This is a genomic window from Leptospira dzoumogneensis (assembly GCF_004770895.1).
GTDB classification, from domain to species: Bacteria; Spirochaetota; Leptospiria; order Leptospirales; family Leptospiraceae; genus Leptospira_B; species Leptospira_B dzoumogneensis.
This window is the reverse complement of record NZ_RQHS01000019.1, coordinates 460,400-518,070: the sequence shown is the minus strand read 5'-3', so window position 1 is coordinate 518,070 and position 57,671 is coordinate 460,400. Positions and strand designations below refer to the sequence as shown.

The following is a 57,671-nucleotide window of genomic DNA, read 5'->3' as shown; positions in this document are numbered from 1 at the left end:
TGCAATCGCTCACGAAGACCAAAGATATATCTTCAACGGACTATTCATGGTCCCTAAAGGAGATAAACTTGTATTCGCAGTCACCGATGGAAGAAGGTTATGTAAGATCGAGAGACCTCTTTCTACCACTCTGAAATTTAAAGATTCAGTGATCATTCCTTCCAAGGCAATCAGAGAGATCTCTAAAATGATCGCTACTGCAGAAACAGGAAAGATCGGTATCATAGACAATCAGATCTACGTAAATGCAAATCAGATTGAATTACTTTGTAAACTGATCGAAGGTAATTTCCCGAATTACGAACAAGTAATTCCAAAGTCTTCCAAATTCAGCGCTGTAATTCCTAAAGAAGGATTCCAGATCTATCTAAGACAGGCATTGATTGCTGCAGAGGAACCTACTCGTCAGATCCGTTTAACATTCACAAAAAATAATATTAACTTCTACGCTCAAACACAAGGAGTGAACGAGGTTAGTATCAATATGCCGATCGAATATTCCGGTGACGAGGTTACTGTAGCATTCAAAGGTGAATATCTATCCGATGTATTCAAGTCTATCGATGATAATGAATTCAGAATAGAATTCAGCGATTCAAGTTCACCTGTTGTATTCAAAGATCCTTCTGATCCTGATTTTATATCGGTAATTATGCCGATGAAAATTTAAAAGAGAAGATCCGTGTTTTTACGAAGCCTAAGGCTTCTCAATTTCAGAAACCACGAACAAATAAGCCTGGAGTTCCATTCCAGGCTTATTTTCTTTGTGGGAGAAAACGGAGAAGGAAAAACAAACCTACTCGAAGCGATCTCCATGATCTCTTGGCTGAAAAGTTTTAGGGAGTCGGAAGAAGGAAATTTGATCCGTTGGAACTCGGACGGATATTATATCAAAGGTGAAGTAGACAGAGATCATAAAAGAGAAATTTATGAATTAGGTTTTTCTAAAAAACCGGTCAGCCGCCGCAAACTTAAATTCAATCAAGAAGAAGTCAAAAAAAGATCCGACTTAGTAGGTAAATTCCTAAGCGTTCTAATGACTCCTTTGGATCTAGTCATAGTAGAAGGCGGGCCATCCGAAAGAAGACGATTTTTGGACAGTCTACTTTCTTCTTTAGATCCTTCTTACTTAAATGATCTAATAGAATATAATCGTATCTTAAAACAAAGAAATGCACTTTTAAAAAGCGGCTCTTCCGACCCCGGTCTTTACGAAATTTGGAACCAGAGACTGATCGAAAAAGGGATCAGTATATTTAATAAAAGAAAAGAATTCATTTTAGAATTCGATCCTATCTATAGAGAAAATCTAAAAAAGTTAAGCGGTGGAAGAGACAATCTAACTCTGGAATACAAACCCAGTTTTTTTGATCTGGAAAATTTTAAAGAAACCCTACAAAGGAATATTAACAGAGATCGGAAACTAGGTTATACTTCCGTTGGGATCCATAGAGATGATCTGTATATTGGGGAAGATAATCGTGATATCATGGATTTCGCTTCTCAAGGCCAAAAGAGAAGCACTGTAATTTCCTTAAAAGCGGCCGCTTTCGAGTATTATCGCAGTAAATTAGGAAGAACTCCTATTCTTCTAATTGATGACGTGATCAGAGAACTGGATGTAAAAAGAAGAGAATATTTTGTGGATCTTGTTTTGAATTCAGGTCAGGCTTTTTTTACTACAACCGATCTCGAAGGTATTTCCGATTATGTGGGAAGACTAGAAGATGAAAAACAGATCTTTGTAGTCAAAAACGGACTAGTCACTCCTTACCAATGAAAGAAGAATCTAAAATACAAAAAATTGATCCTCAAGAGTTCAAAAACATTCTTCAAGATTTAGGCTTAACGGAAGAAAGTTTAGCGGAGAAGATTGCGGTCCAAACTTTAGCAAAACGCTGGGTCGACATAATAGGCCCGGTATATGCAAATCATTCCGAACCGTTTGCTTTAAAAGATGATACGTTAGTGATTGTAACTGTTCACTCTGCATACAAACAGGAGATCCTTTTTATGAGAAAGAGGATCTTAAGTTATTCTGCTCGTTACTTAGGAAGAGATGCCGTAAAAAAAATCGAAATTAGGATAGGTAATTTAACTCCTAAAAAGCAAAAATCCCCCTCATATACCGCGGATAAAACCGGATTGGAGGGCAAACAGAACTTAGTTTCTTTAGCTGAAAAAGAAACAGATCCTGTCGCGAAAAAAAGACTTTTAGAGCTGATTGAATATCTCTGAGAAGGAGATTCTTTCTAAATAATAAGCCGAATTTCCTTGCCTCCTTAGCGAATTCAGGAAAACTATTCCTAGATTCCGGAGGACAAATGAGCCAACCAGAAAGCAGTTATAGCGCGGGCCAGATCAAAATCCTAGAAGGATTAGAGGCCGTACGCAAACGCCCCGGAATGTATATCGGGACCCAAGATGAGACCGGTCTTCATAAGATGGTCTATGAGGTCGTTGATAACTCCGTAGACGAGGCAATGGCAGGCCATTGTACTGAGATCACTATCTCCATTCTTCCCGAAAACATAATAGAAGTGAAGGACAATGGGCGCGGGATTCCGGTAGCAATTCACCCTGAAAAAAATATCTCCACTATCGAAGTCGTTATGACGATTCTACATGCCGGTGGTAAGTTCGAGAACGACGCCTATAAGGTTTCCGGCGGACTCCATGGTGTTGGGGTATCCGTGGTTAATGCACTTTCCGAATCATTGGAAGTGGAAGTTTACCAAAATGGAAAGATCCACCAGCAAAAGTATTCCAGAGGTGTGCCTCAGGGTCCTGTGAATGTGATCGGAGATACTAGCGAAAGAGGTACAGTCGTCCGATTCAAGCCGGATGCGAGCATCTTCACTACGACTGAATTCCATTTTGACGTGCTGACTTCTCGTTTTAGAGAATTGGCATTTTTGAATAAGGGACTAAAACTAATCGTTCAGGACAAAAGAAAGTCCGATTCCGAAAAGCATGAGTTCATATTCGATGGAGGGATTGTTTCTTTCGTTGAATATTTGAATGAGAACAAACATCCTCTTCACAAAACAATTCACTTCGAAAGAAATAAAGATGATGTGGTCGCAGAAATCGCGATCCAATATTCCGATACTTATTCCGAAAATATTTTTTGTTTCACCAATAATATAAACAATAACTTGGGTGGAACACACTTAGAAGGTTTTCGTGCCGCTTTAACTAGAACACTTAACGATTTCTTAAAGAAAGATCAGCAGCTCGTAAAAAAACAACCTACTGCGTTATCGGGAGAGGATCTAAAAGAAGGGATTACTGCTGTCATTTCGGTAAAAATCCCTCAACCTCAGTTTAACTCTCAGACAAAAGAAAAATTAGTGAACGCAGAGATCAAAGGGATCATGCAAACTCTAACGGGAGAAGGTCTCTCCCTTTTCTTCGAAGAGAATCCTGCGATCACTAAAAAGATATTAGAAAAATGTATATTATCCGCTAAGGCTCGTGAGGCCGCTCGTAAAGCTCGTGATCTAACTCGTCGTAAATCAGTATTAGAAGGCGGTGGTCTTCCCGGAAAATTAGCGGACTGTTCCGAAAAAGATCCGGCTGCTTCTGAACTTTATATAGTAGAGGGAGATTCTGCAGGTGGTTCCGCTAAACAAGGAAGAGATAGACATTATCAGGCAATTCTTCCTCTGAAAGGAAAAATCCTAAATGTAGAAAAAGCTCGTTTAGATAAAATTCTTGGCAACGAAGAAATTCGCACTCTGGTTTCTGCATTAGGTACTGGAATTGGCGAAGATGAATTTAATATAGATAAAGCTCGTTATCATAAAATTTTTATTATGACGGATGCGGATATAGACGGTTCTCATATTCGTACATTACTTCTTACATTCTTCTTCCGTTATATGAAACCTATCATTGAAAAAGGGTTTCTATATGTTGCACAACCTCCTTTGTATTTGATCAAACACGGTAAAACATCCACTTATCTTTTTTCTGATAAAGAGAAGGATGAATATTTAAAATCTTTAGGAACGGAAAAGGCAGTCATCCAACGTTATAAAGGTTTGGGTGAGATGAATCCGGAGCAACTTTGGGAAACAACAATGGATCCTGAAAAGAGAGTCGTTCTGAAAGTAAAACTCGATGATTATGTGGAAGCTGAAGATACATTTAATATACTTATGGGCGACGAGGTAAATCCAAGGCGTCGCTTTATCGAGGTAAACGCTGCAAAAGTTGCGAACCTTGATCTTTAATATATTGGTAATAGGAAATTCTAAAAACAAATGAGCGAAGAGCTAGAGAACGAGACAAAAACTTTAGGATTCAGTCTTTCTTCCCGTCCTGATATTGGTGATGCATTGAAGAATGGCGTCAGGGTAATTCCTGTCGAGATCGAAGACCAAATGAAGGAAGCCTACCTAGGTTACGCGATGAGCGTGATTGTAGGAAGAGCTTTGCCTGACGTCAGAGACGGTTTAAAACCGGTTCACAGACGTATCCTGCATGCGATGAATGAAAGGGCATGGAGAAGTGACCGCCCCTACGTTAAATGCGCAAAAATCGTTGGGGAAGTATTAGGTAATTATCACCCGCACGGAGATAGCTCGGTATACGATGCATTGGTCCGTATGGTCCAAGAGTTTTCTCTTAGGGTTCCTTTGATTGATGGGCAGGGAAACTACGGATCCATTGATGGAGACAACCCTGCAGCGTATCGATACACAGAAGCAAGACTTGCGAAAGTTGCGGAAGAACTTTTAAGAGATATCGAAAAGGAGACAGTAAATTTCTCTCCTAACTTCGATGATACCAAACAACAACCTGATGTACTCCCTGCAAATTTTCCTAACTTATTAGTAAACGGTTCTTCCGGAATTGCTGTGGGAATGGCTACAAATATTCCCCCTCATAATTTGAGAGAAACGATTGAAGCGGTTATCACAGTAATCAAAAATCCTGATGTAAGTATTTCAGAAATTCTTAAAATAATGCCAGGCCCGGATTTCCCTACCGGCGGTACGATCATTGGCGGGGAAGGTTTATTATCCGCATATCATTCCGGTAAAGGTTCCATTCGGATCCGTTCCAAAGTAGAGATAGAAGAGAACAAAAAAGGCAGAGAAGTAATCGTAGTTACCGAAATTCCTTACCAAGTAAATAAAAAGACACTTCTAGAAAGAATTGGAGAGCTTGTTAACGAAAAACAAGTCGAAGGAATTTCCGAAATTTTAGATCTATCCGATAGAAAAGGGATCAGAGTAGAGATCCATATTAAGAAAGATGCAAATGCGCAAGTGATCCTGAATCAACTTCTGAAACTTACTCAACTACAAGTAAGTTATGGGATCACAATGCTTGCGATCTTGGATAATAAACCTAAGATCTTTAATATAAAAGAGATCCTAGTTGCTTATTCTCTCCACAGAAAAGAAGTAATCGTTCGTAGAACCCAATTCGATCTGGATAAGGCTGAAAAACGCGCTCATATCTTAGAAGGATTGAAGATCGCTCTCGAAAATATCGAAGAAGTGATCAAAGTGATCCGTGCATCTAAAAATGCAGCGGAAGCAAAAGAACAATTAATGGCCCGATTCGTTCTTTCAGATGTCCAAGCCGATGCGATCCTGGAGATGAGACTACAAAGACTTACCTCTTTAGAAGTCCAAAAGGTAATCGACGAGTTGGAAGAAGTCCGCGCATTAATCATGGATCTGAAAGATATTCTCGCAAAACCTGAAAGAGTGTCCGACATAGTTTGTACTGAATTGTCCGAAGTTTCCGAAAAATTCGGGAACAAAAGAAAGACGGATATTAGTTTGGAAAGTGTAGAATCTTCCACTTTCAATGCGGAAGATCTGATCGCAGACGAAGAAGTCGTATTACAAATTACTTATGATCAATTCATAAAAAGGCTTCCTCTGGATACTTTCAAAAGACAGAGACGCGGCGGAAAAGGGATCCAAGGACTTTCTCAAAAAAGAGAAGACGTGGTCAAGATCATGAAAACAGCCATGACCCACGACAATGTAATGTTCTTCTCCAATATCGGAAAAGTATATATGATGAAGGCTTACGAACTTCCTCAAGCTTCCAAAGAAGCCAGAGGAAAATCTTTAAAAGCGATCATAGGACTTGGCGAGAATGAAACGGTTTCTGCGATCTTCACATTCAAAGAAGAAGACAAAGGAAAAGATCTATTACTCGTAACCAAAAACGGATTTATCAAACGAGTAGAATTATCCGAATTCGGCAACGTCAAAAAATCAGGTATAATCGCGATCGGTCTAAGAGACGGAGACCAACTCATAGAAGTAATTTCCGTAATCAAAGGTGATAACGTGATGATCTTCTCCGCAAACGGACTCGCACTTAGGATAGAAATGGATACGATCCGCGCTCAAGGAAGGACCGCACAAGGTGTAACCGGGATGAGACTTTCCAAAGAAGACGCAATCGTAGGACTTTCTAAAGTGGTAGAAGGCGACGATCTCTTCGTGATCTCCGAGAACGGTTACGGAAAACGTTTAGGCTTCGAAGAGTTCGGAACCAAAGGAAGAGGAGGCAAAGGAATGGCCTTCTTAAAAGTGGGAGAGAAAAACGGTGCTGCGGTGGCGGTGAGTTCCGTGGGAGAAGAAGATGAGATCATCTTAGTCACCCAGCAGGGAATGGTTATTAGAACCGAAGCTAACCAAATCTCTAAAATGGGAAGAACTGCAGTAGGAGTCAGAGTCGTAGACATCAAGGACAATGATAGAGTCCAAGATTGTACCGTGATTCGTGAAAGCAAAGAAAAATGATCCGCATCGGTTCTGTCGAAATTCCCGGTTGGTTGGCCATGTCGCCGATGGCCGGGATCAGTGATAGCCCGACTAGAACTATGGCCCGCAGATACGGATCTGCATTCTCCTATACCGAATTTGTTTCCACAGACAGTCTCGCAGTAGGATCTAAAAAAGCATTATCTCTATTACGTTTTCGCGAAGAAGAAAGACCGATCACTTTTCAGATTTTCGGCAACAAGTTGGAGATCATAGTAGATGCGGCAAAAAGGATCCGCGAATTAAATCCTGATATCATAGATCTGAACATGGGTTGCCCTGCTCGAAATGTTTCCATGAGAGGATCCGGAGTTGGACTTCTACGTAAACCAGTATATGCAGGAAAGATAATAGAAGAAATGAGAAAGGCGCTGGATATTCCAGTGACCGCAAAGATCCGTTTAGGTTGGGATGATACTTCCAGAAACTATATGGAAGTATCCAGGATCTTAGAAGAATCAGGAGTAATGGCAATTTCAGTTCATGGAAGGACTCGAGAGATGGGATATTCCGGAAAAGCGGATTGGGACGCGATCGCGGATATCAAATCAGAAAGAAAAGTTCCCATCTTCGGGAACGGAGACGTGAGCAGCTATGAAGAAGCAGTCCGTAGAAAGGAAGAATCCAAAGTAGATGGAGTCCTGGTAGGTCGGAATTCCATCGGAAACCCCTGGATATTCTCCAATATCAAAAAAGAAGATCTAAGTTTCGAAGAAATTGTATCCACAACTCTAAGTCATTTGCAATTGATGAGAGAAACCTTCGGAGATAAGTATGGTCTGATCCTTCTCCGAAAACATTTGGTGCGTTATATACAATCCAGAAAAGAAGTAGAGCCAATGAGACTGGAACTTCTCAAGATGGAAGATCCTGAAAAATTGATCGCCATACTGCAAGAGGCTCAAAACAGTTTGAGTCTAGTTTCTTAATCCGTCAGGATTGAGATTGACAAAGGTTTTCTAAAATAAGCTGATAATTCCTTTCTAGGAGGAATTTGATGAGAGCCATTGCACTCATACTCACCATACTTGTATTACTCGCATGTGATAAAAAGAAAGAAGAAGCCCCGGTTGCCCAGATCCTAGGAACTAAATATTCCGGTGGGGACCAGTACGTTTATAAAAAGCCGGGAACCAAAGAAAAATCGGAACAAGTCACTCTAGTCTATGAAAACGAAGAAGTGAACGGATTAGAAATTGTTCCTTTCGAAGTTACGGATGCCAAAGGGAACAAAACAGTAACCGATTATTTGAAACTCAAGACTGTAGATGGAAAAGAGGGTTTTGCACTTCTCAAAAACTTTTATGACGCAGTCCTTTTTGTAGTCGGAGATGGGGACACTGCATTCGCAAAAAATTCACTTACTTCTCCTTCTAAAGGAAAACTAGAAAAAGGAATGTCCTGTTTCGAGTCGGAAGCGAGCGGGGAATTCTCCAAGGTCCGTTGTAATGGTTCCATCCTGAAAGGTGGAAAGTTAAATAATCTGCATGATATTTGGATTCAACCCGTTTCTTCTAATATTTCCAGAGATCCTCTTTTAGGTGATAGTGTTCGAAACTTAAAAGCCGCTAGTTTAAAATTGATCGAATTGAGTAAAACTACTGATCCAGCAAAACAGGAAGAATTAAGGAAGGCTGCAATCACAGCGCTCAAGACTGTTTCCGAGAAGGGAGATATTTACCTGGACTCGGCGAATGCTCTTGCGACTGAATTCGGCTTAACTCTCTCCGAGCAACAACCAACCGAATAACACTCATCCCAAATCGTTCTTTAGAAACAAAAAACCCCACCTTTAAACGGTGGGGTTTTCCATATCAGCTAGAGTATAAACTCGAACTGAATTATTATTATTTACCGATTTCTTGAGCTTTAGCTACGAGAGCGTCGCGTCCACCTGGAAATTTAGCGTAAATAACACACTGGCATTCTTCCCAGTTGTCTTTAGAGATATCTTTTGGATCAGATCCTGGACCGGTAGCTTTACACTCGTAAACTCCCACTCCTTTCACGATACCTGCAGAAGTACCAACGATAACGGAAGCAGTTGCTTCACCGTCGGAAACTCCGGATGCGGATTCAACAGTCTCACCGACCATTTTTTTAACAACGTCGGAAGCACCTTGTAAGCGAGAAGCTTCACGGCAAGTAGACTGCATCATAGCGAGACTTTTTTTCGCAACAGCTTTAGCAGATGCGCGAGAAGCGAACTTCATGTAATAATAGTCTTTAGGGTTGGTATCTCTTGGAGTTTTACCGTCGTTTCTTTGCTCAGGTGGTCCACCCCAGCCTTCGAAAGACCATCCTCCGTCGCCAACGGAAGTAGCATCTTTTTGAGCGGTATTCGCTCCGCAGTAGGTAAGTAATGCAGCAGACAGCGCAAGTACGATTACTTTCTTGATCATCATTTTCTCCTTGATCAGATGGAATTGAGGAATATATCCATTAAACGGATTCCGCAAGCCATTTTTTAATGAATACGTTTAAATTTGAAAGCAGCCAACTTTTTGGTAAAAAAATATTTATTCGCGGCGCACAATTGTCAAAAAATTTCCGAAATTTTCTTTTTGCTCTGCTAACTCTGGCGGCTAGCGACGCAATAGCGACGACAGTTGTATTTCTACCCGGAAATTGGGAAGGACAAGCTCCTCAATCCTTGGAAGGAACAGGAGAAAAGCCTTATGAGTTGGCAAAATTAGGCCAGTTCTATGCGACCAGAATCTATTCTATTCAAATAAAAGAACAACTCTCTCCGAATTCAGATCCGGAAATAAAAGATTTTCTAATTCCCCAAGTCTCCAGAGAAAAATTCAAACAAACTTGTTCCAGACTCAAACCGGATTATGTAGTTCGAGACCAGTTGTCTATCGAGGAGAAGATCCGGATCGATCGTTCCGTATACGATTGTAACCTTTCTAAAATGGAAGAATACTCCATCATAGGCAGAAAAGATCTGTTTGCTACCTTGGAGAAGTTGACCAAGGATTCCTTTCCTTTGGTTCCAAAGAAAAAGATAAAAGAATATTCCAGAGAACCGGTCCGAGCAGCTAAGTCTCAGATCATCGTTCTGGATTCTTCTTATTCTTACGCTCCTGAAAGAAAAGAATTTATGTCGCAATTGGAAGCGATCTCTTGGCAGCCCGAAACAAAATTTCGTTTGGTTGTCTTTAGTGAGAATGGCTCCAAAGTTTTTCCTGAATCCAGCCGTTCAGAATTTATCAAACAATGGAAAGATTTTAAATCGGAAGGAAAATCCAATACCCAAGATCTTACAAATGCACTTCTTCGATTAAGAAGGATTCTAAGTTCGGAAGATTCTCCAGGAAAAAAGAAGGAGAGAATGATCAGCATTCTCACCAATGCTAAGGCTTCCAATTCAATCAGCGGATACGGCGCTGCGATCGAGGGCCTAAGTCAGATCGGTGCTAAGGTTTCCATTCTATATTCTTCTTATGCCGGGCCGGAAGCGCGTAGGGAACATAAAGAAGCAGCAAAAAGAGGCGCGGAATTCAGAGAAGTTTCCTATTACCAGAAAATAGTAACTCCCAGAGATTCCAAAACTTTGGTATTCAAAGAAGGAAAATTATACAGCAGTAACGCTTCTCCCGATCCAAAAATGAAAATAGAGGATTCTTCTCTCGAAAAAGTGGAGTTTGCGGGAAAGTATTCCTTGGGAGAATTCTTAAATCCATGGAGTTTAGGAAGTATTTATGAAGAAGTGAAGAAGGAGAAGATCCTCACTTCCGAGCCTGTCCGCAGTAATTTTGCATCTTTATTCTCCAATTCCGTAAGCCAAGCTTCCAACTCGGAATATTTCGGAAATTTTCCGAAGGTTTTAGTCAAATCAGGGTCTAAGGCATTCTGGATCCGAGTCCCGAACATTTCCGGATTTTCAGAAGGAAAAAAAGGAGTGTGGGCGGTTACGTTTCTTTCATCCTCTTTTTCTTCGGAGGGGGTCGAAGTAATACCGGATTCGTTAGAACGATATACTTTCTCCAGCGCTAAAATTTTAGAATGTGATCCTTCCGTTGCTCGAAATTATCTGATAAATACGGAAAAATTCAAATTCGATTGTTTAGTAAGGGGAGAGATCCTGGAAGTTTCTCAGCCGTAGCAGAGTCATGGAAGAATCTAATTTTATCGCATTATCCCCTTCTACCCGTAAAATCTTGGACCGTATGAAACAAGCGGTCTCTTCCGATTTGCCCATCTTGTTTTTAGGAGAATCCGGAACAGGAAAAAGTTATTTGGGTTTTCTGTTCCATTCTTTCTGCAAGGACAGATTTCCTCAATACCAGGTTTTTGATTTTTCAGTTTCAGAATCGGAAGAAGAAACTTCAGAGATCTTTTCTAAGTTAGACGGCAAAGCTGGAGTAACGATCTTTTTAGAAGCAATCTCTAATCTGAATCCTAGTTTTCAAGTGCAACTTTTGCAAAAGATCCGGAATGAAAAAGGGAAGAATAGATACTTACTATCCGACCAGCCTGATCTTCCTGAAAAAGTTAAGTCAGGTAGATTGCAAGAATCTCTGATGACAGAGATACAAACTCTTCAGGTTAAAATTCCTACATTAAGAGATAGAAAGGAAGATATTCCTCCATTGACCCGATTCTTTTTGGATTTGATCGGTAAAAGATATAATCGTAAGAATATTAAAATTTCCGAAAAGTTAGGAAAGTTCCTATTAGAATATGATTATCCAGGCAACCTTCATCAGCTAAAGAATTTATTAGAAGCTATGGTCTCCATGCATAATGTAAAGACCTTGGATACAAAACATCTTCCACCTGAATTATTTGAAACTGGATATAAACAGAACGATAATCTTACCGTTCGCACCGGAATTCCTCTCAGGGATTATGAAAGAGAAATTATCAGACGCAATTTGATCTTAGTGAACGGGAACAGAGAAAAGGCTGCGAGAATATTAGGAATTTCTGAAAGAACGATTTATAGAAAGATTACCGAGTTCGAACTGTTCGATTCCGAGGATGGAAAAAATCCTCCATCTTCCTGAAGAAGTAATATACTGTTTCTTCTTTTTCGGAACCGGTTTTGATCTTTTGGTTCATTTCTAATAAGAACTCGTATAGTTCCTTAATTTCCAGATCGTTAAATGCAGAACTTTCTTTCCTAAGTCTTTTGAAAGTATGGTTTTTTCGAGCCGGAGAATAGGCTCCGATCCCGAGCAGATCGGATTGTTCTTTTTCGCTCAGAACTTTATCGTACATTCTCAGAATAATTTTATAAATCCTTAATTTATCTAAATGGTCTTTCACTAAGGAAAGGAAAATAAGAAGTGAGTCCTTCCCTATTTTGAACTTAGAAAATTCTCTGGAAAATCTTCCGTAATCCTTTTCGAAAAAATAATCCACAATTTCGGAAGAACTGAATTCGGAACTTTGGAATAATACTTCTTTTAGATCTGCAAGGTTGAAACTTTTTTTACCTAAGTATAATTTCAGTTTTTCTAGGTTCTTTAAATAAGCGCCCGCGCTCGGATTTACTTTGAGCAAAAATTCTTCTTCTGCTTCGTCGTCTAATTTGACTTCGACCTCTTTGCTGGCTCTTAAGAAGGCTTCCTTTCTTTTATCGGGAAATATTTTAGAAGATTTAAAATGAGAGACTTTGTCCCCAAATATGGAGATCAGTTCCTTAGGAAGATCCCAATGATCATAATGGATCAGGATTTTTACCGTTTCCGGAACTGAAAAAGATTTGGGAGAAGTTTTGGACTTTGTTTTTCCCAACCAAGGTTTGAAGAATGTAACACCTGACTTAATGATGAATAATTTCTGGGCTGCGAACATGTCCAGGTTTCCGGCTTCGTTCTGAAAATTCTCCAGGTCTCCCGGCTCTGCAACAAACACCACGATCTCATATGGGTCCGCACTTTTTTTATAAGCCGCCTTGTATAGATCGCTGACCACGCCGAATTCGTATGAATCCTGGGAGACCACAAATAGAATCTGAGGCAAGGACTCTAGGTTTGGTTTGGTCTTATGCAGAAAATCGATCAGATTCTCATAGGAATTCGAAACTTTGGTATCGGCCACGGAAATCATCTTGGAAGGAATTACGGGAGAGTCAAGCGGATGATCCGATTCTTTTTCTAAAGTAGATCCGGGATTTTTCCGATCTTTTAGATAGGTTCAAGCTTTATGAGAATCAGCGACGGCGTTCAAAGAATTTCTGCCCAAGAAGATTATCTTACTTATATCAAGCCGATCTTAAATCAGTCCAGGGTACCTGCGATTGAGCCTATCCGACAAAGGGATTTTTCTGATTTAGGAAAATCTCTGAAATTATACGGCCCAGAAGGAAGTTCTGCACCTGAAGGAACTTCCGCTTCTAAGGGCCGATTCCTAGATCTTTACGTTTAATTCTCCTTCTTCTCAAATACTTAATCAAAGAAACCTGCTCCAAAAAGTATGGTATAAGAAAAATTTACGGATCGGAAATCCTAAGATATTAGAGTAAGATCCTTGGAATTTTTTTGCAGGTGAATTTGGATCTTGGATGCCGTAAGATCCTGCTTTATCGTACGGCTTACAAACTTTAATATATTCTAAAATTTCAGATTTGTTCCAAGAATGGAATTCCACTTCTGAAACATCGTAGTCGAAAATTTTTTCGTTCTTAGTCATGATCCCAAGTCCCGAGTAGACCTGATGTGTTTTTCCGGAAAGTTCTGAGATCATGGAGAATGCTTCCGATTCGTCTGCCGGTTTTTGCAGGATCTTATTTTGAAAAACTACGATTGTATCTGAGGCTAAAATTACTTCTTCAGGATCTTTGGGCTCTGGTCCAAGTTTTGCCAAAGTCACTCTTTCTAAATAGCTAACAGGTGTTTCTTCATGAAAACTAGTTTCGTCTATGGGCAAAGGTAGAACTTGGAAATGTAATCCCAAGGATTGTAAGATCTCTTGTCTTCTAGGAGATTGGGATCTCAGAATGAGCATATATCCATCCTGAAAGAAAAGCCTTGCCAGACACTCCTTTTCCCAGTATCAATGTTCGCACGGATCGAACCAATGAATTTATTTCTTAGATCATTCTTCTCTATACGCACCCTAGTTTCGGCAATTCTTATCTCAGTCATGGCTTTCACTTCTTCTTATTCCCAAGAAGCTAAAAAAACTGCACCTAGCGATAGTCCGGAGACCAAACCGACTAACTCGAATATAGATCCAAAATCCAGAGCATATTCTTTGCGTAAAAAATCCTGGGTGTCCTTACGATATCTTAGAACCAGTCTTTTAAATTTTGGGAAGAAGGCGGATTGGGATACTTGTCTCGCAGATTATGCAAAAGCAGAATCCTCTTTTCAAAGAGGAGAATGGGAATCTGCGGGAAACCAATTCCAAACTTTAAAAACGAAATTGGATCAACTTGCAGAAGCTCAGGCAAAAGAAGTGTTCAATCGTTCCGATGCATTGGAGAAGGATATACAGCCTAAGGTTGTAGATTTGAAACTGAACACGGAAGCACCAGGAAAACAATACATTCCGGTAATGGAAAAACATCTTCAGATCTATAGAGACACTTGGCAGGCAGCTAAGTTAGAAAGAGAGATCGGCAACCAAGGACAGAATTTATATTTTGCGAAACAAGGTCTGTTACAACTTTATAAAGCAAAGATCCTTCTGGAAAAATCTAAAGAAGGAAAGTTGGAATCGGAAGAGAAGCTGAGCAAAAACAAAGTTTTGGAAACAGATTATCTAACTCCTGAGGAAGTAAAATACTGGGACGATTGTCTGGAAGTATTGAACGAATCGGAGGAGAAGAATCGCCAAAAAGAAAAGCAGGCAATCAGAAGTGTTTACCAATCTAGAACCGGCAAAAAACCGAGTGATGGTAAGAATAACTCAGACTCGACGAACTCGCCTGTAAGCGGTGAAGGTAAAAAGTAAGAGGCTTTCGGGTTTTATTTCCGAATATAAGAATAGAATATGAAATTATCTAAAATTATCTTCCTTCTATTCTTTCTTTCCTCGGTTTCTTGCCGAGGTTTCAATCTACAAAATTTTAAGAATCATACTTTTGAAAGTACATGCGATTGGTTCGATCTATTCTGCGATAAGATCGTAGTGAATCCTGATCTTTCCGACTGCGATCCATTTCATGAAGAATACGAAGGATATTCTCATTATATAGATCGTGGAGTTTTAAAGAACGATTATAAAATAGAAGAAGAAGTTAAACAGGAAAAAGAACCTAACGATCCTACGGAACCTGTTCCTAAGAAAAAAGAAAAGATCAAGGCGACCAATACGGATTATGGAAATAACATGAGAATAGATTCTAAAAAACTATTCGAAAGATATGATATTTCCGCAGGAAGAAGATCTGACAAAGATAGATCCAAACATCCTTGTGGCGTTTTGCAAAATGGAAACAAACCTAAAGTGTATTATTCGGAACCTAAAACAGACGAAAAGGGAGGAGAATTTTGAAAAACGTATTCGATTTAACAGGCAAATCAGTATTAGTAACAGGAGCAACCAGAGGGATCGGAAGACAGATCGCTCAAGGATTTTTGGACGCAGGTGCAACAGTGTATGGAACCGGGTCTTCTGCGGAGTCCATCAAACGTTTAGAAGGATCCGGCATCGAAGCATTTGCAGCTGATATTCGCCAGCCTGGAGCAATGGATTCAATCATTGAGACATTGAGCAAAAAACACGGTAAATTGGATGTGCTTGTAAATAACGCAGGTGTAGCAACCAATCTACCTGCAGGTTTTTTTAAAGAAGAAGACATACAAAACGTGACACAGACCAATTTTGTGGGAGTGTTTCGTGCGAGTCAGGCTTACTATAAAATACATAAGAAAAAAGGCGGGAACATTATTAATATCGCCTCAGTCCTAGGTATGGTTGGCACCAAGTTTGCGTCCGTGTATTGCGGAACAAAAGGTGCGGTAATTAATATGACCAAGGCCCTCGCGGTAGAATGGGCAGGTTCCGGATACAGAGTGAACGCGATCTGTCCGGGATTTATAGATACGGACATGACGGAGATGATCAAGGAAAGACCCGAAGTATTGGAGCAGATGAAAGCAAGGATCCCAATGTCTAGATTAGGCAGACCGGAAGATCTTGCAGGAGCAGCAGTCTTCTTAGCATCCGATGCAGCGGCTTACGTTACTGGTCAAACTATCGTCGTGGACGGAGGTGTTACTTCCGGTATATGATATTAGAATTACATCCCCAGAATCCTGAGAAAAGGATCCTCGGACAAATTTCCAAAAAATTATCCGAGGGAGGGGTGTATGTATTTCCTACCGATACAGTTTACGGTTTGATCGCAGACTCCCAATCTCATGCCGGAGTCGAAAAATTATACAAATTGAAAAACATCTCTAAGAACCAACCTCTGTCCCTTCTTTGTGCGGATATTTCTACCGCATCCAACTATATGGAACAACTTTCCAATGAAGCGTTCCGCTTGATGAAAAGAATTACTCCTGGACCTTATACATTCGTGGTTAAAGCGAATAAACATCTTCCCAGAGTTTCCTTCTCGAATCAAAAAGATAAGAATATCGGGATAAGAATTCCGGATTCAAAATATCTGCAGACTTTATTGGAGCTCCATCCGAATCCTCTTACTTCTACTTCCGTATTTTTCAAAGATGAGTTCGTGACCGATGTGGACATGATCGAAAAAGAATACGGTAACAAAGTGGATGGGATCTTAGATGGAGGAATTCTCGAACTAGAGTTATCTACCATTCTTGATTGTACCGGAGATGGAATTTCCATCTTAAGAGAAGGCAAGGGAATGGAGAAGATCAACTCGTTATAATCTCTGGAGGCAATCATGCAGAAAAGACAATTGGGAAAGATAGGCCCATTCGTATCCGAACAAGGATTGGGTTGTATGGGAATGTCCGATTTTTACGGAAAGACAGATGATACTGAATCCATTGCAACCATACATCGTGCGATAGAGCTGGGAGTCACATTATTCGACACAGCAGATATGTACGGCCCTCATATAAATGAAGAACTTTTGGGAAAGTCGATCAAGGGTAAAAGAGACCAAGTAGTGATCGCAACTAAGTTTGGGATCGTAAGAGATCCAAACGATCCTTATAAAAGAGGATATAATGGAAAGCCTGAATATGTAAAAGCCGCCTGCGAAGGAAGTTTAAAACGTTTAGGTGTAGATACAATCGATCTGTACTACCAACACAGAGTAGATCCGGATACTCCTATCGAAGAAACAGTAGGTGCAATGGCGGATCTAGTAAAACAGGGAAAAGTAAAGTATATAGGACTCTCGGAAGCGGGAGTTGATACGATCAAAAGAGCTGCCAAAGTCCATCCTATCTCCGCATTACAGACCGAATATTCTCTTTGGACCAGAGATCCTGAAGACGGTATCTTACAAACTTGTAGAGAACTTGGAATCGGGTTCGTGGCTTACAGTCCACTCGGCCGAGGATTTTTAACCGGGCAGATCCAAAAATTCGAAGATCTGGATCCAAGTGATTTTAGAAGGAACTCACCTCGTTTCCAAGGAGAGAATTTCCAAAAGAATTTAGAACTGGTCGCCAAGATCAAAGAGATCGCTAATGAAAAATCAGTTACTGCCGGCCAGCTCTCGCTGGCTTGGGTTCTTGCTCAAGGACAAGATATAGTTCCGATCGCTGGAACCAAAAGACGTAAGTATCTGGAGGAGAATATTGGAGGAAGTTCCGTCAAATTATCTAAAGAAGATTTAGACAGGATCAATTCAGTCGCTCCTAAAGATGCAGCGGCCGGACTACGTTATCCGGCTTCAAGCATGGGTTCTGTAGGAAGGTAATCGATCTGGGAGGCCTATTTAGTTTTTAAAGCGGCCTTCCATTCTTCTTCTTTAAAACCTACTAGTCCGAAATTTTCTCCCAGTACAAAAGGTCTTTTTACTAGGTTTCCGTTCCCGGAAAGTAGTTCGAACTGCTCGTCCAGGCTCATTTTGGAAAGTTTGTCCTTGAGTCCTAGTTCCTTATAATCTCCACCGGATGTGTTGAATAATTTTTTGGAATCTCCACCTAGGTACCCTAACATTTTTTTGAGTTCTGCCTTTGTAGGCGGGGTTTCCCGGATTGCCTTCTTGTCGAAGTCGACTTTTTTACCTTCCAGGAATTTTAGGGCGTTCCTGCATGTGCTGCAGTTTTTGTATTCGTAAACTTTTAACTTCACGGTTGGATCTCCTACAAAGCTTTCCCTTCCCAAATTCGGAATTTATGTCGTCTTTGCAAGCCGGAACCGACAAAAAAACTTTACCTTGAAAATGGAAAGTTTTGCCGATAGTATTCTTTAGGACGCGCTCAAAGTGCTGAATAAAAAGACCTCTCTAACCGGAAGACAAAAAGCGGCCATTTTTCTAATCGCCGTAGGGTCCGACGTATCTTCGGAAATTTTCAAACATCTACGTGAAGACGAGATCGAACAGATCACGTTCGAGATCGCACGTTTAGATAAGATCACTCCGGAGGATAAGGAGAAGGTTCTAGTAGAATTCAACGAGCTTATGATGGCTCAGGAATTCATCTCGAACGGAGGTATCGACTTTGCGAGGGGACTATTAGAGAAAGCGCTAGGTAATCAAAAAGCGATCGATATTATCAATCGGCTTACTTCGAGTTTGCAGGTCCGTCCTTTCGACTTTATTCGTAGAACCGACCCTCAGCACTTATTAAACTTTATCCAGAACGAGCACCCTCAGACAATCGCATTAATTTTATCTTATTTAGATCCTCAGAAGGCATCCAGCATTCTGTCAGGATTACCGCATACGATCCAAGCGGAAGTTGCTAAAAGGATCGCTACAATGGACCGGGTTTCTCCGGACGTTCTTCGAGAAGTGGAGAGGGTATTAGAAAGAAAACTTTCCACATTGGCGAGTGAGGATTATACCTCTGCCGGTGGTATCGATTCAGTGGTTGAAATTTTGAACCTTGTGGACAGGGGAACTGAGAAGACGATCATCGAAGCTTTGGAAGAAGAAGATCCGGAACTCGCGGAAGAGATCAAGAAGAGGATGTTCGTATTCGAGGATATCGTACTACTCGACGACCGTGCGATCCAAAAAGTATTGAGAGAAGTGGACAACTCGGATCTTGCAAAAGCTCTCAAGTCAGTGGATACGGAAGTTCAAGAAAAGATCTTCAAGAACATGTCCAAACGTGCCGCGAACCTGCTCCGAGAGGATATGGATTTCATGGGACCTATTCGTATTAAAGACGTGGAAGACGCTCAGCAAAAAATCGTTAATATTATACGTAAGCTGGAAGAATCCGGAGACATCGTAGTCGCACGTGCTGGCGAAGACGAACTCGTTATGTGAGGTCCGGACCTGGACCATATATCTCACAAGCGATTTGTATTCTGGATCTGTGTAACCTTATTGGTTTCACAGTTCGGTTGTATTTCCGATACTAAACCTGTTAGAAAGATAGATTTTTCGGAACTAGAATGGACCGGAAGACTTATAACCGAAACTCCTAACGAAAAGAAAGCAGAGACAAAAAATAAAAAACAAGAATCTGCTTCCGAAGATTGGACTCCTCTTCCTAATTTACCTTGGACATTCAATAGTCTTTTCCAGATCCCAATGGATTCGGGTCTACATCAAGTAGAGATCAAAACCGAATTCAATTTAGATAAATCGGACGACTTACTTAAGATCCCTGCAGGTCTCTATATTTCGGATATTGGAGAAAACTGGAAAATTTTCCTGAATGGAATTTTAGTAAGAGAAGAATGGTACGAACCTACAGACGGGCAGCTTACTAAAAATCGTTCCGTAAAAGGCCTGATCATTCCGCTTTCTCATGGAATTTTAAAGCAGGGAAAAAACGATCTAAAGATCCGTTTTATGGGAATGGCAGATAGCAATCCTATAAAAGCAAACGACCATTTCGGATTCTATCATCCTAAAAATTTTAGGATCTCTTCTCTAGAAGAAATATATAATTCTTCTTCGGAATACTTCGATATATTCCTTTTTGGTATCTATTTTATATTCGGTTTTTATCATGTTCTGTTCTTTGTGACCAGAAAGCAGGATATTTATTATCTGTATTTCGGTCTTTTTTCCCTATTTTCTTCCGTATATTTCTATTTCACAACCTTCCATATATATAATAAATTTATAAACTTCCCAGGTGGTCCTGATACTGAATTTTTCTTTAGGGGAGAAATTTCAGCACTCATTCCTATGGTCCCTGTCTTTATGCTTTTTGCGAAAGACTTCTTCTACCAAAAGGAAGGAAAGTTTTGGATCATTCGCACATTTTGTGTTTTAAGCGGGATCTTGTTCATAACGAATTGGGCTCTGCCTTATAAATACGTTCTTCCGAACCTGACTGTTTTCCAAGTGCTTCTGTTTTTGATGCTCTTGTATGTGATCTTCTTCTCCGCGAATGCGATCCGTTTGAAAAAGCCCGATTCGGTTAAGCTTGCAGTCGGTATCGGAGTATGCGGTCTTTTCGGTCTTTGGGATACCATCGATGCGATGACTAAGATCGCCGGATTCCATTATCCTTTCTTTAAGATCTCTTTCTCAGTATTCATTCTTGTGATTATCAGTCTTTTGGTTTCCAGATATGTGAGTCTGTATAAACAATCTCAGGCTCTGAACTTGGAGATCTCAAAACAAAGAGACGCATTCTACAGATTCGTTCCTTCCGAATTTATTTCTATCTTAGATAGAGAAAGTCCGGTGGAGATCAAGATAGGCGACTCTAAAGAAAAGACAATGTCCGTATTTTTCGCGGATCTTAGGGGTTATACTTCCGTCTCCGAAAAATTGAGTCCGGATGAGAATATAAAATATCTGAATAGGTACTTCTCCGCATTTGAAGATATTATATTTAAGAATGCAGGTTTCGTAGATAAGTATATCGGAGATGCGATCATGGCGCTCTTCTCCGATCATAGCGATAGAGCGGAGAAGGAGAATTTCAACTCTGCGGACAACGCTCTTCAGTCCGCAATAGATATGGTTCGTTACGTGGAATCTCTAAACGATGGGATCGGTATCGGCGCGGACCTGGGAATCGGAGTGAACACCGGGCCTTTGATCTTAGGAACGGTAGGTAGCGAAAGAAGAATTGATACTACTGTTGTAGGTGATACGGTTAACTTATCTTCTCGTGTCCAAAGTCTTTCCGGTTTTTATAAGAGTAAAATTCTAGTAACTCATCATACTTTCTTAAGGTTGAACTTACTTTCTGATGTAATGGCAAGAGAGATCGATACGGTGATCGTGAAAGGCAAAACTCAGCCGGTTATCTTGTATGAAGTTTTCCAAGCAGATGAACCTGAATCGGTAGATTGGAAAGAAGGCTCTAAAATGAAACTGAACGAAGGGATTGCTCTTTATAAAGCCGGTCAGTTCAAGAATGCATTCTCTATCTTTAAGGAATTATATAAAGAGAAGCCAACGGACAATATCGTAAAATTGTACGCTAAAAGAACCAAAATGATCTTAGGCCAGGATCCTCCAGGAGATTGGGACGGGATTTTCAGGCTCCACAGAAAATAATTTCCAATTCCAATCCGTCCTTCTAAAATTTGGGGAACGTATAAAATCTTCTCCTGTCTGATTATTTGCTCGGTTTTGTAATCCGAATTTAACCTCATTCAAATAGGAAATTCTAAAAAATGAAGTATAAGATCCGGACCGTATCAGTTGTTTTACTTCTCTCTGTTTTCGGATTGAACGCGGACGAAAATGAGAAACTTCCGGATTTCAAATTGGCAGACCAAAAAGGAAAAGTTTTTAATTCTAAGACCGCAAAAGGAAATACTTACTTTTTACTCGGTTGTGGCTTTAAAGACGTAGTCCTATGCAGAAAGCATGGACGTAAGATCTACTGGAAGATGCAGACATTATTGAAAGAAGAAGACCATGTTATCTTCTCCGCATATCTGAATTTGAAAAACGCACCTTCTGCAGTTTTTGATTATATTCTCCAAGAAAAGGAGAAAGATTATGAAAGTATTTTGTTGGATAAGAAAGGGATCCTGTCCAACGGCTTAGCGGAAGGAAAGTCTTTTTTAAGAGTATATTCCCCCAAAGGTGTGCTGATCCATAAAGAATATTTTGGATCCGTGGATGATACGAAAGTTTCCGAGCTTTATAAACTGATCCGGAACGGAAAATGAAATGAGCAAAAAAGTTTTTTCATCCTACATTTCGCTGTTTCTACTTCTTCCATTTATTGGCTGTGTGAGAAAAAATCCGCATGCTGCGGATTACTTTGAAAGATATTTTAAATACCAAGACTTTATCCAAACAGAATTCAAAGACGATCCAGTTCGCGGGATTTTATACGGAAATCCGGAAGCGGATTCAGAGGAGAAGTTTTACAAGAAGGACGGGTATCTTGCTCTTTCCTTTCGCTTGAGTGAGAATGGCGGTCGTTTCAGAAAAGAATTATCAGATTCTCCCCTTTCTGTTTTTCCGGAAAGTCCCTATTCCGTCTTTGTAAAAACGGAACCTACGGAGTTTCATAGTAAGCCGACTTATAAGATCACTAGAACTGTCGAGATGATCTCTCCTGAAGTAAGTGTGTTCGATGTATTCCCAATGATAGAAGAGACTGTGGAACATCTTCGCAGGTCTGAACCGGATCAGGTTTTGGAACATTCTTCTCTTCAAAAATTTTTATGCCATCAATTCGATTGTGAGATTAAAAAAGAGAATGGAGAACTCTTTCTGATGTATACACTTTCAGAAAGAATGAAGGAACAATTCCCGATCGCTTATAAAAAATGGAATAAACGATTAGGTCAGGTTTCTTTTAGATTTCAGTTATTTCAACCGGGAGGTTTTACTAAGGGTTGGGAATTTTATAATGAAGGCAGAAAGATCATATTAGGAATTCCGAATTCTCCCAAAGGTTATTGGGCTTTCCCAAAAACTTTGCATCTAAGGACATATATGTTCATCAATATTTTCGGATTAAAGATCGATGTCAGAGGGTTAGGATATACTCTTAAATTCAGTCGTTCCGGGAACACGGATACTGTCACTGGATCTTATACTAAAATTCCGGAAACTACTATAGGTGGTAGATTTCTCTCCATTTTTCCTCCTGGTGCGGTAAACTTCTTCATTCCTGGAAATATGGATGAATATGCCGAAGGAAGTTTTAAACTTTTGGTAGAAGGTTCCGACGGAAAAGGAGGAACAAGTTTCGAAAACAAAACCAAGCGTAACGGGAACAAGACTAAGGTTGTACTCACTACAAGGTCTGAAATTTTTAGGGATCGTTTTCTTCCTTTCAAGTCGAGTGACGAAGATGATGAGCCTTCTTTTTTCACCGAGCTAGGAAAAAATATAGTATTAGATTTAAGAGGTAGATGATCCTCAAAACTTCAAGTAAACTTGAAGTTAGTAAAACCAATTTAGAAACTTTCCAAAACTGCTTGACTTGGCCTCTTTCGCAAATAATCCTAATCGGATTCGGTTAACGACCGAATAATATTTTTAGAACTGTGTTCGGAGGAATCATGGAATTAACCCTGTTTACCACCACGAACGGGCTTTATTACTTAGTTAAGTACATTCACTTTTTATCCGGGGTAACCTGGATCGGAATGTTGTACTACTTCAACTTTGTACAAGGTCCTTTCTTCAACGAAACCGATGCGGATACAAAGAAGAACGCAACTCAGAAATTAGTTCCACGCGCATTATGGTGGTTCCGTTGGGGCGCAATGTTTACCTTCTTATCCGGTATTGCGATGATCGTTATCGCACTCGGTGCTCAAGGTATTCCGCATAACTCCCAATGGGTAGTAGTAATTCTAGTAGGTGCACTTTTCGGAACGGCAATGTGGGCGAACGTTTGGTTCGTTATCTGGCCGAATCAAAAAGTTGTGATCGCAAAAGCTAAAGGAGAGACCACTGTGGATCCTGCTCCTAATGCAAACCGCGCTTTCGTAGCTTCTAGAACTAACACTTTCTTCTCTATTCCGATGTTATTTGCGATGGGAGCGGCTCGTAACCTTCCTATTAATTATAGCCCGGAGAAGTTGAGAGTTTTTCTAGGAATTATGGTACTTTTGATCGTGATCTTCGAAGTGAATGCTTTAACCGCAGACCAAAACGGATCTACAGTTAAACCGATCAAAACCGTAAAAGGTGTAATTACTAGCGGAGTGATCTTTGCTTTAGTTACTTATGTTCTGATGGAAGTTCTTTTAACTGCTTAAGGAATATTGAATGAATCCATTCCAAATCGATCGGAGTGGAAGCGAGAAAGGCGGTAATCACCGCCTTTCTTTTTTTAGCTTTCTACTCTTAGTATTTTTCGCGGCAGTATTCTCTTTATGTAAAGAATCCAAACCGCTTTCTCCGGAAGCGGAAGCCGGTAGAGGATTGTACATGGCGAACTGCCTAGCTTGTCATAATGCAAATCCAAAACTGGATGGAGCTGTCGGACCTTCTGTGGCAAATTCTTCTTATGAATTATTGGAAGCTAGAATGAGAGGAGAATATCCCCCAGGATATGTTCCTAAACGCCAAAGTACTGCAATGACCCGTTTTAATTTTACGGAAGCTCAAATAAAATCTTTAGAAGAGTTTTTAAAACAATAAGATCTTTAATAGGCCGCTGCTATACTTCGCGGCGGCCGCATGTTTCACAAAAAATTAATTTCTTCCGATGGAGAGTCGAACATTTCGAAGAATGTCGATGATCTGCTTATGGATCCTTCCATTGGAAGCTACTACTTCTGCCTGGCCGGATAAGAAGTGTTTTCCTTGAAAGTCGGTGAGTTTCCCGCCGGCCTCCGTTAGAATCACCGAACTTGCGACTGTATCCCAGAGTTTTACGCCCTTCTCCCAGATCCCGTCGAGCACACCTTCTGCCACCCAACAAGTATCTAAAACGAAAGATCCCGTTCTTCTCATGGATCTACCGCAGCTGATAAATGCGGTGATGTCCGAGATTACCTCGTTTAAAATTTCCTTTCTGTTTGTAGGAAAACTGGATACCAAAAGAGATCTTGCGAGTGCATCGGTGTTAGAGACGTCGATTCTGAGTCCGTTCTTGAATGCACCTTGGCTTAAGATTGCAGAATATCGTGTGTCCAGCTCGGGTGCGAATACAACTCCAGCAACCGGAGTTTCTCTATGTTCTAAACCCACCGACACACAATAAAGGGGGATCCCTCTTACAAAGTTCATGGATCCATCGATCGGGTCCAAAACCCAGCGGAAGGAATTACTTCCGTCATGTTTGAAATAATCTTCCGAGATGATTGAGTCGTTTGGAAAGTTTTGTCGGATAAAATCGATCAGGAATTTTCCCATCAATTCGTCCGCTTTATGAATTCGGTCTTTTTCTTCGGAGTCGCTTACGATCCCGAAAACTCGGATCTCCTTTTGGAGTTTACGAGCGGATTCCAGTATAAGCCCGGATACGGATTGGACTGATTTCACTCTCTTCTTCACTTCTTCAAGAGGGAAATCTATGGGAGGTGCTAAGGATTCCATGTTCGGGCTTATGTCCTTTCTGCCCTCAAAATTTTCCAGGTCATGTTTCCTGAAGGGGAAATGATCCTCTCCGACTTATGAGATCGGAGCCACGCGAAGAATGAATTTCGGGCAGATTCTTCTAAGGTCATGCTGCCTGGTCTTAACAAAAGATCAACAACTTGGTGAAATGAATTAAAATCCTTTGCGATCCTGTCTAGAGAAGTATCCAGAAACCTGGCGGTCAAGGTCAGGTATTCCACCGCTAAAGGAGCGAATATTTTTCCTAGAGTCCAGTCTGCAGGTGTAATCCCCAAAGACTCATGGATAAAGCTTACCTGCTTAGAATAATCCACCTCGTCAAAAATTTCGGAATATGTATGTCTAACTCCTTCGAATGTATCCGTGGAGATCTGTACCATGAAGTCGGACTCTTGGTACTTTTTGGCGGTGAAGTCCATCACTGCATCTTCTAAGACAGTAAGAGAATCCAGAGGAATTACTCTAGAAGAAAAGTAAGCTCTCTTGGTATAAACGGACATAGTTTTTCCTTGAGAAGCCTGGGTATAAATATCTTCTTTAGGCGCCCCACCAAGATGCATCACATGAAAACTAGTAACGATTGCAAAGGGGGGAAGTTTCTCTCTCCACACTTCGGGAGAATTTTCTCTGAACATTTCTCCTTCCGTATAGAACGGTTTGATCAGGAACAAACGATCAATATCCCTTTTTGGTCTGGGTTCCGGAAGAACAAGAGAATCCGCGACTAACTCGGGAGCGAGTTGTAGAATAGATTTTAGAAAATCTTCTGCGGCGCTAAATTCTATTTCGAAAACGGAAGTAGAAGGTAGAATAAATTTTTCTTCGAACTCAACGAAGGAAGTATGAAGGTTATCCACATATACGGAATTACCCTTGTTTCTTCCATTCGAATGATTTCGTAAGAGTTTGTTTAATTCTTTAACTTCATTCAGCTTCATTTTTTCGTTTTAGGCAGGATCCTCACCTCGTATGGTTTGAGTAGCTTGAAACCTGCAAGAGCCTTCTTACCGGAATGATTGATAAAAATTTCGTAGTCTTTGGACTTTCCCTTTCTAAAACTGCGCTCCACTGTCGGGCCGTAAAAAGTAAAAGGGATGCCTGCCATTCTTAAGGTTCTTCTGTATAATAGCATAAACGAGATCGGACTCAGACTCGCTCCAACGTATACGACAGATCCTTTTCCGAATCGATTACAAGTTATGACAGGTTTTCCCTTATAAAATTTCTTATTATCGGAATATCTTGCCCAAACCTTGGCCGTAGTAGGCTCCAGTATCTCGCAGATTTTGGAACAGTTTCCCGGTAACACCCTGAATCGGAACTTAACGTTTCGATTTCCGACTGCTTCAAACTTTCTCACTTTGACCCCTGCCATTTCTGAGAATGGACCAGGCACCTGAGAATCCAACATCCAAGAGTTTTTGTCCTTCAAACCTGCTCTATACCCTAAAACTAAAACACCTCCCTCTCTAACGAATTGCTCCAATTTTTTGACAATGGAATCATCTACCATTGTATAGAGTGGAAGGACCAAAACTTTGTATTTTGAAAAGTCTGCCTTGGAAATAGGTAAGAAATGAGTGTTTACATTTAGAATATTCAGACCTGCAAACCAGGTTGCCATTTCGATGTCATACCCAACTTGAGCGAATGGAACGGGACTATGTTTTAAACCGGAAGAGATTGGCTGGTGTTTAAAATTCCTAGCATTCTCAATATCATGAAGAACAGCTACATCCGCAGGAAAATGTTCCGAAGCAAAATCTTTAGCATCGGGTAAGATCTCGGAGATCCCTTTTTGCAATTCTAAATATCTGTCTGTGAGAGATTTATCGTGGTCTAAAATCCCGTAACAAAGTTGTTCTTGTCCGAATCTTGCGGTCCTATATCTGAAAAATACGATTTGCTCTGCACCTTGGACGATTGCTTGTTTCATCCAAAGCTGGACCTGCCCAGGAGCAGGAAGATAGCCTAAAGTATCATGTCCTTGGAATCCTGAAATTTGTTCCATCACGGTAAAAGGGAGATCTTTCAAACCTCGATTGTACTGGTGCATTGCCGAGATGAATGGATGAGGAAACGGTTCTTCTTGGTCTCCCCAGGTAGGATAATTGTCCCAAGAAACGTAATCTAAATGAGTGAATAATTCGCTCATATCAATGATAGGAAGAAAAGGACTCGGATATAAATTCGTAGTAAGCTTTCTGTTAGGAGAGAATTTTCTTACAATATCGGACTGCAATTTTACAAAATCCACGATCGTATCCGAATGGAATCTGTAAAAGTCTTGGATCATAGAAGGATTAAAACCTGCACTCACATGAGGACCTGGAAGTGGGATCTCATTCCAATCGTTGAAGATCACTCCCCAAAAAATATTTCCCCAAGTATCGTTTAAGTTTTGGATCGTTTTATATTTTGATCTCAACCAAAGACGAAATGTTTTGAGAGAAGTTTCAGAATGATCTATGTCTGATCCTTCATGACCGATCTCATTGTCTATCTGCCAACCGATCACAGCAGGATGGTTTCCTAATGTTTGGGCCATCTTAGTCACGACCCGAGTCACTGCTTTTCTATAATTCGGAGAAGAAAAACATGCCTGCCTTCTTGTTCCTATATTTCTTAGGACTCTATCTCTCACTTGAAGAACATCAGGATATTTTTTAGCAAGCCAAGGAGGGAATGTGGCCGTTGGAGTTCCCAGGATCACATCCATTTTATGTTTATGAAATAGATCCAACATCTTCTTCCAAAAAGAAAAATCGAATTTACCTTCTTTAGGTTCGACTAATGCCCAAGAAAACTCTGCGAGACGGACTCTGGTTAGTCCCATGTCCTTCATGATCCGAATATCTTCTTCCCAATCTTTGGGAGTCCATTGTTCAGGATAATAATCAGCTCCGAAAATCATTCGGTCCTCGCATGTTAAAAAGGTAGAGACGATGATCCTGTTGAGGGAAGATCTTTCCAGAAAGAAAACCGTTAAATCCCATCGAAATTCGGAAAAAATACTGTCTTTTCGATACGATTCAGGGAGAATAGATTAGAACCTCGTCCTACAAGGTCGGGAATCCTAACATTGCATGGAAAATCACGATATATACCATTATGGGATCCTTCCCGACGTTCACTTTCGTTTTTCCTCAGCCGAAATTTCTTACGCAGTAACCGCAGCGTCTAACTTACACGGTTTCGATGATGCAGGTACGGAACTTTTGGCAAGGACGATGCTTGCCGCATTCTTCTTAGCGGATCTAGTGAAAGAAGATACAAAGGTAAGCGTTCAAATCCGCTTTTATGATGATACTGAAATACATTCAGTTTTAGCTTATAGCACTCGTGACGGAAAGTTAAAGGCAACTCTAAGACATCGCCCGGAAGAAGATATAGAATCCGGACAGATCTCAGAGGAAAATTTAGGGATTTTAAAAGTATTCCGTTGGAAAGACGGAGAATGTATCTATCAATCCATCGTTCCTTTCAGAAACCAAAGTTTCGAAGCAAATATCGAAAACTATTTGAGAGACTCGGAGCAGGTTCCTTCCTTCTTAGTAGCTTATATTAAATTAGAAGGTTTGCATTGGAGGATCAAAGGTCTATTCTTACAAGCATTGCCGGAAGCAAGACGGGAACATATAGATGCAGTCAGAGAATTAGCCGGAAAATTAGAAGAGGAAAAATCCAAAGTTTACGAAGGAACCGTTTCCCAAGCATTAGAAATTTTGCAATCTTCTTGGAATACAAAATTCGAGATCTTGGCAACAGGAAGACCTGAATACAGATGTGATTGTTCCGAACAGAAGATCAAGGAACTGATCCAAAATTTAGGAAAAGAAGAAGCAATGGATATCGCAGAAGAGCAAGGACAGATCGAAGTCACCTGCGAATTCTGTAATTCCATCTATAGATTTCCAAAAGCAGAGGTCTTAGAGTTATTTTAAGAAATAGAATGTTAGGACGGTTTGAAAATCTTACCTTAGATTCTATAGAAATCCCTGTCTCAAAACTTACGGGAATTCTCGCATCTGTCTGGAAAGAAGGAAAATTTCCCCTAGTTCTTCTTTCCGGAAAAATGGGCTCCGGCAAAACCACATTCGTTTCTAAACTAGTAAAAGCTCTATTGGATGAATTAAGGCCTGGATTGGACAAATCCAAACTATTTGTAAATTCTCCTACTTATACTTTGATGAATGAGTATCCATTTCCGGAGATCCAAAACCAATTGGGAGATCCATTAGAGATCTTTCATTTTGATCTGTATCGGATCGGTTCTTCCGAGGAAATTCCTGATCTTGGATTTGAAGAATATTGGAACGGTAAAGGGATTTCTCTGATAGAATGGTGGGAAAAAGCAGAGCTTGAATTTAAAGACAGAAAATTCCGTATCAAGATCGATTTGGAAGAAGCAGACGAGGACACCAGAAATCTGCAGATCGAGTTTTTGGGAGAAGAATGGAGAAGGTCCGATCTAGAGATTACGTCCTTCCTAAAATCGGAGAAAATCATATGACTAAAATATTATTCTTCGATGCTACAAACTCTTGGATCTTAGTGGGATGTTATCTTAAAACGGAAGATGGCAAATTAGAAAAACTTTCAGAGTACAGGGAATTGCATAATAGAGAATCTTCTCTCTTACTTATTAAAGAAATTTCTAATTGTTTGAAGGTTTCTAATTGGGAAAAGCCTGATATAATAGTAACAGCGACCGGTCCCGGATCTTTTACCGGGATTAGGATTTCAGTGGCTACCGCTCGGAACTTTTCACAGATCTGGAATATTCCGGTTTTAGGAATTGATAGTTTAGAATTGTACACCTGCCAATATTATGCGGAATCAGAATCTCCCGTTTGTGTAGGAATAGAAGCGAAACAAGGAAAAGTTTATTTCGGTCTAAGGGACTCCAGAGGTTATTGGGGCACCTTGGATATTGCTCCGGATCTGATTCCGGAAACCATCCCGGAAGATAGGATAGGCTCTTATCTTACCGGAATTAAGTTCAGCGACTCTCCCGAATTTTTTGCGGGAACAAATATGAAAGAAAATCTTCCTTCGCCGGAAGCGAGTATATTGGAGAAGTCCAGCGAGATCAAAAAGGCGTTATCTAAGCCGGAGGATCATTCGTATTTACAATTGGTTCCGAATTATCTGAGAGGAACTTACGCTGATGATAAGCCTAAGGTATATTATACATGACACAAAAAAAGAAAATGGTTAAACAAATACAAACAAAGAAAAAAACAAAAACCAAAGACAATAGTGAAAAGATCAAAGGATCTAAAAGATCTGTTTCAAAAACCTCAGAAGAGAATGATCTAAGAAAAAAGATCAGAGAAGCAAAGGAGAAGGTCTCCAAAAAGAAAAAAGATCATAAGTCTTCTCGTTCTTCCGAGTTCGAAATTTTTCCTGTGGAGAAAAAAACTTCACGAGACCAAAAGATCCAGAAATTTGATCCGCCTCCGGTCCCTTCTCCACCTAAAAAAGAAAAAGAATTTAAGGCTCCTAAGTTTAATAAAGAATCCAAACCGGAATCTCATGTTCCAGCATCAAAGCCCAAGTTTTATGATAGAAAATTCGGAAGTCATGATTGGGAAAGAGAGAATGAACCTGGCAGAAAACTTCTAAAATTTTTCCGATCTAAAGCCGGAAAGGTTCTCTCTATGCAGGAGATTTATTCTAAGTTTATCGCTCATGCGGGACAGAAAAAAGGTTTCAGGAGAGAAAAATGGGAAGCCCAAGAACAAAAACGTTCTGCGGAAGAAGTTTTGATCTTTTTCGAAAAAGAAGGCCTGATAGAGATCCAAAAAAAGAATATCATAGTTCGTCCCAACCAAACCTTAAGCGGAACTATCTCTTTAAGTAAAAAGGGAGACGGATTCGTAAAACTGACTACTGGAACCGAAGTATTCGTTCCGAGCCAATATACTTCTTCTGCGATACAAGGTGACCTTGTGGAAATTCTTCCTACAGGAATCGGCCGCAAAGGAAAATTAGAAGGAGAAGTTGTCTCCGTTCTCCGCAGAGGCCGTGAACTTTATAGAATGAAGGTCACTGAAAAGGATTATAAATTTATAGTCGGGACCTTCTTAGATATGGAAGGAGATCTGAAAGAAGGTTTCCTTCCCCGCAAAACATTACTCCAGGATCTACAAGATGAGATCAATATAGGAGATGTTTTGATCGTTACCTTAAAGCAGGATTCTGATCACGAAAAAAATCTATACGAAGCTCACTTTGTTCGTTTCGAGTCGGATACAAAAGAAGATACGGATCTGATGAGAATGCTGATGAAGTACAATTATACTATCCTCTATCCTGAGGAAGTAAAATTGGAAGAACTTCCTGACGAGGTGGATGAATCCACAGTCGACAATTGGAACTCCAGAGTGGACTTGAGAGAGCTCAAATCCATCACTATAGACGGGGAATATTCCAAGGACTTTGACGATGCAATTTCCTTTATAGATGAAGGGAAGAAGATCAGATTCTACGTTCATATAGCAGACGTTTCTCATTACGTGCAGCCAGGTTCCGATCTGGATATAGAGGCATACACAAGAGCAACTTCCGTTTATTTGGGAAGTAGAGTGGTTCCTATGCTTCCGCCTGAACTTTCTGAAAATCTTTGTAGTCTTGTGGCCAAGAAGAATCGACTGGCATTCACAGTGGAGATGGAAGCGGATTGGAGCGGAACAATCTTTCATGCTAAGTTCTATAAATCCATAATTAAGGTAGAAGAAAGATACACTTATAATCGAGCAGAAGAAGAGATCAAATCCGGAGATCCTAAGAATTGGATCTTCCAAATGATGAAATTTGCGGACATTCTTCGCAAAAGAAGACTCAATTCCGGAAGAGTGGATCTGAATCTGAAAGAGACAAAGGTAGTCACTGACTCTGAACATAATGTGGTAGAGATCAAACCTGTGGACAGACTACAGGCTCATATCCTGATCGAAGAATTTATGCTATCTGCAAACATAAAAGTAGCAGAGTATATTCGTAAAAAAGAAAGACCTACTTTGTATCGTGTACACGAACCGATGGATGTTGAAAAACTGGAGATGTTGAATTCTTTCTTAAGATTGAACGGGGTCAATGCTCAGCTACAGGATACAAACTACGAATCCATTCGACATGTTCTACAAGTGATTGAAGGAAGTCCTTCGGAGCGTCTGTTCAATATTTCTCTTTTGAGAAGTTTTATGCAGGCATATTATTCGGGAGAATATCTGGGGCATTGGGGATTGGGTTTCAAAGACTATTGCCATTTCACTTCTCCTATTCGTCGTTACCCTGACTTGGTTTGTCATAGGGTTTTAGAAAGTATCCTAATCTCCGAACAAGAACCTTATTCAGAAGAAGATATCAAAGTGATGGGTCTTCATACTTCTCACGAAGAAAGAAAGGCTACGGATTCTGAAAGAGATTATTATAAACTCAAGGCCTGCAGGTTCTTAGAAAAAACAGGGATCAAAGAATTTACCGCGACTCTTGTAGGGTTCAAAGCGGCAGTTGCGTTTGTAGAATTGAATAATCCTCCGGTAGAAGCGATCATTCCTGCGATTGAATTTACCGACGAAGGTGAGCTACAAGCAGAGACAGACTTCACATTCTATTCTAAAAAATATACCAAACAATATTCATTAGGTGAAACCTTTCCTGTTGAATTAGATAGAATTGATTTTGAAGAAATTAAAATTTACGTGAAGATGAAAAAATTCCAAAAGAAAGGATAGACAAAGTCGAACATATTCCAGAACATTCGTTACGGCAAACTTTGTTTTTTCGAACAAAGTTTAGGAGTTAGAATTGGAATCGTTTCTGGATGAGAAAGTTTCTCGTAGTCGCTTTCTAAAGTTTTTGTTCAAAACGGCGGCCATCTCGGCTATCCTAGTTCCTCAAGCTTCCTGCAAACCTGGATCTATTCCTAAGCTGCATGGATTGAGTGATTCTGAATACCTCGCTTTCAAATCTTTGGAAGAAGTTTTCCTGGTAGGAAATCCAATCCAAGGATTCGACTTAGGAGTGGCTGCGGATAAATACATCTACGGTCATCCTTATCCTATCGATACGGAATCCGTTTTAAAATTATTGGCATTCTTGCCTGGATCTTCTCTTGTTTCTCTCGCTTTGGATTTTTCTTTCACCTCTATGGTGGGGCTTTCCAAAGAAGATAGAGAGAAACGACTTCTTTCCTGGAAAAACTCTTCCTTATCTTTGAAAAGAGGTGCTTATAATATCATGCGCCAGTTGTCCTTCTTCTTAGTTTCTATGGAAAAAGATTATAACGAACTAGTGGGATATAAAGGTTAAGAACTATGGGCGGGATTCCTAACGCAAATTCTGAGATCATCACTCCGGATAAACATGAATCTTTGATCAAAGAGAAAGGTATCAAAGACGGAGTTTGGAAATTACAGGCAGAAGCAGTCATTATAGGTTCCGGAGCGGGAGGAGCAGTAGTCGCTGCCACTCTTGCAAAAGCAGGATGGAAAGTAGTACTCATCGAAGAAGGCGGATATTTTACTCCTGCAAAATTCACCGGTGACGAGTTTCTTTCCCAAGCAAGATTGTATAGAGATGCGGGATTTATCATCGCAGAAGAGCAAACTCTTTCTATCTTACAAGGAAGGACCGTGGGAGGTTCAACCACTGTAAACTGGCAAACTTCTCTTTATCCTCCTGATTACGTGACAAACGAATGGGATTCCCGTTTTGGTTGGAAAGGTTACGGAAGACAGGAAATGGACTCTTATATTTCAGAAGTCCATGAAAGGATCGGTGTCCACGAAGTCCCTCAGAATCTGATCAATGCAAACAATAGCACTCTTATGAAGGGTGGAAAAGTATTAGGTCTGCATCCTGAAGTATTAAAGAATAATAATAGAGGCTGTATCGGTCTAGGCCGATGCGGCTTAGGCTGTCCTATCAATGCAAAACAATCCGCATTTTTAACTTGGATCCCTGATGCGATCGAAGCAGGTGCAACTGTAATCTCTAATATGAGAGCGCAGTACATCCAAGACGGAGATATCAAAACCGTAGTTGCAGAATTCACTCCGGATCCTTATGAAAAGGCTCCGAGCAATATTTTGGAAAAAGTAGTGATCGAAGCTCCTGTAGTGATCGTAAGCGCAGGTGCAATTGAAGGTCCTGCATTGCTGCAAAGATCCGGATTAGGAAACGACTGGGTCGGAAGAAATTTAAAAGTCCATCCTACAAGCACGAACTTTGCGATCTTCGACGAAACGATCAATATGTTCTCCGGGCCTCCTCAATCCGCAGTGATCAAAGACGGTCATAACCAAGACAATACAGGCTACGGGTATTGGTTAGAAGTTGCACCTTTCCGTCCTACATTAGCAAGTTCACTGATCCCTTTTTATGGACAAAGACAATTCGATGCTATGAAAAAGTATCCGAATATGAGCGCCGGTATCGTGCTAGTTCGTGACGGAGCTGATGGAGAAGCAAACGCTTCCGTAAAATGGTCTTTGGGAAGAAGGAAAGTTTATTTCGAGATCACTCCTACCGACGGTAAAAATTTACTGAAAGGTTTAAAGGCTCTCGCAGAAGTGCAGGTTGCCGCAGGTGCAAAGGCGATCATATTCCCATTCCCTGATGTTCTAGATCCAATCCCAGTGGATAAAAATTCCAAGTTCGACTGGATACTAGACAAGAGTATCGAGCCTGGAAAGATCGCGATCGGTTCTGCTCACCCTCATGGTTCCATCCAAGCAGCTAAGTCACCCGACCTAGGTGCGGTAGATTTGGATTTTCAACTCTTCGGCCATAAGAATATTTTCGTAATGGATGCTTCCGTATATCCTACAGGATTATCCGTAAATCCTCAAATTACGACCATGAGTGTGAATCTAAGAGCTGCAAGAGCCTTAGCTCAAAGAAAGTCAGAGGTTTTAGGAAATAAATAATTCCTTTTGGAAGGCGAGAATTCCACTTTATTCGTGGCGTTCTCTTCCAAAATTGGATAAATGCCTTCCTTCTTTTGTAGTATTCGGAGGGAAAATGTAGGTCTTACTAGTATGGGTAAGTCCTTCTTTTCTCTACTGATTTGCTTTAATATATTCTTCTTTTCCAATTCTGTCTTCGCAGATATGAAAGAAGGTAAAAAAGCTTATTCCAGAAAAGATTACACTGAGGCTCTCAAACAATTCCAAAAATATAACGATGGAAACCCTTCTTCCGGTGAGGCCTGGATGTATATGGGTTATATCTATGAGAGCAAAAAAGATTATACTAAATCCATCCAAGCGTTCAAAAAAGCGGTCAGTTTAAATCTTCCAAAAAAGGATCTGGTCAACTCTCTTACAAAGATCATTCTTTATCATAATTACCAAAGAGATTACGGAGAAGTGATCTCTTATTCCAATCGATTATTAAAGATCGATCCGGAACTTTCTCATATACAAAAGATCAGAGCTGCCGCAGAAGAAAGATATTCTTCCGGTGGAAGTTATCGCAAACCTGTTTATCATGAAGAAGAACCGGAACAGGAAAGTGTTTCCAGTCTCGAAAAAAAATTAAAACAAGACCCTAACAACAAAGAGATCCTTTGGAGACTTGCATTAGCTTATTATAATGAAAAAGAATTTGTTAAGTCAGAATCCATTCTTTCCGGATTAGTGAAGAATGAACCGGAGAATGTGGAGTACGGCTATAAATACGGTGCCCTGCTCGTTCGAGTAGGAAATTACGATGATGCTCTTGTAGTTCTAAATCGTATAGAACCTAAGATCCCTTCCGAAAGGGAAAAATTACTCTATTATACACATCTTACCCAAGCGGCCGCGTATCATAAAAAGAAAAACTTCGAAGAAGCATCCAAGTATTATAGAAAGGCACATGCAAATAAACATACGGTGCTTCCTTTGATCGGTCTGACCAAAATTAAATGGCAGCAAAAGGATTGTGATAACGCGATCAAAACCGCCGAAAAAGCACTTGAATATGGAGAAAAAACCAGAGAGATACGAATGTATATCGGCCTCTGCAAGATACAGATCGGCAAAAAAGAAGAAGGTTATGATCTTCTGAAAGAGATCGGAGCCGCCATCGAAAAAGAAAATCCGGAACTAAAAGAGCTTCCGGACGTATATTACGACGGTATCTTAAAACTCGCCAGATATTATACGAACAACGGCAACTACGAAAAAGCTCTCAAATATTTCCATGCAGTCCAACCTGACGAAGAAGAGATCAGAGAATATAATTTTTACTTAGGTAAAACGTATCTTTATACAGGTTACGTGGAAAAAGCGATTACCCATCTAGAAAAGGTAGAAGATTCTGCAGGAGCTTACTACCTCTTAGCAAAATGTTACGCGGAAAAGAATGACCAAGAAAGGACAATGTCCTATATCAAAAAATCAGGAAGTATTAAATCTTCCTATTGGTTATCTGCGGAAAAAGATAAGGCATTTAAAAAGTTCAGATCCGACGAAGGTTTTAAGAATTTTCTGGAAACTCGTGCCGGGACCAGAGATCATAAAAAATCGGAAGATGATAAAGAAGAAGACGATTCTCAAGACAGGGATTGATCGTTTATTTTCTTTTAGAAAGTAAAGTTTCCAAATCCACTTGGCCGGGAGCCTTTGGTGCTCCTAAACAACAATAAGTAAATTGAGATCCTATCTTCTCCGGAAAGATCCTGAATTCTTTTCCGGATTCCCCCATTAATATCCCGCAGAAACCGATTGGAATATTCTGTTTAGCACAAAGTTTAGAAAGTTTAAGTGCGGAATCTTTGAATTCTTCCGATTCTTTTTCGTTCTTCGGAAGTGCAGCTACCTTAAAGATCCTTTGGAAAGGAAGTCCTGACTTAACTGTTGCTAAAGCTTCTTCCGTGACGGGTCTTAAAAAAAAGAGTAATTCTTCGTAATCCGGGATTCCGGAAAAACTATGAACGGATCGAATGATCCCGAAACGATCTTCGTCTATTCCGTTAAAGACAGGATTGTCTTTATCCAATTCCAGATCTATATAATGTTTTCCGGATTCTAATCCGGAAAGTAAAGGTGAGATGTTCTCTATATTCCAGGCTCCTAAACTTTTGAGACTGGAATCTTCCGGTTGCCTATATGTGAATACACATGAAGCTTTTAGATCTTTTATTTTTTGTAAGATCTTGTTAGGAGCGTCTTTCTCGGAACGAAATTGGTCCAAACGTATCTCTAAAAAATCGGCTTTAGGATGAGTTTTTAATCCAAAAAACTCATCTTCATTCAATGTAAGAATGATCCCGATCTTTTGAGAATCGCTGCTCATCAGAAATCAGAGTCCTTTTTGTAAAAGATCGTGTATGGAAACGATCCCAAGCAATGCTCCGTCCTTGGAAACAATTGGAGCTACTGAGATCGGTTTTTCTCTTCTTTCCATGGATTGTAAAACATCGTAAGCCATGATCCCGGTTTCGAATACTGTAGGTTTGGAATTCATCAGATCTTTTGCTTTGATGGACTTATCCAGCTTTCCATCATTTAATAATTTTCTAATATCATAATCGGTTACGAATCCGATCAGTTTTCCGTTCGGATCCACAACTCCTGTCGCGCCCACGAGTTTTTTCGTGATCTCGGAAAGAACTTCTTCTAGACTCGCATCTGAGCCTACTTTTGCGAGTTTGTCCCCCTTTCTCATTACATCGTCCACTTTTAGGGACAATCTTTTTCCGAGTCTTCCTGCAGGATGGTATAATGCGAAATCTTCTTTTTGGAAATTTCTAAGTTCCATCAATGCCATTGCTATCGCATCTCCCAACATCAAAGCAATTGTGGTGCTGGAGGTAGGCGCAAGTTCTAAAGGGCATGCTTCTTTTAATACTGGAGTTAAGATTACGATATCACAGTCCAGGGCAAGTCTGGATTGAGGATTAGCGGTTAAACCTACCAATTTGGCCCCAATACTTTTTATGGTAGGAAGAAGGTTGAGTAATTCTTCACTTTCACCGCTCTTACCGATCGCGATGACCACATCACCTTGCGCTAAAATTCCTGCATCTCCATGAGCCGCGTCGGACGGATGTAAAAAATACGAAGGAGTTCCTGTAGAAGATAAAGTGGATGCGATCTTTTTACCTACGTCTCCGGATTTTCCTACTCCGGTAACGATCACTTTTCCTTTGGATTGGAAGATGAGTTCGACCGCTTTTTCCACATTCGGATCTAGATTCTCTCGAAAATGAAGGATTGCCTCGATCTCGGTATCTAAAGCTTTTTTAACTTTATCTAATGTATTTCCCACTTCTAATTCTCCTCGTCCGTTTCTAAAAGTTCCGAATCCAATTCCAAGGATACTGTAGTATCCATTCCGGAAATGGAAACAAGAATAGACGATTTACTTCCTTTTCGGATCACTCTGGCCTTTCTGTTCTTAAAGGGCCCGCTTCTAATCAGTACCTTTTTACCCGGAGCCAGCGACCTTTCTCTTTCGATCTTGATCCTATCCGGATATTCGGTGACAATCTGCCGAACAGTTTCGATATCTTCCTCATCGATTAAGATGGGAGTTTCGCCGACCGAAACAAATTTTACTGCTCCCGCAGTCTCCAGCACTTTTAGTTTTTCTATTCTTATATCAATTTTTACGAATACATAAGAAGGAAAAACAGGTACTAGAACGGTTTTGATCCTATCAGACCATTGTTTTTTGGTCGAAATAATCGGCAAGTATTGGGTTATTCCCTTTTTGGAAAGTTCTAACGCTAACTTCTTCTCCGCCCTAGAATTTGTATAAACTGCATACCATGATTTAGAAGATTCAATCATCTGATTCAATTCGAAAGGATACCGGAATAATTATTATATTTCCTTCCGGCAGTTGAAATTTCCAGCTAGAAACTGATCTTCTAAACTGCGTTTCAAAAACCTTATATTTGCAGGGTTTGATAGTAGTAACTTTTTTGGCCGTTCCGTTAGATCCTATCACTACTTCCCAAGAACAATCCGATTCCAATCTTTGTTCCAATGCTTCCGGTGGAAAATGGATCTCGTTTTTAAATCTTTCGATCTCCGCTTCCGGAGTTCCAGCCAGGCCCGAATTAGAAGAAGTATCCGGTCCTTCTCCCTGATTTTTAGGAAGAGAAAAATGTACACTTGGGATTTGGCCCTTGCTAAGACTGAGTTTGATCTGTTCCGAAAAATTTTCAGGGTTTATATATTGGACCAAATAATAAGATAAAAATAGGACCGCATGAATAGAAAGAGAAATAAAAAAAGAAACCCTGGATTCCATTGGATTGAACCGATTTTACATATATAATTAATATTGAATTTTTCTTGAATCGAATTTTCGGGCCAATAAAACTCGGCCGGATGCACGGGTCAATGATAGAGATCATTTCGATTTTGATTACCTGCTCCTTTGTAGGTTGGATCACAAACTATATAGCGGTGCAAATGATCTTCTATCCTGTTAAGTTTAGAGGTTGGGGAATTTTAGGCTGGCAGGGAATTATTCCGAAACATTCTAAAAAAATGGCCGGACTCATTTCGGACGTGATGATGGAGAGATTGATCCGGCCTTATGATCTGTACAAAAAGATAGATCCTGTGCAAATTTCGGATCTGATCAGAGATAGGATCGGAGAAAAATCCTCTTCCATAGTCAAAGATATCTTTTTCGCAGACAACCCGGTGATCTGGAAGATGGTCCCGGAAGAAGCAAAACAAATTTTAGAAAAAGAGATCAGAGAGGACATTCCTAAAAAGATAGAAGAGATCTATACTTCTTTCGGCAAAAACTTGGAAAGTATATTAGGGATCGGTGATTTAATCAAAGAATCCCTTTCAGGAGAAAACGCAAATGTTCTTTCTGAAATTTTCAGAAGATGTGGAGGCCCCGAGTTCAGGTTTATTATTCGTTCAGGGATCTATTTTGGATTCTTGATAGGTTGTGTCCAAGTCTTGTTCATCGCATATTTGAACCAATGGTGGACCATGCCTCTCATGGGAATTTTTGTAGGTTATATCACTAACTGGCTTGCGATCCTTATGATCTTCTCTCCTTTGCAGCCTAAGAATTTTTTATTTTTTAAATACCAGGGACTTTTCTTAAAAAGACAGATAGATGTTTCCAGAGAATTTGCATCCGTCGTCGCTTCTAAAATTTTAGATCCCGAAAGTTTGATAGGTGTGATCTTCAAAGGAAAAGGAGGAGATCTGATCATTACGGAACTTCTTTCCAAATCCAAAGAATTGATGGATGAGAAATTAAAGAAAAAGATCCCCTACGCTTCTTTGATCTTGGGTTCTAAAAAACTGGAAGAGTTAAAGGAGAAGATCGCGAATTCCATTCTGGAATTAGTGCCTGAAACCGCAGACAAGATGAAAGACTATATCGAAGAGAGATTGGAGATCGAAAAATTGGTCTTTGAAAATTTAAGTATACTGCCGCCGGAGGAATTCGAACATCTATTACATTCGGTCTTTAAGGAAGATGAGGCCACATTGATCAGCTTAGGCGCATTTCTTGGCGGTATTGCCGGATGTATCCAAGCATATTTAGTTTTTATAAAGTAGAGAACTAGGTCGGTTCTAAGATACATTTTTCTATAAAATAAACCGAAAGTATTATGACTGAAGGGAATTTTTTCGGAATTATTTCTCATTCATATTCCGATTTGTTAAAATCAAGAAGCGATTCTTTTAAATTCGCTATACCAAACTTGACCCCAAAAAATTACTGAAAATATGAGAAAGAACCTACCGGTTACAGGTCGAGAAATTCAGTTCGCTGAATCGGCGGTAATTATTTCCAGAACCGATCCGAAAGGAAAGATCACTTACGTTTCCCAGGATTTTGCGGATGTAAGCGGCTTTTCAGAAGAGGAAATGCTGGGCCAGCCTCATAATATTGTCCGCCATCCGGATATACCCCCCGCGGTTTATGAAGACCTTTGGAGCACTGTTCAATCCGGCCGCCCTTGGAATGCGATCGTTAAAAATCGTGCAAAGAATGGGGACCATTATTGGGTAGATGCTACCGTTACTCCTGTTCTTGAAAATGGAGTGATCACCGGTTATATGTCTGTTCGAAAGAAAACAAACAGACAACAAATAGAGAAGGCGGAAAAACTTTTTGCAAGGCTGAATGGAGAGTCGAGGCTATATAGGACCTTCTTCTCATTTATAAATTCTATCCGAGTGAAATTCGGATATCTCGGTCTTGTGACCTTTACATTCGCATGTATATTCATTCCTTCTTCTTACTTAGGTCTGAAATTATTTTTAACGGACCCGGTCGCTTCTATCGTAACCTTTCTTGCTGTGGTCCTCGGGTTTACTCTTTGTTTGAGAACCATCTATAAACTGAAAAAGAAAATGTCGGAAACCCTGGAGATAGTGGGCAAGGTAGTGAATGGAAATCTTGCTTCCGAATTCCCAAGGAAAGAAGGGATAGAAGACGCTGACAAGATTTATTCTAACTTCAGATGTATGACCATCAGTCTTTGGGGACTTCTGGTCCAAATGAAGGAGAACTATCAAAGAAACTTAAAATTGTACGAGGAATTATTCCAATCGGTAGGTTCTTTCGAAAGAGTTTCTCAAAAGCAGGCGCATGCTGTGCAAGAAACTGCCGCAGCTTCTCATGAACTTTCAAAAACGATAGATGAGATCGTATTAACGATCAGCGAACAAACCAGAAGTTTATCCAATGTAAACGATAGCATCGGTTCTATCGATGTTTCTCTGGGCGAAACCTCGAAGTCTATGCAAAACTTAGAGTCTCAAGCGGGGAATGTAGCGGATAAAGCGGACCAAGCAAAACAGATCTTTAATGAAGCAATCCAATCCATGGAGCAGATACGTTCTTATTCCAACGAGATCAATAAGATCGTAAGTATCATCACAAGTATTTCAGAAAGAACGAATATGCTTGCGTTAAACGCATCTATAGAGTCCGCAAGAGCGGGAGAGGCAGGAAAAGGATTTTCAGTAGTTGCAGATGAGATCTCAAAACTTGCCGAACAGACCAAGTCTAGTATCAAAGACATTACATATCTCGTAAAAAGTACATCCAACTCGGTGGAAGAAGGTGCCCTGAAAGTGGGGCAATCAGTAGATGTATTCGAAAATCTTCAGAACTATATAGAAGAAGTTCATAATTCCGCATCTAAGGTAAAAAGTCTTTTGTTAGAACAATCTAAACGACTCGGAGAAATACGCAGCAGCTCCGATCAGGTTTTGGTTTTAGGAAAAATGATGTCCGGCACTTCCGAACAACAAAAACTTTCTGCAGGTGAAATTTCGGACTCTATGAGCGCTATTTCTAAATCGGCGGAAGACATAGCTGCTACTTCGGAGAATATCAGACATTCGGTAAAAGATACTCTGGAACATTCCCAAAAATTTGGCGGAATTTTAAGTCATTTTAAAACGGATTAAACGGCAAAAAAGCCGATATTGATCCTAGAATGGAGAATCGTTTCCTAAGGCTTGCACTCTTACTCGCGATCATAGTGACTCTTCTTTCCTATTGGAATCATGGATGGGTTTCTTATCTAAAAGACTTCGTAGTTTTCATTCATGAAGCCGGGCATGCGATCGCAACTTTGATTTCCGGCGGTTCCGTTCAGATGATAGAACTGAACGGCGACGAAGCAGGCCAAACTGTCGCATCTCCTACGTCAGGTAAAAGTCCTTTTATATTCGTAGTCTCCGCAGGTTATTTGGGTTCTTGTTTGGTCGGAGGATTTCTGATCAATAGAGGATTCAAAGGAAGTCTGGTCCGTCCCACCTTATTACTTTTGGGAGGGGCAGTTTTATTACTCACTTTAAAGTACACTTCTTCCGGGGGGCTTGCTCAAAGAACGGGTTTGCTTTGGGGAATTTTTCTTTTAGTCTCTTCTTTCCTTCCATTCGGTTGGGATAGATTGATCACAGTGTTTTTAGGGACTAGCGTTAGTTTATATAGTTTATACGATCTTTTGGATTTTACTGAGAATGTTCAGAACACCGATGCAGGTATCTTAGCATATTGGGCGACCGGAACTTCTCCAGGTGGAACGGTTCCGAAATCGGTTTTGTTCCTGGGATATTTGATTGCTCTGCTTTGGTCTTTTTTTAGCGTATCCATCATATTCTTTTCATTGAAGCGAGCGGTAGCTCCTCGTCCGGTTCCGGATGAGACTTCTGGATTTGATGAAGGGCCGGTAGTCGGTTTAGACAATCCATTTCCTGGAGAAGTAACTCCGGAAGTATTGGAATGGTTTTTAAGCAGAGGTTTGGATCTGAACGGCAAACCTCTTCCGCCGGAATTTATGGATATCGAGAGAATTGATGGCTAATAGAGTGCTAGTGACCGGCGGAGCCGGATTTATCGGATCTCATCTATGCGAAAGATTGATACAAGAAGGTAACGAGGTTATCTGCGTTGATAACTTTCATACGGGAAGAAAGAAGAATGTTGAAAAACTTCTCTCCAATCCCCGCTTCGAACTAATACGTCATGATATTACCGAGCCGATCCGACTCGAAGTGGATCAGATCTATAACTTCGCTTGTCCTGCGAGCCCGATCCATTATCAATCCAACGCGATCAAAACTATTAAGACCAATGTTCTCGGAACTACTAACATGCTGGGACTTGCTAAAAGAGTTAAGGCAAGGATCTTACAAGCTTCTACCAGCGAAGTTTATGGGAACCCGATCGAACATCCTCAAAAAGAAACATACTGGGGAAATGTAAATCCGATCGGTATCAGAAGTTGTTACGACGAAGGAAAGAGGGTCGCTGAAACTCTTTGTTTTGATTATCACAGAAATCATAAAGTGGACATAAGAGTCATTCGTATCTTCAATACTTACGGACCTCGTATGCTTCCTGACGACGGAAGAGTTGTAAGCAATTTTGTGGTCCAAGCACTTGCAGGAAAAGATATCACAGTTTATGGAGACGGTTCTCAAACCAGATCCTTCTGTTATGTGGACGATCTTGTAGATGGTATCATTAGAATGATGAACACTCAGGACTTCAATGGACCAGTTAACTTGGGGAACGACGGAGAGTTTACCGTCAAAGAATTAGCGGAGTTAGTTTTAAAAGAGACCGGCTCTTCTTCCAAGATCATTTATAAAACTCTTCCTCAAGACGATCCTGCCCGCAGAAAGCCGGATCTGACTTTAGCTAGACAAAAACTGGGTTATGAACCTAAGGTTCCTTTATTAGAAGGAATCAGGAAAACGGTCGATTATTTCAAAAATCACTTGGATTAATCGTTCGCCGAGAAAATCTGGACCTACTTTTCCCCTATAAGGGAATTTAACCGAAAAATTGAGTTTCGAGTAGGCTGTATGAATATCGGAGTTTTAAAAGAAGCTAAGGAAGAGACTAGAGTAGCGGTAACGCCGGACGTAGTTGATGCCTTTAAAAAAATCGGTGCTTCTGTTATCATCGAGAAAGGCGCTGGAGAAGGTTCTTATTTCTCCGACGAAGATTATAAAAAAGCCGGAGCGACCATTCAATCTCGCGCGGATGTACTGAAAAAATCCGACCTAGTTGTAAGCATTCACTTAGCGGATGGAGCAAGTTTATCTAAGATCAAAAAGGGAGCTTTCTATTTAGGAATGTTCCAACCTGCAGTGAATCCTCAGGTTATCAAAAAGCTTGCTGCTCAAAAAATTACAGTACTGAGCTTGGATGCGATCGCTCGTATCACTCGTGCTCAGTCTATGGACGTTCTTTCATCTCAAGCAACTGTTGCCGGATATAAAGCTGTTCTTATAGCTTCCACTCATTTGACCAGATTCTTCCCGATGTTAACTACTGCTGCAGGAACAATTACTCCTGCTTCCGTTCTTATCATCGGTGCCGGTGTTGCCGGTTTACAAGCAATCGCAAGTTCCAGAAGATTAGGCGCAGTAGTTGACGTATTCGATACTCGCCCTGAAGTAAAAGAGCAGGTTCAATCTCTAGGCGCTAAATTCGTCGAGGTCGAAGGTGCAACTCACTCCGCAGCAGCGGGCGGTTACGCTGTAGAACAAACCGAAGAATACAAAAAACGCCAGCAAGAAGCGATCGAAAAGTTTGCTTCTAAAGCGGACGTGATCATCACTACAGCTTTGATCCCGGGAAGAAAAGCTCCTATCATCATCACTAAAAAGATCGTAGATAGAATGAAAGCCGGATCCGTAGTAGTGGACCTTGCTTCTCCAAACGGAGGAAACTGCGAGTACACTCAACATGGTAAGGTTGTATTAACTAAAAACGGAGTTTCCGTAGTTGGTCACCGAAACTTGGCAGGTTCTCTTCCTTCAGATGCTTCCAGAATGTTCGCTAAGAACGTATTAAATTATCTGAAACTATTGGTTAAAGAGAAGAAGATCAACTTTGACTTAAACGACGAAGTTATCGCTTCTACTACGATCACTCACGAAGGAGAGATCCGTCACAAACTTACTTTGGATGCCTTAGGTGGTTCCAAACAAGAAGGGAAGAAACCAGCGGCCAAGAAAAAGGCCTAAGGTCCCGAAACAGGTTCCTATCAACCACCCTCCGAGCACATCGGAGGGAAAATGATGAAGAGATAATAATCTTCCGATCCCCGCAAGCAAGCTCAGCACTAAAAACCATTCCGGGAAACCGAACAAAAACACTAAGATCAATGCAGCCGTCATCGAATTAGATGCATGGGCAGAAGGAAATGAATGTTTCATGTCCGGATTCTGATCCACTTTTCCAGCCACAGTAACTAGCGGTCTTTTACGAGCGATCAGCTTCTTTAATACTAAAACAAAACGATCATTTGCATAGGCAACAAGCCCTGCATAAGGAATTACGATCCACCAAGGATAAGGAAGACTTCCCTGCCATGCAGCGTATGCAAGATAAGGAAGGATCAAAACTAACATGATCTCTCCACGATTGATCCTGGAAAGAGTTTTGTTCAGAAGAGGAGAATGGATCTTCTCGCGAATAAACATCGCGATCGCATAATCGATTCTTTCGAAAGCGGATAATTTTTCCAATGTGTTCTTATCCAAGTAAGGATTTCCGTAAGATGGAGATTAGATCGGATCTGGAAACAGAAGATTGTTCTCCTGAGACGATATCTTTTAACTGGACCTTGTTTTCTGAGATTTCGGATTCTCCTAAGAAGATCAAGAAACGATATCCCTTTTTTTCCGCCGTCTGGATTTGTTTGCCGAGTTTTGCAGGCTCGAGCATAGTTTCCACTCCGATTCCTTCTTTCCTAAGTTCTTCCGCGAGTTTCAAAACTTCAGGAAAAACTTTATCTTCCATCAAAGGAATTAAAACAGCAGCTTTAGAATTCAGGTCTTTCGGTACTAAGCCATGTCCTTCTAAAAAGTTTTTGAAGGTCACATCTCCCAGTCCGAAACCGATCCCGGAAAGTTGTTCATTGGAGAATAATCCGATCAAGTTATCGTATCTTCCTCCTCCGTACAAGGATCTTCTGTTCTCGGGATTTGTATCGAATACTTCGAAAATACAACCTGTATAATAATCAAAACCGCGAATGATAGAAGGATCGAATTCCAATTGGTCTTTGATTCCCAAAGAAGCCAGATCCGAGAAAAGGTTCCGAATAAATGTAACGGAAGAACCGTCTATACCTTCTAATTCTCCGATCGTTTGTAGATCCGTTTCTAAGTATCTATAGATCAGAGTTAATTGTTTTTCAGGATTTGAAAGTAGAGGTTTGATCTCTTCTTCGAAGGCTTCTTTGCTGATCTTGGATTTTTTATCTAAAAGTTTGGAAACGGAATGAGCTTTTTCAGGAGCTAAGGCAAGAGTTTGATTCAAGAATGAATCCAAAATTCCTCTATGAGAAACCTTGATCTGATAACTTCCTTTAGGAGCTTTAAAATTTTCTAAAATTGCATTTGCGATCAGAATGATCTCAACTTCTGCTCTATAAGAATTTACTCCGAACAGATCCACATTGAGCTGCCAATGTTCTCTGAGGCGCCCTTTGCCTGGTTGTTCATATCTCCATAAGTTCGGGATAGAAAACCAGCGAATAGGTTTAGCAAGATTTCTGACTTCTCCTGCTACCATTCTTGCAAGAGTGGGAGTCATTTCCGGACGGATCGCAACATGACGATCTCCTTTGTCCGTGAAATCGTAGAGTTGTCTTTGTACGATTTCCTCTCCGCTTTTTGCCAGATAGAGTTCGAAAGATTCTAGGATGGGGCCGTCGTATTCTTCGTACCCGAAAGATTGGACAGTCTTCCTCATTACGGAAAACATCCAATTTCGGAATCTCATTTCTTCCGGATAAAAATCTCTAGTCCCCTTGTATGGGGCTGTGGGTAAAAAGGCTTTCTGTTTTTCCAAATCTCTTAGACGCTCTTAATGAAGCTTAAATTCTTCTTTAATAGAGTCATATTCGTCTTGGCATCGTTGGAGCCAACTATTTCTGCACCGACCAGGTAAATTTCCCCGATCTGAGAAATATGTCGGATTTTAAATGCGAATCTCAACGGAGCTTGCATCTTAAAAGTTATATCCGCAGTAAAGAAAGGTTTGTGCAGAAAGGATTCGACTAGCTGGGATTCGGTTACTTCTAAAAGAATTCCACCTTCGGAAGCGTTGATCACGTTTTGACGGATATCAATGTCCAGAGTGTTGGAGTCTTCTATCCTTTCATTAAACACGTCTTCTAACTCGACGTATTTTTTTAGAATGGCTGGATCTAAAATTCTATCCTTAGTCTCCGCATAACCTAAAGCAACGAGCTTAGGTCCGGAAGGATCTTTGTAATATATTGGATAGATCGCAAACGATTGTATTTTTCCGGAACGATAAACTTTGGTTCTATCTTCCAGGATCATCTCATCTTCTAATTCTTGTTTTAGATCTAGAATATTGAATCCGTTTGCTTCTTCCTTAGAAAGAGGATCCATATTGATCGCATCTTTTACAAAGATAGTTTTGCCAGTACTTTTTGCTAAATCCTGTTCAAAGCTAAGTTCTTTTCCGGTTGGAAATACTAATCTGGAATATGGATACTCCAATAGGATATTCTTGTGTAAGTCAGTCAGTAGGATTTGGCCTGAAGTTCCCAGGACTTTGGTGGAATCCTGCTCCTTCTTAAGCATATGGAATCTGTGCGCGATTACTTTGCCTTGTAGTCCTTCTATCCTTGGAAGAATGCGGCCGTCTTTAGCGATCTTTACGTATTCAGGAGAACAAATCACTACTCCGTCTTCGTGATTCACCGATTCTACTTTAAAGCCGATTTCCATATGTTTACTTAAGGTTTTGTAAACTGTGATCTCGCCTTCTTCGTTCAGAGATTCAGGATCGATCCTAAGGAAAATTTTTCCTTCGGGAGTAGTTTGCAGGATCTGTAATTCTTGTTTTAAAGGATTTTCTTTCAGAAAGAGTCCGTTGTTATGTACGTACTCTTTCAGAATATAACCTACTTTTTGAGGATCCTTGATGGTATCCCATATTCTTGGTGATTGTAGGTAAGATCGGTACTCGACTTCCATCTGCTCTCCTTTATAGCTTGCGGAAGTCGACCCTCCTGTTTTTAGCTCTTCCGTCTTCGGTAGAGTTATCCTCGTCAGGTCTGGAATACCAATAAGCTCTGGTTTTTAACCTAGAAGCTTGGATCCCTTTACTACGAACGTAGTCAAAAACTTTCCGCGCTCTGTTCCCGCTTAAGCGAGTATTATATTCTTTGGAAGCTATATTATCAGTATGGCCCCCAATCTCTATTTTATCCGACGGATTCTTCTTGAGATAGTCTACAATCAGGTCGAGTTGCTTGCGATGTGCGTCAGTCACCTCGGTCTTATTGAATTCAAAATAGAGTTTAGTGTTTAAAACAACTGGAACTTCCGAATCTTTCCTTAAAGGGATAGAAATTGTGGAACCGGGTTTAATATCTTTCTTCAAGATATTAACGCTTTCGGAAATATATTTCTCAGCCTTTGCAAAGATCTCAAAATCAGTGTCAGGGATCAACTCGATATGGAAATTTTTTGACAAACTGTTGTATTTTAAGATTTCTCCCTGTCTATTCTTAGGAGTGAAAACTGTAGCGGTCGCTCCAGCAATTGGCTCTTTAGTAGTGGCATCTACAACTACCACATTAAGTCCCTTTCCTTTATCTCCGTCACCGGTATTGACTATTTTACCTTTCTCTTCATCTTTGATAGGAAGAAGCACATACGTTTTATAAACTTTCTTATTTCTTTCTACGTTTCCACGTAAGTCTAGCTTGTCTTCAGTGGGATAAAATCCAGGAGAAGAAATTTCTACCTTATACAATCTTCCTGTCTTTAATACGGTTTTAAAGTTAGTCTGGATTCCTTTAGAAAGATCCCCTCCAATTCTTCTGGAGGTAATAGTGCGAGAAGGTCCCACGCTGTCCGAAATTTTGATCGTAGCATCCAAGCCTATCATTGTGGCTTCCGAGCCATCTAGGACCAATCCTTGGAAGGAAACATCGTAGGAGTTCCTCAGATTTTCAGGGACCTGGAATCTATAAATATCGTATTGGCCCTGTCCTCCGTTTCTATTGGAAGAAATATAAGCCCAAAGACCCTCGTGATCGAAAGAAATCCCTTCCGAATCGATCCCTTCCGCAGCATCCAAATTGAATGGATGAGGTAGTTTTTCCAAACTCCCGGTTTCCGGGACTGGATGAGGAGAATTCGTTTTAGAAACAGTAAGTTTGTCTTCCGCATCTTCCATGTCGGCATTTCCCGGAAGATTTAAGAAGCTGCGATATAGAGAGAATTTTTTGCGGTCATTCTCTCTATTAGAGGAGAAGTATAATTGTTCTCCATCCGGATGAATATAAGGAAGAATTTCACTGGCCTTGGAATTGATCTCCGATCCAAGATTGATCGGACTGGACCAAACGCCTGTGGAAAGATTTCTATAACTTACCCAAAGATCATGCTCTCCGTATCCGCCCGGGCGATCGGAGGAAAAGATCAGGAATTTTCCATCCGGAGAAACTGCCGGCATCTTTTCCGTCCAATTGGAATTGATCTCCGAGATCCCGATCAGGTCGCTCCAACGTCTTGTCTTTTCGTCTCTTTTCGTATAATAAATATCTAATGCGTCAAAACCTTCCCTATCCGCTTTTACGTTCCGGATAGAAGTCAGAAAAATTTCCTCAGGATTTCCTGATTCATCGAATCGAATGGAAATCCCGCCTTCATACTTATCCGTATTGAATAGTTTGGATCTTTTTTCTCCGGAAGGAAGTTCCTTCTTATTCTGCTCCCAGATATCCTGGTTCAGGTTGACAGGCTTTTTCCAATCCGCCTCTCCATCTCTTTTTTTATAGTTAGCGTTTTCGGAGAGCCAGATATCCATCTCTCCTTCTCCGCCAGGACGATTGGATTGGAAGATCAAATATCTTCCGTCAGGGCTGATGATGGGATTGTATTCTACGTTTTGTGTGTTTAAAGGAGATCCGAAATTTCTTTCTAAAAGTGTAGGAACAGGTTGGGCGGATCCATCCCAGGAAAATAAAAAAAACAGAAGAGTTCCGGCAAGGACGGAGCTTAGAAAGTGATTTCGTTTCAGAACGAGTCCTTTTCCTTGATTGTAAAAAAACATCTTGTAATTAGTATCGGAACAAAGACCCCAAGTATCAAGATGGAAACTAAGATGGAATCCGACCTTCTGAACAGAACCCAGGGCGAAATTTTCCCTCCAAAACCGATCCTATTCGGGGTTTTGAACATAACCAGCGACTCTTTTTCGGATGGGGGAAAATACCTGCGCGAGGAACAAGCTTTAGCAAAAGCGAAATCGTTATTAGAAGAAGGCGCAGATGTCATAGATATTGGGGCCCAATCTTCCAACGTAAAAGCGGAGCCCATTTCGGAAGAAGTGGAATGGGATAGAATGAAAGAGATTATCTCCGAGCTCAAAAAGGAGAAGGTTGCAATCTCTATAGATACATTCCGTCCCTACGTCATCCGAAAGTCATTAGAAGTCGGTGTGGATTATATCAATAATATCAGAGGTTTTGTGGATCCTGAAAGTTTGGATCTGCTAAAGGGCGAAAGAAACAAGTCTACAAAGTACGTTGCAATGTTTTCTCAGGATCATTCTATTAAGGCATCCGAGATTTCGGATCTAAAACCGGAGACAGTAGTTCCTCTTGCTCTCGAATTTTTTAGAGAAAGAACAAAAACTTTCGAAAGTTTAGGATTAGCGGATCGTTTGATCTTAGATCCGGGTATGGGATTTTTTTTAAGTCCTGATTATAAGGTAAGTTTTGCGGTTCTTTCTAAGATCACTGAAATTCTTTCCGAATTCCCAAACCTAATGGTTTCGGTTACTAAAAAATCTTTTTTGGGAAATGCCCTAGGCGGTTTGCCTGTCGAAGATAGACTTGTTCCGACTGCGATCTCTGAAACTTATCTTTGGTCCAAAGGAGTTCGGATGATCAGGACTCATTCTCCCAAATCTTTTCTGTTAGCTATGAAAACCTGGGAAATGTCTCACGGAGTTTATCTTCCGTAACGAATTCGATCCATTGCTTCTTTTCCTTCCGGAGTCAAGGTAGGAAAAAATTCCTCTTCCGTAAACTGAAGCCCTTTGGATCTTAATTTTCTAAAATAAGGAAGAAGTGGAGAAACATCCGCTTTAGGATTTTTGGAAAGAAGAGAAAGTTTCCATAATTCTAAAAAAACCACGGATTCTTTTTCTGATTCCGGAGCTTTTTGGATCCATTCCAATGCTTCGGAATATCTTCTCTTCTCACAATAAGCGTGGGCGATATAATATTCTAATTCGGGGATTCTTTCTCCAGTGCCGTTTAGGCTGAGTCCAAAAACCAGAACATCGTCCCATTTTTCCAGGATATGGGCCATTTTTAGCATTAGGCCTCTTGCATTCTTATGGAACGGGCTTTGTTGTAGTATCTTCTCCAGATAAAAATAACTTTTGGACCATTCTTGTTTGGAGAAAAAATATTCGGCTAAACCTTCCCAGGCGTACACTTCTTGGCCTGGAATGGTAGAGAGCGCGTCTCTAAAGATCACAAGTTCTTCTTCTCTTTGTGCTTCGATCAGAAGGTTCTCGAATTTTTTGCGCTCAATCTGCGGTGCTTGTTTTAGGAATTTTTCCAGGAATTTTTTGGCTTCCGAGATATCATCCACTAGATAATATAAACGTAATAGATTGAGAGAAGGAATCGGATTATTAGGCAGAAGTTTTTGCGAGCTTAGGAACTCTTCTTCTGCATCATCGATTAGAGAAAATCTTACGAATAAGATCCCTAGATTGTTTTTGTCCGGAGCAAGGATCGCTTTTCCTCTATGGGTTTTTGCTTCCCAAGGACTTTTTACGGAGTCAATCTTCTCCCTTGTATAATCCGCAGCTGGAAGATATAGGAACATAGGATCGTTTTCGATTTGTTCGTTGTTTCTGACTGGATATAAGCAAGAGAAGAATAGAAGGAACGGTAAAAGAAAAAGATTAACCGGTTTCAGAAGTAGGATTTTCCTGTAAGTTTTTCTGTGCATACAATAAATACTTTAAGGCCCGCTCTGAATCTCCATGAAACAAATACATAAGGGAAAGATCAAGCGCGTCCTGTGCTTCCGGAGCCTCGAAATCCTGAGGGCTTTCCTTGGAAAGAGTGAGTTTATTCTTAAATTCATCCAATTTTTTTCGGGTTAAAACTTCTAGATTATCAAAGAATACTTTCTCTTCAGGTTTAGGTTTTTGTTTGGCTTGCTTGATAGAGTCATTGAATTGTACGAACCCTTGAGCACTCGTAGTTACTTTTTTCAGTGTCTCGAATGACTGTTTATAATTTCCAAGTTTTACATGGATCTCCGTCATTAGGATTTCCATTCTAGGGTCGTTCGGATTGATCTGGATCGCTGTGTTTGCGGCCTCTAATGCTTGTTCCCATTTTTCGGTATCAAAGTAAATAGTTGCAAGCGCCGCATAAGCGGTTTTATTTTTAGGATCTAACTTGATGGCATTTTTCAGATAAAGTTCGGACTTATCAGGTCGATCTAACTGCTTATAACAATATGCAAGAAGAAGATGTGAGTTTAGATATTTCTTATTTAACTCAAGAGAACCTTTGAGTGCCTTAACCGCCGCATCTAAGCTTCCGAGTCTATATAACTCTACTCCAAGATTATAATAAAGTTCGGTTGTTTTTCCTAGTTCGAGTGCCTTTTGGTAGGTCTTGATCGCATTTTCGGAGTCGCCGGTCCGAGAGTAAAGTGCACCTAAATTCAGATATGCCTTTTGGAATTTGGGGTTCATTCCTAAAATTTCAGAATATACCTTGGCCGCCTGGGAGATTTTCCCTTCTTTTTCGAGTTTTAAAGCCTCGTTGAACTTACGTTTGATATCGGCCTCGGTCATATCCGGAATATCGACTAAAATTCCCAAGAAAACAACCTGAAAAAAACTTCAGGTAAAATCCAAAAACCTCCGAAAATAAAACATAGAAAGACAGAGGTCCGAAATGAAACAGATAGCCGCTATCTTCGCATTGATAACAGTCACTGCTTGCGCTTCTTCCGAAACAAGAAGAAGTATCAGCGCGTCCGGAGATCCTTCCGAAATATTTTTTGAAAAAGAAATCGTTCCAATGGACCAAGAATCCAAAAGAGATTTGGTTCTGGCTAAGAATTCTTCCGCTTCCAGAGGATTGGATGATCTTCTCGCGGATAATAAACCCGTAAAAGCCACTACACCTTCCAGACAACAATCAGGTTCCAATGGAGAATTCGACGAGGTCGGATATTCTTCCTGGTATGGTCCTAAATTTCACGGTAAGCCGACTGCGAGCGGAGAAATTTTCGACAAAACAAAACTGACTGCAGCTCACCCGAGCCTTCCTTTAGGTTCAGTGGTTCGAGTCAAAAATCTGGAAAACGATAAAGAAGTTTTAGTAAAAGTAAACGACCGAGGACCTTTCGTAAAAGACAGGATCATTGATCTTTCTGAAAAAGCGGCCGAGAACTTGGAATTCAAAGATGTAGGAATTGCAAGAGTAGGCCTCACAGTAGTTAGTAAAGGTGGAGCAGCAGAGTCCGAAGACATGGAAGGTTTGGAAGATGAAGAAGCTCTTTTAAAAGAAAACAAACCTGAAAGACTGACCCCTAAAAAAGCGGTGACCCCTGCTCCATTAGTGAAGGGTGCTCCAAAAGGACAAACGGTCCAAGTGGGAGTTTTTAGGAACAGCAGACTTGCCGAGGACTACAGAAAAAATCTTTCCGCAGAATACGGTGAGAAAGTATATCTTTTCGAAAGAGACGGTATGTTCGTTCTTCAAATGGGTGATTTTATGGATCGCGCAAAAGCGGACCTTCTAAAATCCAAATTGAAAGAAGACGGAGTGGATTGTTTTATTCCTAAAAAATAAAACTCTCATTCGATCTCTGAAAGAAAAAGCCTCCTATATCGGAGGCTTTTTTATTTAATTCCGGTGAGCCCTGCAGCCTTTGACTTTCATCCTACTTGCACAAATCGATTTAGATAATTGAACATACCCTGGAAGACAGGTACCTGTTCCTTGCCCGCAGGCAGGATCGGCTATCAATAACATTGCAAAACAATTATCATAATCTTTTAGATCTTCTGCGCAAAGATCTTCATGATTTACTAAAAGTCCACAATCGGAAAATGAATAGAGTAAAATTGTAGAAAAACAAATTAGAAAAATGGCCCTTATTTTTAACTTCATAAACCCTCTGCCGCAAAGGCGGCTAACGAATATAGCCCAAAAGATAGGGGAGAAGGTCAGTTTGTCAAAAAAAATCTTTCAGGAATTTAGATCCCGCCGCCGTGGATGAACTCGTTTAGTTCATCGTCTTCGTTTTTTGTCTCAGGTTTTTTATCTTTCAGATTGGATTTTGCGTATAGTTCGTTCACTTCTTTTTGCAAAGTATCTATCTTTTCGACCAGAATAGAGAAAACTCTCGCTACAGGATCCGGAAGTTCCCCGTGATCCAGCATTCTCTCTCCTTCTTTTCCGAAATCAACTTTGGAACGGACTACTTTTCCGGGAACTCCAACGACAGTACAATCTGCAGGAACATCTCTAAGAACTACAGAACCGGCACCGATCCGAACATTATGTTCGATGACTATATTTCCTAAAATTTTTGCTCCGGCTCCTACTACCACATTCTCTTTTAAAGTGGGATGTCTTTTGCCGCTTTCTTTACCTGTTCCGCCCAAGGTCACACCTTGTAGGATCAAACAACCTTTTGCTATTTCTGCGGTCTCTCCTATGACAACGCCTTGACCATGATCAATAAAGATCCCAGGTTCAATTTTTGCTCCCGGATGAATGTCTATCCCAGTCAAAAATCGTGCGAAAGTATTGATGATCCTAGGAAATAAAGGAATTTTGATCTTATATAAAAAGTGTGCCAGGGAGTGGAACCAAAGCGCGTGTAAACCCGGATAACATAAAATGACTTCCAAATAGGACTTGGCGGCCGGATCGTTTTTTTTAATTGCTTTGATGTTTTCGAACAAATGTTTATCCCGGTTCTTCTTTGACGGTCGATAGAAGAATAATGTTATCTTTAGTTATGAATAAACCTGAAACCATGTGCCGGTATGTAAAGGAGGAATCATTTTGAGAGAGGAACCGAGTCGGAATCTAAAGGAAAACGGTCTAAAAAATTGAACAGATCGTCTTACGGATGGAACGTACTTCTTTTCGTTCTGACTTTTTTTACCTTAACCTTTCAGGACGATATATTCAGGATCCCGTATTTAAACTTCGCAGCGATCTCCGAGATATTTCGGATCAGAACTCCTTATTCATTCTCTCTTCTAGGAATTCTATTCTGCCATGAGATGGGGCATTACTTGGCCGCTAGATATTATGGGATCAAGTCTACTCTTCCTTACTTTCTGCCTGTTCCATTTTCTCCAGTAGGAACTATGGGTGCAGTGATCCGTATCAAGGAACCTATCCGAAACAAGATCCAATTATTCGATATTGGGATCTGGGGACCTGCAATGAGTCTGGTACTTTCCATTCCTTGTATCGTGATCGGATTATATAATTCTCAATTAGTTTCTCTCGCAGAAAGGACCGCAATACTACAAGCTCATCCGGAACTAATGGACATTCATTTTGGAGATAGTATTCTTACTTATCTTTTGTCCCAGAAAATTTTAGGACCTTTCGATGCTTCTCTCTTTACCGTGGAATACAATCCTCTTGCTTTTGCCGGTTGGGTAGGACTTCTGATCACAGCATTAAATCTTTTACCTTTCGGTCAATTAGATGGAGGTCATGTCGTTTATTCATTAGCGGGAGAAGGTTATAGAAAGTGGATCTACTATTTGTTTTCCGCATTTCTTTTGCTTTCTCTTTGGAATTATTCGTGGATCTTATGGGGATTGCTCATCTATTACTTTATCAGAGTAGAACATCCTTTTGTCCCGGATGCTTCTTATCCAATCGGTAAATTTAGAAAGATATTCGGCTGGGGTATGTTATTATCCTTCCTGCTTATTTTTCCTATCTCTCCGATCACTGTTGTGTCTTCGTCCGGAGCCAAGAGCAGTTTAGGAGAAGATCTCTGGAATATTCTGCTCGAAGTATTTTCAAAATGAGAAAACTGATCTTTCAAATTTTCATCCTGCTATTTCTAATCATCTCTCTTTCTATCCATTCACAAGAAGAAGGTGATGTAGACATTCAATTGACAGAAAGCCCTTACGGTCTTTCTTACGATGGAACAAATTTCTGGTTTGCAGACAGCAAAAGAAGAGCGATCATTCGTGTGGATCCAAGCGGCAGGCAGGAAGCTTTCAATTTAGGAATTCCTTTCATCGCGGGTTTAAATTTCGATCCGAGAGAAGGGAAACTATTCGTAGCTAGCAAAAGGGTCGTTCTAAAGGTAGAGCCCAATACAGGCGGAGTTACCGAAAGGATCCAGGTTCCGATAGACAAAATAGGCGGTATCGCAAACTTCCAAAATTATCTATATATTCTGGATTCGGATACAGGAAAGGTTTCCGTTTATGATAAAGGGACCCAAAGTTTTTTCGGCGGATTCTTAACGGATAGATCCGAACCGAAAGATATTTGTTTTGCAAGAGACAGTCTTTGGATCACAGATTCTTCCGACGGAAATGTTTATAGATACGATCCTACCAGCGGAAAGATCACAGGTTCGATCCGTTCTCCTTCTAAAGACATTCGTGGTATTGCAATCCTTGGGAGTAGGATCTATGTTGTAGATCGAACTACTAGGGAAGTCAAAAAGATCTCCTTTGTAGAAACGGATCGATTCCTTGCTTCCGGAGAGGCTACATATCTAATCAATGTAAAGATCAAATATTCTTTGGACGAGGCTAGTTTAGTCGGTGGAGTTTTGGGACTT

56 protein-coding genes (2 of these 56 running past the window's edge) are annotated in these 57,671 nt (G+C 40.5%); 37 read left to right on the top strand and 19 right to left on the bottom strand.

The window, feature by feature from the left end; genetic code table 11:
* The 7 genes from dnaN to lenA all read left to right on the top strand — a co-directional run.
* Positions 1 to 670 carry the 3' portion of a DNA polymerase III subunit beta gene (dnaN, locus tag EHR06_RS16055; protein ID WP_135757918.1) on the top strand. 452 nt of this gene lie to the left of the window's left edge, so the window shows 670 of its 1,122 coding nt (coding positions 453–1,122); its start codon lies off the left edge, out of view; the stop codon is at positions 668 to 670.
* Between the two features lie 12 nt (positions 671 to 682).
* On the top strand, positions 683 to 1,780 hold the full coding sequence (recF, locus tag EHR06_RS16050) for a DNA replication/repair protein RecF (RefSeq protein ID WP_135757917.1): 1,098 nt from the start codon (positions 683 to 685) through the stop codon (positions 1,778 to 1,780).
* Complete coding sequence (locus EHR06_RS16045; protein ID WP_135757916.1) at positions 1,777 to 2,238, top strand: DciA family protein; 462 nt, start codon at positions 1,777 to 1,779, stop codon at positions 2,236 to 2,238. Before recF ends, EHR06_RS16045 begins: the two co-directional genes overlap by 4 nt.
* An 86-nt stretch (positions 2,239 to 2,324) precedes the next feature.
* On the top strand, positions 2,325 to 4,238 hold the full coding sequence (gene gyrB, locus EHR06_RS16040; RefSeq protein ID WP_135757915.1) for a DNA topoisomerase (ATP-hydrolyzing) subunit B: 1,914 nt from the start codon (positions 2,325 to 2,327) through the stop codon (positions 4,236 to 4,238).
* 30 nt (positions 4,239 to 4,268) lie between these two features.
* Positions 4,269 to 6,782 carry a DNA gyrase subunit A gene (gene gyrA / locus EHR06_RS16035; protein WP_135757914.1) on the top strand — a complete coding sequence of 838 codons (2,514 nt, stop codon included), beginning with the start codon at positions 4,269 to 4,271 and terminating at the stop codon, positions 6,780 to 6,782.
* A complete protein-coding gene (locus EHR06_RS16030) occupies positions 6,779 to 7,732 on the top strand; it encodes a tRNA dihydrouridine synthase (RefSeq protein WP_135757913.1) in 954 nt (317 codons plus the stop codon). Before gyrA ends, EHR06_RS16030 begins: the two co-directional genes overlap by 4 nt.
* 68 nt (positions 7,733 to 7,800) lie before the next feature.
* Positions 7,801 to 8,553, top strand: coding sequence for a lipoprotein LenA (lenA, locus tag EHR06_RS16025; RefSeq protein ID WP_135757912.1), 753 nt, complete (start codon positions 7,801 to 7,803; stop codon positions 8,551 to 8,553).
* Positions 8,554 to 8,650: 97 nt separating this feature from the next.
* On the opposite strand, the gene EHR06_RS16020 is transcribed toward lenA, so the two are convergent.
* On the bottom strand, positions 8,651 to 9,205 hold the full coding sequence (locus tag EHR06_RS16020; protein ID WP_135758075.1) for a lipoprotein LipL21: 555 nt from the start codon (positions 9,203 to 9,205) through the stop codon (positions 8,651 to 8,653).
* 134 nt (positions 9,206 to 9,339) lie between these two features.
* On the opposite strand from EHR06_RS16020, the gene EHR06_RS16015 reads away from it, so the two are divergent.
* On the top strand, positions 9,340 to 10,914 hold the full coding sequence (locus tag EHR06_RS16015; protein ID WP_135757911.1) for an LIC10012 family protein: 1,575 nt from the start codon (positions 9,340 to 9,342) through the stop codon (positions 10,912 to 10,914).
* Positions 10,915 to 10,921: 7 nt separating this feature from the next.
* A complete protein-coding gene (locus EHR06_RS16010) occupies positions 10,922 to 11,818 on the top strand; it encodes an AAA-type ATPase lid domain-containing protein (protein ID WP_135757910.1) in 897 nt (298 codons plus the stop codon).
* On the opposite strand, the gene EHR06_RS16005 is transcribed toward EHR06_RS16010, so the two are convergent.
* The gene (locus EHR06_RS16005) at positions 11,763 to 12,866 is read right to left on the bottom strand and encodes a DNA polymerase III subunit delta (RefSeq protein WP_135757909.1); all 1,104 of its coding nucleotides are present in this window, start codon (positions 12,864 to 12,866) and stop codon (positions 11,763 to 11,765) included. The two genes, EHR06_RS16010 and EHR06_RS16005, sit on opposite strands and share 56 nt — an antisense overlap.
* A gap of 96 nt (positions 12,867 to 12,962) precedes the next feature.
* On the opposite strand from EHR06_RS16005, the gene EHR06_RS16000 reads away from it, so the two are divergent.
* Positions 12,963 to 13,184 (top strand): hypothetical protein, encoded by a 222-nt coding sequence (locus tag EHR06_RS16000; RefSeq protein WP_135757908.1) that lies wholly within the window; start codon positions 12,963 to 12,965, stop codon positions 13,182 to 13,184.
* Between the two features lie 24 nt (positions 13,185 to 13,208).
* Here EHR06_RS16000 and EHR06_RS15995 read toward each other — a convergent pair whose 3' ends face one another.
* Complete coding sequence (locus EHR06_RS15995) at positions 13,209 to 13,763, bottom strand: nucleoside triphosphate pyrophosphatase (RefSeq protein WP_135757907.1); 555 nt, start codon at positions 13,761 to 13,763, stop codon at positions 13,209 to 13,211.
* A 72-nt stretch (positions 13,764 to 13,835) separates the two neighbouring features.
* On the opposite strand from EHR06_RS15995, the gene EHR06_RS15990 reads away from it, so the two are divergent.
* Genes EHR06_RS15990 through EHR06_RS15970 form a run of 5 tightly spaced genes read left to right on the top strand, consistent with a single transcriptional unit; the run spans position 13,836 to position 17,616 of the window.
* Positions 13,836 to 14,714 (top strand): hypothetical protein, encoded by an 879-nt coding sequence (locus EHR06_RS15990; RefSeq protein WP_135757906.1) that lies wholly within the window; start codon positions 13,836 to 13,838, stop codon positions 14,712 to 14,714.
* Between the two features lie 39 nt (positions 14,715 to 14,753).
* Entirely contained in the window at positions 14,754 to 15,257 is a 504-nt protein-coding gene (locus EHR06_RS15985) for a hypothetical protein (RefSeq protein WP_135757905.1), read from the top strand.
* Entirely contained in the window at positions 15,254 to 15,997 is a 744-nt protein-coding gene (locus tag EHR06_RS15980) for an SDR family NAD(P)-dependent oxidoreductase (RefSeq protein WP_135614607.1), read from the top strand. Before EHR06_RS15985 ends, EHR06_RS15980 begins: the two co-directional genes overlap by 4 nt.
* Positions 15,994 to 16,611, top strand: a complete 618-nt coding sequence (locus EHR06_RS15975; RefSeq protein WP_100722362.1) for an L-threonylcarbamoyladenylate synthase — start codon at positions 15,994 to 15,996, stop codon at positions 16,609 to 16,611. Before EHR06_RS15980 ends, EHR06_RS15975 begins: the two co-directional genes overlap by 4 nt.
* Before the next feature lie 15 nt (positions 16,612 to 16,626).
* Positions 16,627 to 17,616, top strand: coding sequence for an aldo/keto reductase (locus EHR06_RS15970; protein WP_135757904.1), 990 nt, complete (start codon positions 16,627 to 16,629; stop codon positions 17,614 to 17,616).
* A gap of 14 nt (positions 17,617 to 17,630) precedes the next feature.
* Here the strand turns inward: EHR06_RS15970 and EHR06_RS15965 are convergent, their stop codons facing one another.
* The gene (locus tag EHR06_RS15965; RefSeq protein ID WP_135757903.1) at positions 17,631 to 17,993 is read right to left on the bottom strand and encodes an arsenate reductase family protein; all 363 of its coding nucleotides are present in this window, start codon (positions 17,991 to 17,993) and stop codon (positions 17,631 to 17,633) included.
* A 133-nt stretch (positions 17,994 to 18,126) separates the two neighbouring features.
* On the opposite strand from EHR06_RS15965, the gene fliG reads away from it, so the two are divergent.
* The 6 genes from fliG (at position 18,127) to EHR06_RS15930 (ending at position 24,405) form a co-directional block, all read left to right on the top strand.
* Entirely contained in the window at positions 18,127 to 19,140 is a 1,014-nt protein-coding gene (fliG, locus tag EHR06_RS15960; RefSeq protein WP_008589915.1) for a flagellar motor switch protein FliG, read from the top strand.
* 267 nt (positions 19,141 to 19,407) lie between these two features.
* Positions 19,408 to 21,342: an adenylate/guanylate cyclase domain-containing protein gene (locus EHR06_RS15950; RefSeq protein ID WP_135757901.1), complete on the top strand. Its 1,935-nt coding sequence runs from the start codon at positions 19,408 to 19,410 to the stop codon at positions 21,340 to 21,342.
* A 119-nt stretch (positions 21,343 to 21,461) separates the two neighbouring features.
* Positions 21,462 to 21,965, top strand: coding sequence for a hypothetical protein (locus EHR06_RS15945; protein WP_135757900.1), 504 nt, complete (start codon positions 21,462 to 21,464; stop codon positions 21,963 to 21,965).
* Position 21,966: 1 nt separating this feature from the next.
* Positions 21,967 to 23,169: an LIC10025 family lipoprotein gene (locus tag EHR06_RS15940; protein WP_135757899.1), complete on the top strand. Its 1,203-nt coding sequence runs from the start codon at positions 21,967 to 21,969 to the stop codon at positions 23,167 to 23,169.
* 146 nt (positions 23,170 to 23,315) lie between these two features.
* On the top strand, positions 23,316 to 24,020 hold the full coding sequence (locus EHR06_RS15935) for a urate hydroxylase PuuD (protein WP_167492306.1): 705 nt from the start codon (positions 23,316 to 23,318) through the stop codon (positions 24,018 to 24,020).
* A 10-nt stretch (positions 24,021 to 24,030) separates the two neighbouring features.
* A complete protein-coding gene (locus EHR06_RS15930) occupies positions 24,031 to 24,405 on the top strand; it encodes a c-type cytochrome (RefSeq protein ID WP_135757897.1) in 375 nt (124 codons plus the stop codon).
* 54 nt (positions 24,406 to 24,459) lie between these two features.
* On the opposite strand, the gene EHR06_RS15925 is transcribed toward EHR06_RS15930, so the two are convergent.
* From EHR06_RS15925 to EHR06_RS15915, 3 genes are read right to left on the bottom strand one after another with little or no spacing between them, the layout of a single operon-like run.
* Complete coding sequence (locus tag EHR06_RS15925) at positions 24,460 to 25,305, bottom strand: inositol monophosphatase family protein (RefSeq protein ID WP_135614599.1); 846 nt, start codon at positions 25,303 to 25,305, stop codon at positions 24,460 to 24,462.
* Between the two features lie 8 nt (positions 25,306 to 25,313).
* Positions 25,314 to 26,264, bottom strand: a complete 951-nt coding sequence (locus EHR06_RS15920) for an LIC_10030 family protein (protein ID WP_135757896.1) — start codon at positions 26,262 to 26,264, stop codon at positions 25,314 to 25,316.
* Positions 26,261 to 28,240, bottom strand: a complete 1,980-nt coding sequence (locus EHR06_RS15915) for a beta-galactosidase (protein WP_135757895.1) — start codon at positions 28,238 to 28,240, stop codon at positions 26,261 to 26,263. The genes EHR06_RS15920 and EHR06_RS15915 overlap by 4 nt, the downstream gene beginning before the upstream one ends.
* Positions 28,241 to 28,412: 172 nt before the next feature.
* Between EHR06_RS15915 and EHR06_RS15910 the strand changes: the two genes are divergently transcribed.
* The 7 genes from EHR06_RS15910 to EHR06_RS15880 all read left to right on the top strand — a co-directional run bounded on the left by EHR06_RS15910 (position 28,413) and on the right by EHR06_RS15880 (position 36,890).
* Positions 28,413 to 29,270 (top strand): Hsp33 family molecular chaperone HslO, encoded by an 858-nt coding sequence (locus EHR06_RS15910; protein WP_135757894.1) that lies wholly within the window; start codon positions 28,413 to 28,415, stop codon positions 29,268 to 29,270.
* An 8-nt stretch (positions 29,271 to 29,278) separates the two neighbouring features.
* Entirely contained in the window at positions 29,279 to 29,839 is a 561-nt protein-coding gene (gene tsaE, locus EHR06_RS15905) for a tRNA (adenosine(37)-N6)-threonylcarbamoyltransferase complex ATPase subunit type 1 TsaE (RefSeq protein WP_135757893.1), read from the top strand.
* A complete protein-coding gene (gene tsaB / locus EHR06_RS15900; protein WP_135757892.1) occupies positions 29,836 to 30,525 on the top strand; it encodes a tRNA (adenosine(37)-N6)-threonylcarbamoyltransferase complex dimerization subunit type 1 TsaB in 690 nt (229 codons plus the stop codon). The genes tsaE and tsaB overlap by 4 nt, the downstream gene beginning before the upstream one ends.
* Entirely contained in the window at positions 30,522 to 33,068 is a 2,547-nt protein-coding gene (locus EHR06_RS15895) for a ribonuclease R family protein (RefSeq protein ID WP_135757891.1), read from the top strand. Before tsaB ends, EHR06_RS15895 begins: the two co-directional genes overlap by 4 nt.
* Before the next feature lie 73 nt (positions 33,069 to 33,141).
* The gene (locus tag EHR06_RS15890; protein WP_135757890.1) at positions 33,142 to 33,645 is read left to right on the top strand and encodes a hypothetical protein; all 504 of its coding nucleotides are present in this window, start codon (positions 33,142 to 33,144) and stop codon (positions 33,643 to 33,645) included.
* A 5-nt stretch (positions 33,646 to 33,650) separates the two neighbouring features.
* The gene (locus tag EHR06_RS15885; protein ID WP_135757889.1) at positions 33,651 to 35,264 is read left to right on the top strand and encodes a GMC family oxidoreductase; all 1,614 of its coding nucleotides are present in this window, start codon (positions 33,651 to 33,653) and stop codon (positions 35,262 to 35,264) included.
* Between the two features lie 111 nt (positions 35,265 to 35,375).
* Positions 35,376 to 36,890, top strand: coding sequence for a tetratricopeptide repeat protein (locus EHR06_RS15880; RefSeq protein ID WP_135757888.1), 1,515 nt, complete (start codon positions 35,376 to 35,378; stop codon positions 36,888 to 36,890).
* Positions 36,891 to 36,894: 4 nt separating this feature from the next.
* Here the strand turns inward: EHR06_RS15880 and EHR06_RS15875 are convergent, their stop codons facing one another.
* The 4 genes from EHR06_RS15875 to EHR06_RS15860 are packed head-to-tail and all read right to left on the bottom strand — an operon-like array spanning position 36,895 to position 39,582.
* Complete coding sequence (locus EHR06_RS15875; RefSeq protein ID WP_135757887.1) at positions 36,895 to 37,620, bottom strand: type I 3-dehydroquinate dehydratase; 726 nt, start codon at positions 37,618 to 37,620, stop codon at positions 36,895 to 36,897.
* Between the two features lie 3 nt (positions 37,621 to 37,623).
* A complete protein-coding gene (locus EHR06_RS15870) occupies positions 37,624 to 38,592 on the bottom strand; it encodes a KpsF/GutQ family sugar-phosphate isomerase (protein WP_135757886.1) in 969 nt (322 codons plus the stop codon).
* Between the two features lie 2 nt (positions 38,593 to 38,594).
* Positions 38,595 to 39,116, bottom strand: a complete 522-nt coding sequence (locus EHR06_RS15865) for a UpxY family transcription antiterminator (RefSeq protein ID WP_208757814.1) — start codon at positions 39,114 to 39,116, stop codon at positions 38,595 to 38,597.
* On the bottom strand, positions 39,109 to 39,582 hold the full coding sequence (locus EHR06_RS15860) for an LIC_10042 family TonB-like protein (RefSeq protein WP_135757884.1): 474 nt from the start codon (positions 39,580 to 39,582) through the stop codon (positions 39,109 to 39,111). Before EHR06_RS15860 ends, EHR06_RS15865 begins: the two co-directional genes overlap by 8 nt.
* 92 nt (positions 39,583 to 39,674) lie before the next feature.
* On the opposite strand from EHR06_RS15860, the gene EHR06_RS15855 reads away from it, so the two are divergent.
* From EHR06_RS15855 to EHR06_RS15835, 5 genes are all read left to right on the top strand, one after another.
* Positions 39,675 to 40,868, top strand: a complete 1,194-nt coding sequence (locus EHR06_RS15855) for a DUF445 domain-containing protein (protein ID WP_208757803.1) — start codon at positions 39,675 to 39,677, stop codon at positions 40,866 to 40,868.
* Positions 40,869 to 41,039: 171 nt separating this feature from the next.
* Positions 41,040 to 42,734 (top strand): methyl-accepting chemotaxis protein, encoded by a 1,695-nt coding sequence (locus tag EHR06_RS15850; protein ID WP_135757882.1) that lies wholly within the window; start codon positions 41,040 to 41,042, stop codon positions 42,732 to 42,734.
* A gap of 29 nt (positions 42,735 to 42,763) precedes the next feature.
* The gene (locus EHR06_RS15845) at positions 42,764 to 43,636 is read left to right on the top strand and encodes a M50 family metallopeptidase (RefSeq protein ID WP_135757881.1); all 873 of its coding nucleotides are present in this window, start codon (positions 42,764 to 42,766) and stop codon (positions 43,634 to 43,636) included.
* Entirely contained in the window at positions 43,629 to 44,564 is a 936-nt protein-coding gene (locus EHR06_RS15840; RefSeq protein WP_425269005.1) for a UDP-glucuronic acid decarboxylase family protein, read from the top strand. Before EHR06_RS15845 ends, EHR06_RS15840 begins: the two co-directional genes overlap by 8 nt.
* 78 nt (positions 44,565 to 44,642) lie before the next feature.
* Positions 44,643 to 45,812 carry a Re/Si-specific NAD(P)(+) transhydrogenase subunit alpha gene (locus EHR06_RS15835; protein WP_135757880.1) on the top strand — a complete coding sequence of 390 codons (1,170 nt, stop codon included), beginning with the start codon at positions 44,643 to 44,645 and terminating at the stop codon, positions 45,810 to 45,812.
* Here EHR06_RS15835 and EHR06_RS15830 read toward each other — a convergent pair.
* From EHR06_RS15830 to EHR06_RS15815, 4 genes are read right to left on the bottom strand one after another with little or no spacing between them, the layout of a single operon-like run.
* Entirely contained in the window at positions 45,759 to 46,271 is a 513-nt protein-coding gene (locus EHR06_RS15830; protein ID WP_135758074.1) for a phosphatase PAP2 family protein, read from the bottom strand. The genes EHR06_RS15835 and EHR06_RS15830 overlap by 54 nt on opposite strands.
* Positions 46,272 to 46,323: 52 nt before the next feature.
* Positions 46,324 to 47,646, bottom strand: a complete 1,323-nt coding sequence (gene hisS, locus EHR06_RS15825; protein WP_135757879.1) for a histidine--tRNA ligase — start codon at positions 47,644 to 47,646, stop codon at positions 46,324 to 46,326.
* A 5-nt stretch (positions 47,647 to 47,651) separates the two neighbouring features.
* Positions 47,652 to 48,806 (bottom strand): DUF1577 domain-containing protein, encoded by a 1,155-nt coding sequence (locus EHR06_RS15820; protein WP_135757878.1) that lies wholly within the window; start codon positions 48,804 to 48,806, stop codon positions 47,652 to 47,654.
* A 10-nt stretch (positions 48,807 to 48,816) separates the two neighbouring features.
* A complete protein-coding gene (locus EHR06_RS15815) occupies positions 48,817 to 50,895 on the bottom strand; it encodes an OmpA family protein (RefSeq protein ID WP_135757877.1) in 2,079 nt (692 codons plus the stop codon).
* A gap of 51 nt (positions 50,896 to 50,946) precedes the next feature.
* Between EHR06_RS15815 and folP the strand changes: the two genes are divergently transcribed.
* A complete protein-coding gene (gene folP / locus EHR06_RS15810) occupies positions 50,947 to 51,810 on the top strand; it encodes a dihydropteroate synthase (RefSeq protein WP_208757812.1) in 864 nt (287 codons plus the stop codon).
* Here the strand turns inward: folP and EHR06_RS15805 are convergent.
* Positions 51,798 to 52,688: a tetratricopeptide repeat protein gene (locus EHR06_RS15805; RefSeq protein WP_244288625.1), complete on the bottom strand. Its 891-nt coding sequence runs from the start codon at positions 52,686 to 52,688 to the stop codon at positions 51,798 to 51,800. The genes folP and EHR06_RS15805 overlap by 13 nt on opposite strands.
* 79 nt (positions 52,689 to 52,767) lie before the next feature.
* On the bottom strand, positions 52,768 to 53,676 hold the full coding sequence (locus EHR06_RS15800) for a tetratricopeptide repeat protein (RefSeq protein ID WP_135758073.1): 909 nt from the start codon (positions 53,674 to 53,676) through the stop codon (positions 52,768 to 52,770).
* A gap of 103 nt (positions 53,677 to 53,779) precedes the next feature.
* Between EHR06_RS15800 and mpl36 the strand changes: the two genes are divergently transcribed.
* Positions 53,780 to 54,682, top strand: coding sequence for an RlpA family plasminogen-binding lipoprotein MPL36 (mpl36, locus tag EHR06_RS15795; protein ID WP_135757874.1), 903 nt, complete (start codon positions 53,780 to 53,782; stop codon positions 54,680 to 54,682).
* A gap of 54 nt (positions 54,683 to 54,736) precedes the next feature.
* On the opposite strand, the gene EHR06_RS15790 is transcribed toward mpl36, so the two are convergent.
* Both EHR06_RS15790 and cysE read right to left on the bottom strand, forming a co-directional pair.
* A complete protein-coding gene (locus EHR06_RS15790; protein ID WP_135757873.1) occupies positions 54,737 to 55,003 on the bottom strand; it encodes a hypothetical protein in 267 nt (88 codons plus the stop codon).
* 86 nt (positions 55,004 to 55,089) lie between these two features.
* Complete coding sequence (gene cysE, locus EHR06_RS15785) at positions 55,090 to 55,803, bottom strand: serine O-acetyltransferase (RefSeq protein WP_135757872.1); 714 nt, start codon at positions 55,801 to 55,803, stop codon at positions 55,090 to 55,092.
* Between the two features lie 150 nt (positions 55,804 to 55,953).
* Here cysE and EHR06_RS15780 point away from each other — a divergent pair, with 150 nt between their 5' ends.
* Positions 55,954 to 56,898, top strand: coding sequence for a site-2 protease family protein (locus tag EHR06_RS15780; RefSeq protein ID WP_135757871.1), 945 nt, complete (start codon positions 55,954 to 55,956; stop codon positions 56,896 to 56,898).
* A protein-coding gene (locus EHR06_RS15775) for a Vgb family protein (RefSeq protein WP_135757870.1) crosses the window boundary here: on the top strand, positions 56,895 to 57,671 show its 5' portion. 669 nt of this gene lie beyond the right edge of the window; 777 of the gene's 1,446 nt are visible here — the first part of the coding sequence; it begins with the start codon at positions 56,895 to 56,897; its stop codon lies off the right edge, out of view. The genes EHR06_RS15780 and EHR06_RS15775 overlap by 4 nt, the downstream gene beginning before the upstream one ends.

Excerpts from the sequence above, each read along its gene's own strand:
- gyrB (WP_135757915.1), top strand. The coding sequence starts at position 2,325 with ATGAGCCAACCAGAAAGCAGTTATAGCGCGGGCCAGATCAAAATCCTA.
- EHR06_RS16005 (WP_135757909.1), bottom strand. The coding sequence starts at position 12,866 with ATGATTTCCGTGGCCGATACCAAAGTTTCGAATTCCTATGAGAATCTG.
- EHR06_RS16000 (WP_135757908.1), top strand. The coding sequence starts at position 12,963 with ATGAGAATCAGCGACGGCGTTCAAAGAATTTCTGCCCAAGAAGATTAT.
- tsaB (WP_135757892.1), top strand. The coding sequence starts at position 29,836 with ATGACTAAAATATTATTCTTCGATGCTACAAACTCTTGGATCTTAGTG.
- EHR06_RS15805 (WP_244288625.1), bottom strand. The coding sequence starts at position 52,688 with ATGTTCCTATATCTTCCAGCTGCGGATTATACAAGGGAGAAGATTGAC.
- EHR06_RS16010 (WP_135757910.1), top strand. The coding sequence starts at position 10,922 with ATGGAAGAATCTAATTTTATCGCATTATCCCCTTCTACCCGTAAAATC.
- EHR06_RS15895 (WP_135757891.1), top strand. The coding sequence starts at position 30,522 with ATGACACAAAAAAAGAAAATGGTTAAACAAATACAAACAAAGAAAAAA.
- EHR06_RS15850 (WP_135757882.1), top strand. The coding sequence starts at position 41,040 with ATGAGAAAGAACCTACCGGTTACAGGTCGAGAAATTCAGTTCGCTGAA.
- EHR06_RS15835 (WP_135757880.1), top strand. The coding sequence starts at position 44,643 with ATGAATATCGGAGTTTTAAAAGAAGCTAAGGAAGAGACTAGAGTAGCG.
- EHR06_RS15860 (WP_135757884.1), bottom strand. The coding sequence starts at position 39,582 with ATGGAATCCAGGGTTTCTTTTTTTATTTCTCTTTCTATTCATGCGGTC.
- EHR06_RS15950 (WP_135757901.1), top strand. The coding sequence starts at position 19,408 with ATGGATTCGGGTCTACATCAAGTAGAGATCAAAACCGAATTCAATTTA.
- EHR06_RS15970 (WP_135757904.1), top strand. The coding sequence starts at position 16,627 with ATGCAGAAAAGACAATTGGGAAAGATAGGCCCATTCGTATCCGAACAA.
- EHR06_RS15990 (WP_135757906.1), top strand. The coding sequence starts at position 13,836 with ATGAATTTATTTCTTAGATCATTCTTCTCTATACGCACCCTAGTTTCG.
- EHR06_RS15910 (WP_135757894.1), top strand. The coding sequence starts at position 28,413 with ATGGAAAATCACGATATATACCATTATGGGATCCTTCCCGACGTTCAC.
- lenA (WP_135757912.1), top strand. The coding sequence starts at position 7,801 with ATGAGAGCCATTGCACTCATACTCACCATACTTGTATTACTCGCATGT.
- EHR06_RS15915 (WP_135757895.1), bottom strand. The coding sequence starts at position 28,240 with ATGATTTTCGGAGCTGATTATTATCCTGAACAATGGACTCCCAAAGAT.
- mpl36 (WP_135757874.1), top strand. The coding sequence starts at position 53,780 with ATGAAACAGATAGCCGCTATCTTCGCATTGATAACAGTCACTGCTTGC.
- EHR06_RS15820 (WP_135757878.1), bottom strand. The coding sequence starts at position 48,806 with ATGGAAGTCGAGTACCGATCTTACCTACAATCACCAAGAATATGGGAT.
- EHR06_RS16020 (WP_135758075.1), bottom strand. The coding sequence starts at position 9,205 with ATGATCAAGAAAGTAATCGTACTTGCGCTGTCTGCTGCATTACTTACC.
- EHR06_RS15815 (WP_135757877.1), bottom strand. The coding sequence starts at position 50,895 with ATGTTTTTTTACAATCAAGGAAAAGGACTCGTTCTGAAACGAAATCAC.
- EHR06_RS15830 (WP_135758074.1), bottom strand. The coding sequence starts at position 46,271 with ATGTTTATTCGCGAGAAGATCCATTCTCCTCTTCTGAACAAAACTCTT.
- gyrA (WP_135757914.1), top strand. The coding sequence starts at position 4,269 with ATGAGCGAAGAGCTAGAGAACGAGACAAAAACTTTAGGATTCAGTCTT.
- folP (WP_208757812.1), top strand. The coding sequence starts at position 50,947 with ATGGAATCCGACCTTCTGAACAGAACCCAGGGCGAAATTTTCCCTCCA.
- EHR06_RS15985 (WP_135757905.1), top strand. The coding sequence starts at position 14,754 with ATGAAATTATCTAAAATTATCTTCCTTCTATTCTTTCTTTCCTCGGTT.
- EHR06_RS15790 (WP_135757873.1), bottom strand. The coding sequence starts at position 55,003 with ATGAAGTTAAAAATAAGGGCCATTTTTCTAATTTGTTTTTCTACAATT.
- EHR06_RS15945 (WP_135757900.1), top strand. The coding sequence starts at position 21,462 with ATGAAGTATAAGATCCGGACCGTATCAGTTGTTTTACTTCTCTCTGTT.
- EHR06_RS15845 (WP_135757881.1), top strand. The coding sequence starts at position 42,764 with ATGGAGAATCGTTTCCTAAGGCTTGCACTCTTACTCGCGATCATAGTG.
- EHR06_RS15800 (WP_135758073.1), bottom strand. The coding sequence starts at position 53,676 with ATGACCGAGGCCGATATCAAACGTAAGTTCAACGAGGCTTTAAAACTC.
- EHR06_RS15865 (WP_208757814.1), bottom strand. The coding sequence starts at position 39,116 with ATGATTGAATCTTCTAAATCATGGTATGCAGTTTATACAAATTCTAGG.
- EHR06_RS15920 (WP_135757896.1), bottom strand. The coding sequence starts at position 26,264 with ATGAAGCTGAATGAAGTTAAAGAATTAAACAAACTCTTACGAAATCAT.
- EHR06_RS15925 (WP_135614599.1), bottom strand. The coding sequence starts at position 25,305 with ATGGAATCCTTAGCACCTCCCATAGATTTCCCTCTTGAAGAAGTGAAG.
- EHR06_RS15885 (WP_135757889.1), top strand. The coding sequence starts at position 33,651 with ATGGGCGGGATTCCTAACGCAAATTCTGAGATCATCACTCCGGATAAA.
- EHR06_RS15840 (WP_425269005.1), top strand. The coding sequence starts at position 43,629 with ATGGCTAATAGAGTGCTAGTGACCGGCGGAGCCGGATTTATCGGATCT.
- tsaE (WP_135757893.1), top strand. The coding sequence starts at position 29,279 with ATGTTAGGACGGTTTGAAAATCTTACCTTAGATTCTATAGAAATCCCT.
- EHR06_RS15880 (WP_135757888.1), top strand. The coding sequence starts at position 35,376 with ATGGGTAAGTCCTTCTTTTCTCTACTGATTTGCTTTAATATATTCTTC.
- EHR06_RS15975 (WP_100722362.1), top strand. The coding sequence starts at position 15,994 with ATGATATTAGAATTACATCCCCAGAATCCTGAGAAAAGGATCCTCGGA.
- EHR06_RS15940 (WP_135757899.1), top strand. The coding sequence starts at position 21,967 with ATGAGCAAAAAAGTTTTTTCATCCTACATTTCGCTGTTTCTACTTCTT.
- EHR06_RS16045 (WP_135757916.1), top strand. The coding sequence starts at position 1,777 with ATGAAAGAAGAATCTAAAATACAAAAAATTGATCCTCAAGAGTTCAAA.
- EHR06_RS15995 (WP_135757907.1), bottom strand. The coding sequence starts at position 13,763 with ATGCTCATTCTGAGATCCCAATCTCCTAGAAGACAAGAGATCTTACAA.
- EHR06_RS15855 (WP_208757803.1), top strand. The coding sequence starts at position 39,675 with ATGATAGAGATCATTTCGATTTTGATTACCTGCTCCTTTGTAGGTTGG.
- EHR06_RS16030 (WP_135757913.1), top strand. The coding sequence starts at position 6,779 with ATGATCCGCATCGGTTCTGTCGAAATTCCCGGTTGGTTGGCCATGTCG.
- EHR06_RS15930 (WP_135757897.1), top strand. The coding sequence starts at position 24,031 with ATGAATCCATTCCAAATCGATCGGAGTGGAAGCGAGAAAGGCGGTAAT.
- EHR06_RS15935 (WP_167492306.1), top strand. The coding sequence starts at position 23,316 with ATGGAATTAACCCTGTTTACCACCACGAACGGGCTTTATTACTTAGTT.